This window comes from Streptomyces sp. SAJ15 (assembly GCF_007595705.1).
In the GTDB taxonomy this organism is placed as follows: Bacteria; Actinomycetota; Actinomycetes; order Streptomycetales; family Streptomycetaceae; genus Streptomyces.
Genome location: NZ_NISY01000001.1, coordinates 1 through 56631, shown reverse-complemented (window position 1 = coordinate 56631; position 56631 = coordinate 1). Strand labels below are relative to the sequence as shown.

General features: G+C 70.6%; 50 protein-coding genes and 3 rRNA genes. 15 read left to right on the top strand and 38 right to left on the bottom strand.

Annotated elements, in window-relative coordinates; translation table 11 throughout:
* Positions 1-253: 253 nt before the first annotated feature.
* The 4 genes from CD790_RS00255 to CD790_RS00240 form a co-directional block, all read right to left on the bottom strand.
* Entirely contained in the window at positions 254-541 is a 288-nt protein-coding gene (locus CD790_RS00255; RefSeq protein WP_260867244.1) for a DUF4229 domain-containing protein, read from the bottom strand.
* 67 nt (positions 542-608) lie between these two features.
* Positions 609-1136, bottom strand: a complete 528-nt coding sequence (locus CD790_RS00250) for a GNAT family N-acetyltransferase (RefSeq protein WP_144380855.1) — start codon at positions 1134-1136, stop codon at positions 609-611.
* A 132-nt stretch (positions 1137-1268) separates the two neighbouring features.
* A complete protein-coding gene (gene mqnE / locus CD790_RS00245) occupies positions 1269-2432 on the bottom strand; it encodes an aminofutalosine synthase MqnE (protein WP_144380854.1) in 1164 nt (387 codons plus the stop codon).
* A 51-nt stretch (positions 2433-2483) separates the two neighbouring features.
* The gene (locus tag CD790_RS00240; protein WP_144380853.1) at positions 2484-2939 is read right to left on the bottom strand and encodes an Lrp/AsnC family transcriptional regulator; all 456 of its coding nucleotides are present in this window, start codon (positions 2937-2939) and stop codon (positions 2484-2486) included.
* A 133-nt stretch (positions 2940-3072) separates the two neighbouring features.
* Between CD790_RS00240 and CD790_RS34345 the strand changes: the two genes are divergently transcribed.
* Positions 3073-3222 (top strand): hypothetical protein, encoded by a 150-nt coding sequence (locus CD790_RS34345; protein WP_186318817.1) that lies wholly within the window; start codon positions 3073-3075, stop codon positions 3220-3222.
* Between the two features lie 19 nt (positions 3223-3241).
* Here CD790_RS34345 and CD790_RS00235 read toward each other — a convergent pair whose 3' ends face one another.
* From CD790_RS00235 to CD790_RS00225, 3 genes are all read right to left on the bottom strand, one after another.
* Positions 3242-4042, bottom strand: a complete 801-nt coding sequence (locus tag CD790_RS00235; RefSeq protein WP_144380852.1) for a UbiX family flavin prenyltransferase — start codon at positions 4040-4042, stop codon at positions 3242-3244.
* 94 nt (positions 4043-4136) lie between these two features.
* Positions 4137-5060 carry a menaquinone biosynthesis prenyltransferase MqnP gene (mqnP, locus tag CD790_RS00230; protein ID WP_144380851.1) on the bottom strand — a complete coding sequence of 308 codons (924 nt, stop codon included), beginning with the start codon at positions 5058-5060 and terminating at the stop codon, positions 4137-4139.
* 82 nt (positions 5061-5142) lie between these two features.
* Positions 5143-6594, bottom strand: coding sequence for a menaquinone biosynthesis decarboxylase (locus CD790_RS00225; RefSeq protein ID WP_144380850.1), 1452 nt, complete (start codon positions 6592-6594; stop codon positions 5143-5145).
* A 97-nt stretch (positions 6595-6691) separates the two neighbouring features.
* Here CD790_RS00225 and CD790_RS00220 point away from each other — a divergent pair, with 97 nt between their 5' ends.
* Complete coding sequence (locus CD790_RS00220) at positions 6692-7138, top strand: PLD nuclease N-terminal domain-containing protein (protein ID WP_144380849.1); 447 nt, start codon at positions 6692-6694, stop codon at positions 7136-7138.
* Between the two features lie 43 nt (positions 7139-7181).
* Here the strand turns inward: CD790_RS00220 and CD790_RS00215 are convergent, their stop codons facing one another.
* From CD790_RS00215 to hemL, 9 genes are all read right to left on the bottom strand, one after another.
* Positions 7182-7733 carry a Uma2 family endonuclease gene (locus CD790_RS00215; RefSeq protein ID WP_260867243.1) on the bottom strand — a complete coding sequence of 184 codons (552 nt, stop codon included), beginning with the start codon at positions 7731-7733 and terminating at the stop codon, positions 7182-7184.
* A 204-nt stretch (positions 7734-7937) separates the two neighbouring features.
* On the bottom strand, positions 7938-9026 hold the full coding sequence (ccsB, locus tag CD790_RS00210) for a c-type cytochrome biogenesis protein CcsB (protein WP_144380847.1): 1089 nt from the start codon (positions 9024-9026) through the stop codon (positions 7938-7940).
* The gene (locus tag CD790_RS00205; protein ID WP_144380846.1) at positions 9023-10867 is read right to left on the bottom strand and encodes a cytochrome c biogenesis protein ResB; all 1845 of its coding nucleotides are present in this window, start codon (positions 10865-10867) and stop codon (positions 9023-9025) included. Before CD790_RS00205 ends, ccsB begins: the two co-directional genes overlap by 4 nt.
* Positions 10868-10870: 3 nt before the next feature.
* On the bottom strand, positions 10871-11635 hold the full coding sequence (locus CD790_RS00200) for a cytochrome c biogenesis CcdA family protein (RefSeq protein ID WP_144380845.1): 765 nt from the start codon (positions 11633-11635) through the stop codon (positions 10871-10873).
* A gap of 4 nt (positions 11636-11639) precedes the next feature.
* Entirely contained in the window at positions 11640-12257 is a 618-nt protein-coding gene (locus tag CD790_RS00195) for a TlpA disulfide reductase family protein (protein WP_144380844.1), read from the bottom strand.
* Positions 12258-12498: 241 nt separating this feature from the next.
* Complete coding sequence (locus CD790_RS00190) at positions 12499-13695, bottom strand: hypothetical protein (RefSeq protein WP_144380843.1); 1197 nt, start codon at positions 13693-13695, stop codon at positions 12499-12501.
* Between the two features lie 219 nt (positions 13696-13914).
* Positions 13915-14262: a hypothetical protein gene (locus CD790_RS00185; RefSeq protein ID WP_144380842.1), complete on the bottom strand. Its 348-nt coding sequence runs from the start codon at positions 14260-14262 to the stop codon at positions 13915-13917.
* Positions 14263-14574: 312 nt separating this feature from the next.
* A complete protein-coding gene (locus tag CD790_RS00180) occupies positions 14575-15288 on the bottom strand; it encodes a histidine phosphatase family protein (RefSeq protein WP_399216789.1) in 714 nt (237 codons plus the stop codon).
* Positions 15289-15296: 8 nt separating this feature from the next.
* The gene (gene hemL, locus CD790_RS00175; RefSeq protein ID WP_144380840.1) at positions 15297-16619 is read right to left on the bottom strand and encodes a glutamate-1-semialdehyde 2,1-aminomutase; all 1323 of its coding nucleotides are present in this window, start codon (positions 16617-16619) and stop codon (positions 15297-15299) included.
* A 134-nt stretch (positions 16620-16753) separates the two neighbouring features.
* Between hemL and CD790_RS00170 the strand changes: the two genes are divergently transcribed.
* The gene (locus tag CD790_RS00170) at positions 16754-17443 is read left to right on the top strand and encodes a hypothetical protein (RefSeq protein ID WP_144380839.1); all 690 of its coding nucleotides are present in this window, start codon (positions 16754-16756) and stop codon (positions 17441-17443) included.
* Positions 17444-17639: 196 nt separating this feature from the next.
* Here the strand turns inward: CD790_RS00170 and CD790_RS35455 are convergent, their stop codons facing one another.
* Together CD790_RS35455 and CD790_RS35450 are read right to left on the bottom strand one after the other, a co-directional pair.
* A complete protein-coding gene (locus CD790_RS35455) occupies positions 17640-18443 on the bottom strand; it encodes an SDR family NAD(P)-dependent oxidoreductase (protein WP_260867327.1) in 804 nt (267 codons plus the stop codon).
* A complete protein-coding gene (locus CD790_RS35450) occupies positions 18440-18919 on the bottom strand; it encodes a cupin domain-containing protein (protein WP_260867326.1) in 480 nt (159 codons plus the stop codon). The genes CD790_RS35455 and CD790_RS35450 overlap by 4 nt, the downstream gene beginning before the upstream one ends.
* 170 nt (positions 18920-19089) lie before the next feature.
* On the opposite strand from CD790_RS35450, the gene CD790_RS00160 reads away from it, so the two are divergent.
* Together CD790_RS00160 and CD790_RS00155 are read left to right on the top strand one after the other, a co-directional pair.
* Positions 19090-19422 carry a YnfA family protein gene (locus CD790_RS00160; protein WP_144380838.1) on the top strand — a complete coding sequence of 111 codons (333 nt, stop codon included), beginning with the start codon at positions 19090-19092 and terminating at the stop codon, positions 19420-19422.
* A gap of 245 nt (positions 19423-19667) precedes the next feature.
* Complete coding sequence (locus tag CD790_RS00155; RefSeq protein WP_144380837.1) at positions 19668-20432, top strand: SDR family NAD(P)-dependent oxidoreductase; 765 nt, start codon at positions 19668-19670, stop codon at positions 20430-20432.
* An 80-nt stretch (positions 20433-20512) separates the two neighbouring features.
* Here the strand turns inward: CD790_RS00155 and CD790_RS00150 are convergent, their stop codons facing one another.
* Positions 20513-21706, bottom strand: coding sequence for an RtcB family protein (locus tag CD790_RS00150; RefSeq protein WP_144380836.1), 1194 nt, complete (start codon positions 21704-21706; stop codon positions 20513-20515).
* Positions 21707-21878: 172 nt separating this feature from the next.
* Between CD790_RS00150 and CD790_RS00145 the strand changes: the two genes are divergently transcribed.
* The 3 genes from CD790_RS00145 (at position 21879) to CD790_RS00135 (ending at position 25392) form a co-directional block, all read left to right on the top strand.
* Positions 21879-22841, top strand: coding sequence for a DUF3558 domain-containing protein (locus CD790_RS00145; RefSeq protein ID WP_144380835.1), 963 nt, complete (start codon positions 21879-21881; stop codon positions 22839-22841).
* A 120-nt stretch (positions 22842-22961) separates the two neighbouring features.
* On the top strand, positions 22962-23663 hold the full coding sequence (locus CD790_RS00140; RefSeq protein WP_144380834.1) for a hypothetical protein: 702 nt from the start codon (positions 22962-22964) through the stop codon (positions 23661-23663).
* A 175-nt stretch (positions 23664-23838) separates the two neighbouring features.
* Positions 23839-25392 (top strand): DUF2637 domain-containing protein, encoded by a 1554-nt coding sequence (locus CD790_RS00135; protein WP_144380833.1) that lies wholly within the window; start codon positions 23839-23841, stop codon positions 25390-25392.
* 12 nt (positions 25393-25404) lie between these two features.
* Here CD790_RS00135 and CD790_RS00130 read toward each other — a convergent pair whose 3' ends face one another.
* Together CD790_RS00130 and lysS are read right to left on the bottom strand one after the other, a co-directional pair.
* Positions 25405-25608 (bottom strand): hypothetical protein, encoded by a 204-nt coding sequence (locus CD790_RS00130; protein ID WP_144380832.1) that lies wholly within the window; start codon positions 25606-25608, stop codon positions 25405-25407.
* Positions 25609-25760: 152 nt separating this feature from the next.
* Entirely contained in the window at positions 25761-27521 is a 1761-nt protein-coding gene (lysS, locus tag CD790_RS00125; RefSeq protein ID WP_144380831.1) for a lysine--tRNA ligase, read from the bottom strand.
* A 159-nt stretch (positions 27522-27680) separates the two neighbouring features.
* On the opposite strand from lysS, the gene argS reads away from it, so the two are divergent.
* The gene (gene argS / locus CD790_RS00120; protein WP_144380830.1) at positions 27681-29435 is read left to right on the top strand and encodes an arginine--tRNA ligase; all 1755 of its coding nucleotides are present in this window, start codon (positions 27681-27683) and stop codon (positions 29433-29435) included.
* Between the two features lie 164 nt (positions 29436-29599).
* Here argS and CD790_RS00115 read toward each other — a convergent pair whose 3' ends face one another.
* Positions 29600-31114: an alpha/beta hydrolase gene (locus tag CD790_RS00115; RefSeq protein WP_144380829.1), complete on the bottom strand. Its 1515-nt coding sequence runs from the start codon at positions 31112-31114 to the stop codon at positions 29600-29602.
* Between the two features lie 193 nt (positions 31115-31307).
* Between CD790_RS00115 and CD790_RS00110 the strand changes: the two genes are divergently transcribed.
* Both CD790_RS00110 and CD790_RS00105 read left to right on the top strand, forming a co-directional pair.
* The gene (locus tag CD790_RS00110) at positions 31308-32456 is read left to right on the top strand and encodes an aminotransferase class V-fold PLP-dependent enzyme (protein ID WP_144380828.1); all 1149 of its coding nucleotides are present in this window, start codon (positions 31308-31310) and stop codon (positions 32454-32456) included.
* A 170-nt stretch (positions 32457-32626) separates the two neighbouring features.
* The gene (locus CD790_RS00105) at positions 32627-33232 is read left to right on the top strand and encodes a hypothetical protein (RefSeq protein ID WP_144380827.1); all 606 of its coding nucleotides are present in this window, start codon (positions 32627-32629) and stop codon (positions 33230-33232) included.
* A gap of 84 nt (positions 33233-33316) precedes the next feature.
* Here the strand turns inward: CD790_RS00105 and hemB are convergent, their stop codons facing one another.
* Genes hemB through CD790_RS00080 form a run of 5 tightly spaced genes read right to left on the bottom strand, consistent with a single transcriptional unit; the run spans position 33317 to position 39345 of the window.
* Positions 33317-34330 (bottom strand): porphobilinogen synthase, encoded by a 1014-nt coding sequence (hemB, locus tag CD790_RS00100; RefSeq protein WP_144380826.1) that lies wholly within the window; start codon positions 34328-34330, stop codon positions 33317-33319.
* Positions 34327-35991 carry a bifunctional uroporphyrinogen-III C-methyltransferase/uroporphyrinogen-III synthase gene (locus CD790_RS00095; RefSeq protein WP_144380825.1) on the bottom strand — a complete coding sequence of 555 codons (1665 nt, stop codon included), beginning with the start codon at positions 35989-35991 and terminating at the stop codon, positions 34327-34329. The genes hemB and CD790_RS00095 overlap by 4 nt, the downstream gene beginning before the upstream one ends.
* Positions 35988-36977 (bottom strand): hydroxymethylbilane synthase, encoded by a 990-nt coding sequence (gene hemC / locus CD790_RS00090; RefSeq protein WP_144380824.1) that lies wholly within the window; start codon positions 36975-36977, stop codon positions 35988-35990. Before hemC ends, CD790_RS00095 begins: the two co-directional genes overlap by 4 nt.
* A complete protein-coding gene (gene hemA / locus CD790_RS00085; protein WP_144380823.1) occupies positions 36974-38512 on the bottom strand; it encodes a glutamyl-tRNA reductase in 1539 nt (512 codons plus the stop codon). Before hemA ends, hemC begins: the two co-directional genes overlap by 4 nt.
* Positions 38509-39345: a redox-sensing transcriptional repressor Rex gene (locus CD790_RS00080; RefSeq protein WP_144380822.1), complete on the bottom strand. Its 837-nt coding sequence runs from the start codon at positions 39343-39345 to the stop codon at positions 38509-38511. The genes hemA and CD790_RS00080 overlap by 4 nt, the downstream gene beginning before the upstream one ends.
* Positions 39346-39723: 378 nt before the next feature.
* Here CD790_RS00080 and CD790_RS00075 point away from each other — a divergent pair, with 378 nt between their 5' ends.
* The 4 genes from CD790_RS00075 (at position 39724) to CD790_RS00060 (ending at position 43932) form a co-directional block, all read left to right on the top strand.
* The gene (locus tag CD790_RS00075; RefSeq protein ID WP_144380821.1) at positions 39724-40002 is read left to right on the top strand and encodes a glutaredoxin family protein; all 279 of its coding nucleotides are present in this window, start codon (positions 39724-39726) and stop codon (positions 40000-40002) included.
* A gap of 251 nt (positions 40003-40253) precedes the next feature.
* On the top strand, positions 40254-41213 hold the full coding sequence (locus CD790_RS00070) for an HAD family phosphatase (protein ID WP_144380820.1): 960 nt from the start codon (positions 40254-40256) through the stop codon (positions 41211-41213).
* A gap of 487 nt (positions 41214-41700) precedes the next feature.
* Positions 41701-42477: an ECF subfamily RNA polymerase sigma factor, BldN family gene (locus CD790_RS00065; protein ID WP_144380819.1), complete on the top strand. Its 777-nt coding sequence runs from the start codon at positions 41701-41703 to the stop codon at positions 42475-42477.
* A gap of 195 nt (positions 42478-42672) precedes the next feature.
* Positions 42673-43932 carry a DUF5667 domain-containing protein gene (locus CD790_RS00060; protein ID WP_144380818.1) on the top strand — a complete coding sequence of 420 codons (1260 nt, stop codon included), beginning with the start codon at positions 42673-42675 and terminating at the stop codon, positions 43930-43932.
* A 135-nt stretch (positions 43933-44067) separates the two neighbouring features.
* On the opposite strand, the gene CD790_RS00055 is transcribed toward CD790_RS00060, so the two are convergent.
* From CD790_RS00055 to CD790_RS00005, 11 genes are all read right to left on the bottom strand, one after another.
* Positions 44068-45138: a lysophospholipid acyltransferase family protein gene (locus CD790_RS00055; protein WP_144380817.1), complete on the bottom strand. Its 1071-nt coding sequence runs from the start codon at positions 45136-45138 to the stop codon at positions 44068-44070.
* Between the two features lie 14 nt (positions 45139-45152).
* The gene (locus CD790_RS00050; protein WP_144380816.1) at positions 45153-46205 is read right to left on the bottom strand and encodes an NAD-dependent epimerase/dehydratase family protein; all 1053 of its coding nucleotides are present in this window, start codon (positions 46203-46205) and stop codon (positions 45153-45155) included.
* A gap of 264 nt (positions 46206-46469) precedes the next feature.
* The gene (locus tag CD790_RS00045) at positions 46470-46568 is read right to left on the bottom strand and encodes a 30S ribosomal protein bS22 (protein ID WP_003948845.1); all 99 of its coding nucleotides are present in this window, start codon (positions 46566-46568) and stop codon (positions 46470-46472) included.
* Between the two features lie 112 nt (positions 46569-46680).
* On the bottom strand, positions 46681-46893 hold the full coding sequence (locus CD790_RS00040; RefSeq protein ID WP_186318815.1) for a helix-turn-helix domain-containing protein: 213 nt from the start codon (positions 46891-46893) through the stop codon (positions 46681-46683).
* 128 nt (positions 46894-47021) lie between these two features.
* Positions 47022-47849, bottom strand: coding sequence for a phosphatase (locus CD790_RS00035; RefSeq protein WP_260867242.1), 828 nt, complete (start codon positions 47847-47849; stop codon positions 47022-47024).
* Between the two features lie 137 nt (positions 47850-47986).
* Entirely contained in the window at positions 47987-49162 is a 1176-nt protein-coding gene (locus tag CD790_RS00030) for an acetoin utilization protein AcuC (protein ID WP_144380814.1), read from the bottom strand.
* Positions 49131-50360 (bottom strand): MFS transporter, encoded by a 1230-nt coding sequence (locus CD790_RS00025; RefSeq protein WP_144380813.1) that lies wholly within the window; start codon positions 50358-50360, stop codon positions 49131-49133. The genes CD790_RS00030 and CD790_RS00025 overlap by 32 nt, the downstream gene beginning before the upstream one ends.
* Before the next feature lie 80 nt (positions 50361-50440).
* Positions 50441-51085, bottom strand: coding sequence for an HAD family phosphatase (locus CD790_RS00020; protein WP_144380812.1), 645 nt, complete (start codon positions 51083-51085; stop codon positions 50441-50443).
* 70 nt (positions 51086-51155) lie between these two features.
* Positions 51156-51272: ribosomal RNA gene (gene rrf, locus CD790_RS00015) — 5S ribosomal RNA — on the bottom strand.
* 71 nt (positions 51273-51343) lie between these two features.
* Positions 51344-54466: ribosomal RNA gene (locus CD790_RS00010) — 23S ribosomal RNA — on the bottom strand.
* A 283-nt stretch (positions 54467-54749) separates the two neighbouring features.
* Positions 54750-56277 (bottom strand): 16S ribosomal RNA (locus CD790_RS00005).
* The 16S, 23S and 5S rRNA genes sit together here, the layout of an rRNA operon.
* Positions 56278-56631: the final 354 nt, after the last annotated feature.

Sequence of the window (56631 nt, the reverse complement as noted above, 5' to 3'; positions counted from 1 at the left end):
GCGGAACCCTCGCGGGGGGTCGGGGCGCGGCTGCTGTCTTCATATCGAACACGCTAACACCCTCCCTTTGGGTGACTCAAAGGCAATCTTTGGGCGCACCCCTCCGAGGGATCCCGGAGACGGCCGAAGCGGCTCCCAGGGCGGCGCGGTCGGACCCCGTACAGACGCCGAAAGCCCCGGCCCACGGCGGAGAACGCCGTCGGCCGGGGCTTCCCGGCGAGGGGGTGCGCGCCTGGGCGCGATGTGGTGAGGCTTACAGATCGTCTTCCTGGCCGCGGTTGGCCGCGAGCTTCTGCTTGGCCCGGTCGACCTTGACCACGATCTGCTCGGACATCTCGTCACGCTGCTTGCGCAGCAGTACCAGGCTGAGCGGGGCGGAGACGACGAGGGCGAGCAGCAGCACCCAGATGAAGCTGGAGCCGTTGGCCGCGGCCGGGAACACACGGAAGGAGACCAGCGCCCACATGACCAGGAAGCATCCGGCGAAGATACCCAGACGCATCACGGAGTAGCGGAACGTCGCGCTCGTCTTGAGAGACACGGCTGGACTTCTTTCTGCCGGAGATCCTGCGTTACCAGACATCCAGTGAATCACGCCCCCATATCGATCACTTCAGGGGCAGCCACATCAGGATGTCGTCGCGGAGGTCGCCGCCCCCGACGTCGATCCCCTCCGGCACCCGGCCGACCTCCTTGAAGCCGACGGTGGCGTAGAAGTCCTCCGTCCCCATGCCGCCCCGCACCCCCAGGCGCAGGGCGCTGAACCCCAGGTCGCGAGCCATCTCGACGGTCTCGCGCAGCATGGCCTTGCCGCGCCCGCCGCCCTGCCGCTCGGGGTCGATCATCACCGTGACCACGGTGCACCAGTGCCGCATCAGGGGGTGGGTGTTGAGCTTGAGGTACGAGGTCCCGACCAGGCGGCCCTCCTCGTACGCCGCGAGCATCCGCAACGCGCCGGAGGCGACGGCCGCCGCCTGCGCGTCGGCGGTGGGGCGTATCTCCTCGGCGGTGACCGGGGGGACGAAGCCGACGGCACCGCCCGCCTGGGACACCCGCGTCCAGAGCTGGAGGACCTCCTCCCGCAGCGCGGGGGTGAGCTCCGGGTCTCGGACGAGATGAAGATCGGTAAGGGGCATGAGGCGAAGTTATCCGTTACACCCCCGGGTGGCAACAGTCGACCGCGCGACCCGCCCACGCCGCCGCACGACGAAGGGGTGGCACCCGCCGAGGCAGGTGCCACCCCTTCGTCGACCTCATCGACGTGCGCGTCAGACCCGCATCGGCTGCGGGGACTCCCGGAGCTCCGGGTCCGGGCCCGGGTAGTCCTTGATGACCTCGTAGCGCGTGTTGCGCTCCACCGGCCTGAAGCCCGCGTCCCGGATCAGGTCGAGCAGGTCCTCACGGGTCAGCTTGTCCGGCGTGCCGTAGTTGTCGGCGTCGTGGGTGATCTTGTACTCGACGACCGAGCCGTCCATGTCGTCCGCGCCGTGCTGCAGCGCCAGCTGGGCGGTCTGCACGCCGTGCATCACCCAGAAGACCTTCACATGCGGGACGTTGTCGAACAGCAGCCGGGAGACCGCGAAGGTCTTCAGCGCTTCGGCGCCGGTCGCCATCGTGGTCCGCGCCTGCAGGCGGTTGCGGATCTTGCCGTCCTTCATGTCCACGAAGTCGTGCTGGTAGCGCAGCGGGATGAAGACCTGGAAGCCGCCGGTCTCGTCCTGGAGCTCGCGCAGCCGCAGCACGTGGTCCACCCGGTGGCGCGGCTCCTCGATGTGGCCGTAGAGCATGGTGGACGGCGTCTTGAGGCCCTTGGAGTGCGCGAGCCGGTGGATGCGCGACCAGTCCTCCCAGTGGGTCTCGTGGTCGACGATGTGCTGCCGCACCTCCCAGTCGAAGATCTCGGCGCCGCCGCCGGTCAGCGACTCCAGGCCGGCGTCGATCAGCTCGTCGAGGATCTCCGACGCGGAGAGGCCGGAGATCTTCTCGAAGTGGTGGATCTCGGTGGCGGTGAACGCCTTCAGCGAGACCTGCGGCAGCGCCTCCTTCAACGCCCGCAGCGAGCGCGGGTAGTAGCGCCAGGGCAGCGTCGGATGGAGGCCGTTGACGATGTGCAGCTCGGTGAGGTTCTCGTTCTCCATCGCCTTGGCGAGGCGGACGGCCTCCTCGATGCGCATCGTGTACGCGTCCTTCTCCCCCGGCTTGCGCTGGAAGGAGCAGTACGCGCAGGACGCGGTGCACACGTTCGTCATGTTCAGATGACGGTTGACGTTGAAGTGCACCACGTCGCCGTTCTTCCGCGTGCGCACCTCGTGGGCCAGGCCGCCGAGCCAGGCCAGGTCGTCCGACTCGTAGAGGGCGATACCGTCCTCGCGGGTCAGCCGCTCCCCGGCCCGGACCTTCTCCTCCAGCTCGCGCTTGAGCCCCGCGTCCATAGTCGGCCGCCTCCCATACGTCTGCTTATGTGGGCCTTGACGAGCCTACGCCTAGGCGTTCTCGGGCAGTTCGCCGACCCGGTTCTCCCACTTCGTGGAGAGCACGATGGTGGTCCGGGTGCGGGACACGCCCTTGGTGCCGGACAGCCGACGGATCGTCCGCTCCAGCCCGTCCACGTCGCTGGCCCGCACCTTGAGCATGTACGAGTCGTCGCCGGCGATGAACCAGCAGTCCTCGATCTCGGCGAGCTCGCGCAGCCGCTGGGCCACCTCCTCGTGGTCGGTGGCGTCCGAGAGGGAGATGCCGATGAGCGCGGTGACACCGAGGCCGAGCGAGGCCGCGTCCACGGTCGCGCGATAGCCGGTGATCACACCGGCCGCCTCCAGGCGGTTGATCCGGTCAGTGACGCTCGGGCCGGAGAGGCCGACCAGCCGGCCGAGCTCCGCGTATGAGGCCCTGCCGTTCTCGCGCAGGGCCTGGATGAGCTGCCTATCCACCGCGTCCATATGCCTGGAGCCTTCCATTGTTCTGCGATCCCGCTGGTTTACATGTAGAATCTAAGGCATCAGGGCCGAAGGCCCTGCGAATCAGTGCACGCTTTGTCTAACTTGCCTAACGATCAATGACGATCCCCAGGAGATGAGTCTCACCGTGTACACGATCGAGATGGCCTATGCCCGCATGCGTGAGCTGCAGGAGCTGGCCGACCGCTCGCGTGCTCACCAGCCCACCGGCACCCGTCGGGCCAAGGCGGCCAAGGGCCGCTCCGCCCGCGCCACCAAGCGCTGACCACCCAAGCGCTGAACGCTCAGCGCCGATCCTCCCCCCGAGGGCCCATGGAGCCGGTCGGTCCGGCCGGACCGACCGAGGCGGCCGACGCCACCGGCCCGGCGGAGCCACCGGCGAAGCCGCCCCCGAGCTCTCCTTCCCACCGGCGGTACAGCTTGTGCGGCACACCCGCCGCGTCCAGCACCCGCCCGGCGACGAAGTCCACCAGATGCTGGATGTGCGTCGCCCCCGCGTAGAACGCCGGCGAGGCGGGCACCACCACGGCACCCGCCTCGTCCAGCGTCACCAGCGCCTTCAGCGTCTGCCCGCTCAGCGGGGCCTCCCGCACCGTGACCACCAGCGGCCGGCGCTCCTTGAGCGTCACGCTCGCCACCCGCTGCAGCAGGTCCTTGGACAGCCCCAGCGCCACCCCGGCCACACACGCCGTGCTCGCCGGGACGATCAGCATCCCCTTCGCCGGGTACGACCCCGAGGACGGCCCCGCCGCCAGGTCGCCGGCCGACCAGTAACGCACCGCGGAGACGTCCACGTCGAAGGCGTCCGGCGTGCCGTCGGCGCCGCGCGCCAGCCACGTCCGCAGGTCCTCCCGCCAGTGGGCGTCCCGGAACGCGATGCCGGTCTCGTCCAGCAGCGTCAGCCGCGAGGCCCGACTGACCACCAGGTCGACCGCCTCGCCGGCCTGCACCAGCGCGCGCAGCACCGCCGCGGCGTACGGCGTCCCGGACGCTCCGGACACCCCGACGACCCAGGGACGGCGGGTCTCCCGGTCGGCGGCCGCTCCGGGCGGCTGCCCCTCACTGAGCTCTTCGCAGGGATTCACATACCGAGACTATCCGGAGCGCTTCACGCGCCATCACACGCGCGGGTGACGGTCACCCTCAGGGGCCGTCACCCACCCGTGAGAGGCGGCGCGGTCACACGCTCAGGCCGCGCACCAGCAGGTCCAGCAGCGCGCAGAGGAACAGCGCGATGCCGATGAAGCCGTTGACCGTGAAGAAGCTGCGGTTCAGCCGGGACAGGTCGTGCGGCCGCACGATCGAGTGCTCGTAGAGGAAGGCCGAGGCGACGATCAACAGGCCCACCCAGAAGAAGGCGCCCGCGTCCGTGGCCACCCCGTACCACCCGAGGAGCAGGGTGGTGACGACATGGCAGACCCGCGCACCGTACAGCGCGCCGGGGACCCCGAAGCGGGCCGGCACCGACCGCACCCCGTGCGCGAGGTCGGACTCGACGTCCTGACAGGCGTAGATCAGGTCGAAGCCGCCGATCCACACCCCGACCGCCAGGCCCAGCACGACCGCGTCCCAGGACCACTCGCCGGTGATCCCGATCCACGCGCCGACCGGACCCATCGCCTGGGCCAGGCCGAGGATCGCGTGCGGGAAGTCCGTGAACCGCTTGCCGTACGGATAGACCACCATCGGGACCACCGCCACCGGCGCCAGCACCAGGCACAGCGGACCCAACAGCGCCGCCGCGCCCAGGAACACCACCAGCGCCACCAGTGCGCCCACCCAGGCGGTGCGGACCGAGACCGCGCCGGTGACCAGCTCACGGGAGGCGGTGCGCGGGTTCCGCGCGTCGATCTCCCGGTCGATGATCCGGTTGGCGGCCATCGCGAAGGTGCGCAGCCCCACCATGGCCACCGTCACCAGCAGCAGCCGCAGCCAGTGGATGTCCCCGTCCCACAGCAGCATCGCGGTGAGCGCGGCGATGTACGCGAAGGGCAGCGCGAAGACCGAGTGCTCGATCATCACCAGCCGCAGGAACGCCTTGACCCGGCCGCTGGACTCGGCGGGGCGGCCGCCGGACCCGAGGACCCCCTCGGCGGCGCTCACCGCCCGTCCTCCGGACCAGCCCCGCACCGGCGGTGGGAGGACCCGGCCGCCACGCTGCCGACGCCCGTCGTGGACCGGCCCCTCACAGCCCGTACTCCTTCCACCGCCGGGTCACCCGGTCGGCGGTCCGCGGGTCCGACTCGACCATCTCCGGCCAGCCGCCGTCGCGCGTGTAGCCCTCCTCGGGCCACTTCGCCGTGGCGTCGATGCCCGCCTTGCCGCCCCAGAACTTCTGGTACGAGGAGTGGTCGAGGTGGTCCACCGGGCCCTCGACGACGGTGAGGTCGCGGGCGTAGTCCGTGTTGCCCAGCGCCCGCCAGGAGACCTCGTGCAGGTTGTGTACGTCGCAGTCGGCGTCGACCACGATGATCAGCTTGGTCAGCGACATCATGTGCGCGCCCCAGATGGCGTGCATCACCTTCTGCGCGTGCTTGGGGTACTTCTTGTCGATCGAGACGATCGCGCAGTTGTGGAAGCCGCCGGACTCCGGCAGGTGGTAGTCCACGATGTCCGGAATGATGATCTTCAGCAGCGGAAGGAAGAACCGCTCGGTGGCCCGCCCCAGCGGGCCGTCCTCGGTCGGCGGCCGCCCCACCACGATGGACTGGAGCAGCGGACGGCGGCGCATGGTGACGCAGTCGATGGTCAGCGCCGGGAAGTCGTCCTGCGGGGTGTAGAAGCCGGTGTGGTCGCCGAACGGGCCCTCCGGGAGCATCTTCCCCGGCTCCAGCCAGCCCTCCAGGACCACCTCGGCGTTGGCCGGCACCTGGAGCGGCACCGTCTTGCAGTCGACCATCTCCACCCGCCGGCCCTGCAGGAAGCCGGCGAAGAGGTACTCGTCGATGTCGCCGGGGAGCGGGGCGGTGGAGGCGTACGTCACGGCCGGCGGACAGCCGAAGGCGATCGCCACCGGCAGCCGCTCGCCGCGCCGCGCGGCCACCTGGTAGTGGTTGTGGCTGTCCTTGTGGATCTGCCAGTGCATGCCGATGGTGCGCCGGTCGTGGCGCTGGAGCCGGTACAGACCCAGGTTGCGCACCCCGGTCTCCGGGTCCTTGGTGTGGGTCAGGCCCAGGTTGTAGAAGGACCCGCCGTCCTTGGGCCAGGTGAACAGCGCCGGGATCGCGTCCAGGTCGACCTGGTCGCCGGTGAGCACCACCTCGTGCACCGGAGCGTCCTTGACCTTCTTCGGCGGCACGTGCGCCATGCTGCCGAGCTTCCCGAAGGCCTCCCGCAGCCCGCCGACGCCGTGCGGCAGCTCCGGCTTGAGCAGCCCGCCGATCTTCTCGCTGATCTCCTCGTACGAGCCCAGCCCGAGCGCCTTCAGCAGCCGACGGTCGGTGCCGAAGACGTTCATCGCCAGCGGGATCGGGGAGCCCTTCACGTTCTCGAAGAGGAGGGCGGGTCCACCGGCCTTGTTCACCCGGTCGACGATCTCCCCGATCTCCAGATACGGATCGACTTCGACCTTGATGCGCTTGAGGTCGCCTTCGCGGTCAAGCGCCCGCAGAAACGAACGAAGATCGTCATAAGCCATGCGGTCCAGTATCCGGCACGCACTACCCTGGACCGGTAACTGGGTGCCGCGCTTAGGGCTCCCGGCTCCGACACCGCACACGCAGGGGGACGGCCTCATGCTCCGGGTGCTGCTCATTCTGGTGCCGCTGGCGCTCAGCATCTACGCCTTCATCGACTGCATCACCACCGACGAGCAGGACGTCCGCTATATCCCCAAGCCCATCTGGGCGATCCTCGTGCTGCTCTTCCCGGTGGTCGGCTCGATCTCCTGGCTGATCGCCGGCAAGCAGCGCGGGCCCGTCGGCGCCGGCGGGTCGGGCGGCTTCGGCTTCGGCGGCCGACGCGGCGGCGGCTGGGTCGCCCCGGACGACAACCCCGAGTTCCTCAAGTCGCTCGGCGACAAGGCCGGGGGCGCCGACGAGACGTCCGAGCCGGCCGAACAGGCCGAGCCGGACGAGGCACTGCTGAAGGACTGGGAGGCGGATCTGCGCCGCCGCGAGGAGGAGCTGCGGCGCAAGGGCGACAGGGGCGACGGCCCGGAGGACACGCCGCCCGCGAAGTGACGCCGGGGCCCTACCCGAGAGGCGGGGCCGACCGGTACGACGGTCAGCCGCGGGGCCAGTTCGTCGTGTCGATGGTGGCCTCGGGGAACGGGAGCGGGAACTTCGTCCCAAAGGCATAGGTCGACACGTCGGTGTACTCGCCGTTCTGCGGGGCGTGGTGGACGTGCACGTATCCGGTCTTGGGGTCGGCGATGACGTACGTCGGCACGCCGGCCGCGGCGTAGACCTTCAGCTTGGCGTCGTAGTCGTCCCGGCGGCTGCCGCGGGAGACGACCTCCGCCACCAGGCGGACGTCCCGGTAGTCCCACCCGCCGTTCTCGTCCTCCTTCGCGTCATCGGCGAGGAGCGCCACATCGGGGCAGTAGCCGTTGAGTGCACCAGGGAAATCGATCCGCACATCCCACAAGATGTTCGCCTCGAGTCCGCACACGTCCTCCAACGACCGGTTGATCCTGCGAATGATCGTCGAGTGGACGAAACGCTGTGGATTCATGACGATCTCCCCCTCGATGACCTCCGCCCGGTAGCCCGCAGGCACATTCATCGCCTCGATGAGATCGAACATCTCATCCAGGCGGGCAGAGTCCATCACCATGGCCATCTCGGCACCTCCCTGGCAGTCCTCTTCGAGCCTAGCGACCTCTAAGGATGGTCGCCCGCCTTATCCACAACCCCCGGCGGACCAGCGTCCCCACGGCCGCGGCCGGCTCCCGTGACGCATGTCACGAAAACCGGCCGCGATGCGGACGAGTGGGCCCGGCGGGCCGCGCGACCCCGCCGCGGGGTCGCATACGGTCCGTCAGACCCCGGCGTAGGAGTGCTTGCCGGAGACGAAGATGTTGATCCCGTAGTAGTTGAAGAGGTAGCAGCCGAAGGCGGCCAGCGCCAGGTAGGCGGCCTTGCGGCCCTTCCAGCCGGCGGTGGCGCGGGCGTGCAGGTAGCCGGCGTAGGCGACCCAGGTGATGAAGGACCAGACCTCCTTGGGGTCCCAGCCCCAGTAGCGGCCCCAGGCGGCCTCGGCCCAGATCGCGCCGGCGATGATCGTGAACGTCCACAGCGGGAAGACCGTGGCGTTGATGCGGTACGCGAACTTGTCGAGCGAGGCGGCGGAGGGCACCCGCTCCAGCACGGACCGGGCGAACGCGCCGGACTGCTTGCCGTCCGGGTTCTCCAGCCGCTCCTCGTACCGGTCGCGGAAGAGGTAGAGCAGCGTGGAGACCGCGCCCAGGTAGAGGGCGGCGCCGGAGATGATGGCGCAGCTGACGTGGATCCACAGCCAGTACGAGTGCAGCGCCGGGACCAGCTGGTCGCTCTCGGTGTAGAGCACCGAGACCGCCAGGCCCAGGTCGAGCAGGACCGTGGTGACCAGCGGCAGGCCGATCCAGCGGACGTTCTTCTTCAGCGCCAGCAGGGCCAGGTACGTGCCGACCGCGACCATGGCGAAGGTCGTGGAGAACTCGTACATGTTGCCCCAGGGGGCGCGCTGCACGGACAGGGCGCGCGACACGACCCCGCCGACGTGCATGAGAAAGCCCAGCACGGTCAGCGAGATCGCGATCCGCCCGTACAGGTCGCCCTTCTCGGTGCCGCCCGCGGCGCCCGGGCCGTCCGGGACGTCCCGGCTGCCGACGGCGGAGCGGGTCACGACCTTCGGCCGCTCCAGCACGGCGGTGGCGCCGCCCTTGCCGCCGACCTGGACGGCGACCTTGGCGGTGGCCGGGGCGTTCGCGGTGATCGCCGAGGCGGTACGGCCGACGGCGCTGCGGCTGCCGAACACCCACTCACTGATGTGGGCCAGGAAGGCGAGGGTGTAGACCGCCATCGCCGAATAGATCAGCACATTGCTGGTCTGGGCCAGGTTCTCGTTGACTTCGGCAGCGAGGTTCACGCGCGCGCTCCTTCGGCAGCGTCAGCGGGTTCTGCGGGGTCGTCGGCGTCCGGAGCGGAGCCGTCGGGGTCGGGGTCCGGGTCCGGAGCGGGCGGGGCGTCCGTCTGGAGCGCCACGGCGAGGTCGGCGAGCTCCTCGGGGAGCTTCGGCGACTCGCTGCGGCCCAGACCGGCCATCTCCACCACGGTCACGCCGTCGGCGCCGGTCGTGGCGCGCACCCATACCCGTCGGCGCTGGATGAAGAGCGAGGCGGCCAGGCCCAGCAGGGCGGCGACCGCGCCGACCAGGGCGCCGGAGTTGCCCGGCTGGTGGGAGACCTGGAAGGTCGCCCAGGGCTTGATGCCGTCGAAGGTGAGCGTTCCGGCGCCGTTCGGCAGCTTCATCGTCTCGCCGGGCAGCAGCTTCTTGGCGAACGCCTTGCCGTCCGGCTCCTTGAACTGCTTCATGCGCTGGGTGTCCAGCTGGTACACGTTCTGCGGGGTGCCGGCGTCGATGCCCAGGCTGCCGTGGTACGCGGTGAGGAAGAGCACCGGGTACTCCAGCGCGGGGAACTGGGAGAACATCGTGCCCGTGTTCGCGCCGCCGAAGGTCGGCACGAAGAAGCCCTGGAAGCCCAGCTGGTCCTTCTTGCCGTTCTTGTCCCGGTAGTCGGGGACCTTGATCACGCCGGAGGAGGTGAGGTTGGAGTCCTGCGGCAGGAACGGCACCGCGCCCTTGAAGGCGATGTCGCCCTGGCCGTCCTTGACGGTGACGACCGGCGCGTAGCCGTTGCCCAGCAGGAAGACCTTGGAGCCGGCGATGTCCAGCGGCTCGTTCACCTCGACGGTGGTCTTCCGCTCCTCGCCGTCGGCACCGACCGAGTAGGTGATGTCCGCCTGGTACTCGCGGGCGGTGCCGCGCTGCGGGCCGGACTTCTCGTAGCTGGCGGTGAAGCGGTCCAGCTTGAAGCTGAAGGGGTCGAGGTCGTCGACGTCGAAGAAGGTGCCGGACTTGAAGTCGTCGTACTGGCTGATGGTGTTGGAGAACCCCGGTTCACCGGCGACGATCAGCTTGCCGCCCTCGGACTTCCACAGCTGTCCCACCGCGAAGGCGACCAGCATCACGATCAGCGCGATATGGAAGACCAGGTTGCCGAGCTCGCGCAGATAGCCCTTCTCGGCGGCGACCGCGCCGTCGGTGACGTGGGCGCGGAAGCGGCGCCGCTTCACGATCCTCTGGGCGGCGGCCAGCACCTCGTCGGGGGTGGCCTCGGTGCGCCAGGTGGTGTACGCGGGCAGCCGGGTCAGCCGGCGCGGGGCGGCCGGCGGGCGGCCGCGGAGCTGTCCGACGAACTGCCAGCTGCGCGGCACGATGCAGCCGATCAGCGAGATGAACAGCAGGATGTAGATCGCCGAGAACCACACCGAGCCGTAGACGTGGAAGAGGCCGAGCTGCTCGTAGATCGGCGCGAGCGTCTCGTGCTTCGCCTTGAACTCGGCGACCTTGAACTCGTCCACGCTGTTCTGCGGGATCAGCGAGCCGGGGATGGCGCCGAGGGAGAGCAGCAGGAGCAGCAGCAGCGCGACCCGCATCGAGGTCAGCTGCCGCCAGAACCAGCGGAACCAGCCCAGGACCTCCCGACCGAGCCACTGGACCGCGCCCAGCGCGCCGGGGCGGCGCACCCCGCCGAAGGACCCGGGGACGGCCTGGCCGGCCTCCTCCGCCGGGGCCGTGGACAGCTGGGAACCGGCCGCGCCGAGGTCGCTGTCCTCGGCGGAGGCCGCCGCCCGCGCGGCGCCGTCGTCGGTGGCGTCACCGTCCGGCGCCGGGGCGGCGGCGGAGTCGGTGTCGGTGGTGGCCATGGATCAGATCCCCACGTTGAAGCTGTTGGACCAGTACTGCATGTCGGCGATCATCCGGTCCCAGGTACCGGTCAGCAGCAGCACGCCGAGCACCACCAGCATGCCGCCTCCCAGCCGCATCACCCACACGTAGTGGCGCTTGACCCAGCTGAACGCGCCGAGCGCGCGCCGATAGGCGAGGGCGACCACTATGAACGGCACGCCGAGGCCCAGGCAGTAGGCGAAGGTGAGCAGCGCGCCGCGACCGGCGCTGGCCTGGTTGATCGCCAGGGTCTGGACGGCGCCGAGGGTGGGGCCCATGCAGGGAGTCCAGCCGACGCCGAAGAGCGCGCCGAGCAACGGCGCGCCGGTCAGACCCATGGTGGGCTTCATATGGAAGCGGAACTCGCGCTGTCCGAAGAGCGAGAACAGCCCCATGAAGGCCAGGCCCATGACGATCGTCAGGACCCCGAGGATCTTGTTGACGGTCTCCCTGTGCACCATCAGGTCCTGGCCGATGCTCCCGAAGAACGCCCCCTGGGAGATGAAGACGGCCGAGAAGCCGAGGACGAACAGGGAGGCGCCGGCGAGCATCCGACCGCGTCTGGCCTCGCCCAGGTCCGTTCCGGTGACGCCGGTGACGTACGACATATAGCCGGGCACCAGCGGCAGCACACACGGGGAGAAGAAGGAGACCAGACCCGCGCAGAGGGCGAGCGGCAGGGCGAGCAGCAACGCGCCCGAGTTGACGGTCGCTTCGGCGTCGACGCCCGCGGCGAGAGCGATCATGTGATCACTTCTCCGCGATGACCGGGTCGATCAGCTCGTGCAGGCGCTTCTCGCTGAGGGGCTGCATGGTGCGTGCCGCGACCTTGCCGTCCCGGTCGATCACGACCGTGCTCGGGATGCCCTGCGGGAGAAGGGTGCCCTTGGGGAAGCGCAGCAGCAGCTTGCCCGCGGGGTCGTAGAGGCTCGGGTAGTCGACCTCGAATTCCTTCTCGAACTTGATCGCCGACGCCCGGTTGGGGTCACGGGTGTTGACCCCGACGAACTGCACGCCCTTGGACTTGGTCTCCTCGGCGACCTTGACCAGGTTCGGGGCCTCCGCCCGGCACGGCGCGCACCACGAGCCCCAGATGTTCAGGACGACGACCTTGCCCTTGTAGTCCGCGATGTCGAGTTCGTCGCCCTGCAGGTCCTCGCCGCTGAGGTCGGGAGCCGCCTGGCGGTCGCCCTTGGCGACCCGGTCGATCCCGTTCTTGCCCTGGATGTAGTTGGTGTTGGACCCTCCGCCGGACACCCCGCCCGAACCGCAGGCGGAAAGCGTCAGCGCGGCAACGGCGGCCCCAGCGGCCAGCACGGTTGCGCGACGGCGGGTCACGAGACGCCGAGGGGCGCGGCAGGCACTCATGTGAAAAGTTTCGCATGGGCGGTTTAGGGATCTTCCGCACCCCCCACCCGGCCCGCGCGCATCCCCTCTCACCACCGGTTTCGTCCTCACACGGAACCGCCCCGCGCGCCGTCTCGGCGCCGGGGCGATGCCGGGAGTGCCGGGCGGCGCCGGGCGATGCCGGTGGAGCGCCGGTGGGGCGCCGAGGGCGCCCGGGGCGCCCACACCGACGGGCGCGGACGCGGGCCGGGCGCCGACCGGCTCAGCGGGCGCCGGCGAAGGGCTGGCCGACGCCCAGCCGGCGCAGGTCGGCGAGGACCGCGGGGTCCTGGGCGTCCAGCCAGTCGCAGAGCTGCCGGAAGGACACCAGTCGGACGTCCTTGTGCTTCTCGTCGGTGATGTGCTTGATCGCCTCCTCGACGGCGTCCATGTAGATGCCGCCGTTCCACTGCTCGAAGTGGTTGCCGATGAAGAAGGGCGCGCGGTTGGTGGTGTAGGCGCGCTTGAAGCCGGCGATGTAGGCGTTGGCCGCCTGCTGGCGCCAGCGCGGGTAGTTGGCCGGCGGCGCCTTGGTGGAGTTCTGGGACTGGTTGGCCAGGATGTTGTAGTCCATCGAGAGCACCTCGAAGGAGTGGCCGGGGAAGGGCATCTGCTGGAGCGGAAGGTCCCAGAGGCCCTGCTTCTTGGTGGGCCAGACCTGGAGGCCGCCGGGCGAGCTGGCGTCGTAGCGCCAGCCGAGCTTCTTGGCGGTGGGCAGCAGGTTCTCCTGGCCCAGCAGACAGGGGGCGCGGCCGCCGACGAGTTCCTTGCGGTAGTCGAAGGGCAGCGGCTCCAGGTCGGTGAAGCCGGTGTTGGTGCGCCACTTGGTGACGAAGGACACGGCCTGCTCGATCTCCGACTCCCACTGGGCCGGGGTCCAGTTCTTCACCGAGCCGCCGCCGGCGCAGAAGTGGCCGTTGAAGTGGGTGCCTATCTCGTGGCCCTCCAGCCACGCCTCCCGCACGTTCTCCAGTGTCGCCCGGACGTGGTCGTCGGTGAGGTAGCCGATGTCGGAGGCGCCGACCGGGTTGTTCGGCGGCCGGTAGAGGTTCTTCTTCGACTCCGGCAGGCAGTAGATCCCGGAGAGGAAGAAGGTCATCGACGCGTTGTGCTCGCGGGCGAGCTTGCGGAAGCGCGGGAAGAGCCCGTTGCCGACCTCGCCGGCGCCGTCCCAGGAGAACACCACGAACTGCGGCGGCTTCTGCCCCGGCTCCAGCCGCTCGGGCTTGCCGGGCTGGTTCGGCTGGGCGCCGGACTCGGCGGTGGAGCCGTCGCCGATCGGCTTGGCCTGCTGGGTCTGCCGCGGCTTCTTCTTGTCCGTGCCCGACCCGGAGGAGTCCTTCGAGCACCCGGCGACGGTCAGCGCCGTCGCGGCCCCCACACCGAGTCCGAGCAGCCCCCGTCGGCTGATATTGCCCATACCATCACCATCCGTACTCGTCACACCCAAGCCCGCGTAAACGGACACCGAATGAGATGAGCGGATGGCGGCCGGGGTTCCGCCCGACGGCCGAAAAGTCCCGCTGTCGACTGACCGTTTCGGGTCGGTTACGCGATGCGGACACGGGAGGCGAACCGGGCGCGGGGGCGGCACATCGCACCCGCCCTGACGGAACCGGGCCCGGGCGAGCGCTCGGCGTCAGCTCATCGCCGCGGCGAACACCGCGATGCCGATCACCGGGTACACCGCGAGGAAGAGCCCGATGCCGACGGCACACTCACGCACGCTCTGCAGGGGGTGCAGGGGCTTGTCGCGGCACGGCAGCACCCAGGCGATCGCGAACAGGAGCATGGCGACCACGGGGCTGAGGACGCCGCTGTCGCCCGCGACACCGTAAACGCCGAATTGCGCGACAAGGCACGGCCCGCCGACGAGCGTGGCCACGAGGGGCGTCTTCCACCACGGGCGCTCGGCGGAGGACGCGGGTCGAACGTCAGTGCTCTGGCTCATGTCCGCCATCCCACCAGCGCCGAAGATCCAGGCCATCGCGCGGCGAGCTCATTCCCTCTGAGTACCCGTACTCAGCGCAACGCGGCGAGCCGGGCGCCCGGCCGGGGGCGCCGGCCCTCGAGCGCCGGACGGGCTGGGCGTCCCAGCCCGTCCGGCGGTCGAAGGGGTACGTGCGGCCGAGGGCCGCCCGGTGCGCAGGCGAGGCGCTGAGCGGGCTCGGCGAAGTCCGGTGCGGTTCGGTAGCGCCCCGAAGGGGCGCGGGGCGCGGTTACCTGTGCGGCTCCGCCGCGCGGGCGCGACCAGCCACGACGCTCCCGCGGCTGGCACACCGGACATCCAGTGAAACGCTTAGGCGCCGAAGCCCTTGGAGGCGCCCTTGATGGCGCCCTTGCCCCAGCGGGGCTGGGCACCCGCGCGCAGGTGCGCGGGGACCAGGTCGAGGGCCGGCTCACTGTAGCCCACGGACACGATCTTGTCGCCGCGGTAGGTGAAGGTGGTCAGGCTGGCCAGGGTGCACTGCCGCTTGCGCGGGTCGTGCCACAGCCGCCGCCGCTCGGCGAACTGCCGCACCACCCAGATCGGCAGCTGGTGGCTGACGCAGACCGCCTCATGGCCGCGCGCGGCGTCCCGCGCGGCGCCCAGCGCCTCCATCATCCGCACGACCAGCTCGATGTACGGCTCGCCCCAGGAGGGCCGGAAGGGGTTGGTGAGGTACTTCCAGTTCTCCGGCTTCTTCAGCGCGCCGTCGCCGACTCCGAAGGTCTTGCCCTGGAAGATGTTGTCCGCCTCGATCAGCCGCTCGTCCGAGGCGATGTCCAGGCCGTGCGCCTTGGCGATCGGGGTGGCGGTCTCCTGGGCGCGCTCCAGCGGGGAGGCCACGACATGGGTGATGTCGCGGCCGGCCAGGTGCTCGGCGACCCGGTCGGCCATCTGCCGGCCCAGCTCGGAGAGGTGGTAGCCGGGCAGCCGCCCGTAGAGGACGCCGTCGGGGTTCGCCACCTCGCCGTGGCGCATCAGGTGGACGACGGTGACGTCGCTGTCGGTCTTGGGGGTGGTGGTCATCTCATCCATCACTCGGCGGCCTCGGTGGCCTGGGCCGCGGCCCGTGCGGCCTTCGGCAGGGCGGTGGCGACGCGCTCGATCGCGCGCGCGTCGTGGGCCGTGGAGACGAACCACGACTCGAACGCGGACGGCGGGAGGTACACGCCCTCGGCGAGCATCGCATGGAAGAACGCGGTGAACCGGAAGCTCTCCTGGCGCTTGGCGTCCTCGTAGTCCCGCACCTCGCGGTTGGTGAAGAAGACGGAGAACATGTTGCCCGCCGTCTGGAGCCGGTGCGCCACACCCGCCTCGGTCAGCGCCTGGGTGACCAGGCCCCGGATCTCGGCGGACACCGCGTCGACCTTCGCGTAGGCCGCGTCGTCCAGCAGCCGCAGCTGGGCGAGGCCGGCGGCGGTGGCGATCGGGTTACCGGAGAGCGTGCCCGCCTGGTAGACCGGGCCGGCCGGGGCCAGGTGCGCCATCACGTCGGCGCGGCCGCCGAAGGCCGCGGCCGGGAAGCCGCCGCCCATGACCTTGCCGAAGGTCATCAGGTCCGGACGCACCCCGTCGATGCCGTACCAGCCGGCCTTCGAGACCCGGAAGCCGGTCATGACCTCGTCGGAGATGTAGAGGGCGCCGTTCTTCTCGCAGGCGGCCTTGAGCCCCGCGTTGAAGCCCGGCAGCGGCGGCACCACGCCCATGTTGCCCGGCGACGCCTCGGTGATCACACACGCGATCTCGCCCGGGTGGGCGTGGAAGGCGGCCTGCACCGCCTCCAGGTCGTTGTAGGGGAGCACGATGGTGTCGCCGGCCTGCGCGCCGGTCACGCCCGGGGTGTCCGGCAGCCCGAAGGTCGCCAGCCCGGAGCCCGCCGCGGCGAGCAGGGCGTCCACATGCCCGTGGTAGCAGCCGGCGAACTTGATCACCTTGGTGCGGCCGGTGAAACCCCGGGCCAGCCGGATCGCGGACATCGTCGCCTCGGTGCCGGAGGAGACCAGGCGCACCTGCTCCAACGGCTCGATCCGGGCGACCATCTCCTCGGCGAGCGCGACCTCGCCCTCCCCCGGCGTACCGAAGGACGTGCCACGGGCGACGGCGGCCTGCACCGCCGCGATCACCTCCGGGTGGGCATGGCCAAGGATCATCGGCCCCCAGGAACACACGAGGTCGACGTACTCCCTGCCGTCGGCATCGGTGAGGTACGGACCATCACCGGACACCATGAAACGGGGCGTACCGCCCACGGCGCGGAACGCGCGCACGGGAGAGTTCACGCCGCCAGGCGTCACGATGGCCGCACGGTCGAATAGCGTCTGCGAAACTGGTGCTGCGTACGGATAGGGATTGCTCACGCAGCCATGGTGTCAGAGGCTGACGGGGACGTGCGTCCGGGCGTTTCACCGCCCGCACGCGGGGGAGGTCTCTGACACGATGATCGGGTTGCGCGGCGGGGGCGGTGCCTCCTGGAAAGCAGTCGGGTGAGGATATGCATCGCGGTGGCGAACTGGGCGAGGGGACCGATGACCGGGGCCCCGAGCGCCCCCACGCTGACCGCGCCCGCCCTGAACGCACCGGCCGCGCCGGACGTACCGGACGCCATGGACGTCATCGACGCGAGGACGCGGGCGCGCCCGGGGCCACCAGCGGTACCGACGACACGAACGGTACGGCCGACCCGGGGGACGCGCGCGCCGCGACCGGCGGCAGCGGTCCGTCGCGCGGAGGCAGGGGCCGCGGCATGGGGGTGACCTACAAGTACTTCGGTGCGCCCAACGGCGCCACCGCCGCCCGGGTCCCCATCTCCATGCGCCCCGAGGAGCTCGGCGGCGACGAGCTCGGTATGGGCGGCATGTTCACGAAGATCAAGCCGGAGACCGTGGCGGCCATGGTGCTCACCGGCATCGAGGGCATACCCCTGCACAAGGTCCCCCCGCTGGAGCTCGTCGTCCTGCACCCCGACTACGCGGTCGTCAAGCTGCCCATGACGGTCGTCGACCCGCTGCGGGGCGTCGGCGAGGAGGCGGTCGGCGCGGCGGCCTTCATCTGGTCCACGGTCCCCGACCGCGGCGGCCCGCGCGACGCCTTCACGGTCTACCAACTGCTCCACGAGTGGCAGGACTTCAGCCATCGGCTGCACGAGGCGGGGCACCAGGCGTACTGCCTGGTGTGGCCGTGACGCCGGGCGGCCACCGGCCCGGCGGGGCCTGAGGGTCGCGAACCGGAGCCCTGACCGGCCGGAGCCCTGGCGGACCGGGGGCATGACCGGCCGGGGCCGGCGGAGCGCCAGGGCCGCGGCGCCGGAGTTCCGCCCTCGGCGGCCCCCGGCCCGCCCGTGGCCCGCGCGGCGCGCGGGCCGGGAGCCGTGGGGCGGTTCACCAGGTGGGGCGGGCCGAGACGCCGCCGTCGACGACCAGGTCGTGTCCGGTGACCCAGGAGGCCATCGCCGAGGCCAGGAAGACGCATGCGTCGCCGATGTCCTCGGGCCGGCCCAGCCGCCCGGCCGGCGCGGCCCGGCGCCAGCGGTCCACCCCCTCGGGCCACGCCTCCTCGATGCCGTCGCGGGCCATCAGCCCCGGCGAGACGGTGTTGACCCGGATGCCGTCGGCGCCGTACTCCAGCGCCGCCGAGCGGGCGTGCATGATGACCGCCGACTTCGCGGCGCAGTAGTGGGCGTGTCCCGGCGCGGGCCGTGTGCCCTCGATCGAGGCGATGTGCGTGATCGAACCGCCGCCACCCGCGCGCATCACGGCCGCGGCGGCCTGGGTGCAGGCGAAGACGCTCAGCACGTTCAGGTCGGAGACCGTGCGCCACTCGGCCGTGGACATGCCCGCCAGCCCCCGGACCGGCTGCACCCCCGCGTTGTTCACCAGCGCGGTCAGTCGGCCGCGCCAGGCCGCGGCCCGCTCCACCAGGCGGTGGCAGCCGTCCTCGGTGGCCAGGTCGGCGTGGAGCGCCAGCGCGCTGCCGCCGACCCGCTCGATCCGGTCCACGACCTCCCGCGCGGCGGCCTCGCTCGTACGGTAGTGAACGGCCACCGCCGCACCGGCCGCGGCGAACCGCCGCGCGATGCCCCGTCCGACCCCGCCCCCGGCGCCGGTGACCAGCGCCACCTGACCGGTGAGGTCGGGCAGGCCGGCGGCGCGGGGACGAGCCGTGCCGTCGTCGTGGCCGGTCACGGCCGGGTCAGGGTCGCGATCCACTGGGCCTCCCCGGGGTGACGAGCGGTCAACTCGGCCGCGTCCCCGTGCTCGTAGTCGTCCTCGGTGAAGCCGGGCGCCATGGTGCAGCCGAACAGCGACCAGGCGCCGCCGTCGGCCACCCGCGCTCCCATCCAGGTGCCGGCCGGCACGGTGTACTGCACCAGCTCGCCACCGAAGACGTCCTGGCCGAGGGTGACGGTGCGGGAGGTGCCGTCCGGGGCGAGCAGCCACAGCGCCAGCGGATCGCCGAGGTAGAAGTGCCAGACCTCGTCGGCGGGGAGCCGGTGCAGGGCGGAGAAGTCGTCCGGCGCGGCGGTCAGCAGCATCACGATCGCCGACCCCTCGGGCCGGCCGTCCGGCCGCGCGGGCCCCGCCCAGGTGCGCCGGAACCGTCCGCCCTCGCGGGGCAGCGGCGCCAGCCGGAAGAGGGCGGCCAGCGCCTCGGGGTCGATGTCGCCGCGCACGCCCGTCCCTCCGCTCGACAGGACCTCGTCTCCCCGGCGTCGTCGCGCTCAGCGATCTCCGCACGGGACCGGCCTCAACATGGCAGCTTCCCCGGGCCGGGTCAACGGCGCCACGGCCGCGCGGCGCGCCGGGCCACGGCCCCCGTAGCCTTCCGCCCATGCTCATCGCCCGTTCCATCGCCCTGTTCGCCCTCGCCGCGCTGTTGGAGATCGGCGGCGCGTGGCTGGTCTGGCAGGGCGCCCGCGAGCACCGCGGCTGGCTGTGGATCGGCGCCGGGGTGATCGCCCTGGGGGCCTACGGCTTCGTCGCCACCCTCCAGTCGGACGCGAACTTCGGCCGTGTCCTGGCCGCGTACGGCGGCGTGTTCGTCGCCGGCTCGATCGCCTGGGGCATGGTCGCCGACGGCTACCGCCCCGACCGCTTCGACGTGATCGGGGCGCTGGTGTGCCTCGCCGGCATGGCCGTGATCATGTACGCGCCCCGGGGCTAGCCGCGCGGCTCCTCGTGGCCGTGCGAACCCGCCGGTCGGACCGCCACGGCGCCGCCTCGGCCCCCGGACCCCGGTGCCGGCCGGGAGATGGAGGAGCGGCTCGCCCCGGCCAACCGGCATATGCTGCGCAGTGGATCACGCGCGAGCCCGCGGCGCCACGTCGGGGCAGCCCCCCGAGGCACCACCCGGCGCCAAGAGCCGGCAGCACGCTCCGCGGCACCGCCCGTCGAACAGCAGGAGGGTCCATGACCACCCGTACCGCAGTCGTCACCGGCGCGAGCAGCGGCATCGGCGCGGCCACCGCGCGCCGGCTCGCCGCGGCCGGGTTCCGCGTCGTCCTCACCGCCCGCCGCAAGGACCGGATCGAGGCGCTGGCGGCGGAGCTGGACGCGGCGGGACACGAGGCCGTCGGCTACGCCCTGGACGTCACCGACCGCGCCGCCGTCGACGCCTTCGCGACCGACCTCGACCGCCACGGCCCGGTCCACGTCCTGGTCAACAACGCCGGCGGCGCCCTCGGCACCGAGACGGTCGCCACCGCCGACCCGGCCGACTGGCGCGCGATGTACGAGGTGAACGTCGTCGGCGTGCTCAATGTGACGCAGGCGCTGCTCCCCGCCCTCACCGCCTCCGGCGACGGCACCGTGCTGGTCCTCTCCTCGACCGCGGGTCTGGCCACCTACGAGGGCGGCGGCGGGTACGTCGCGGCCAAGCACGGCGCCCACGTCATCGCCGAGACCCTGCGCCTGGAGCTGTGCGGCACCCCCGTCCGCGTCATCGAGGTCGCCCCCGGCATGGTCAGGACCGAGGAGTTCGCCAAGGTCCGCTTCCGCGGCGACGAGTCCAGGGCCGCCGCCGTCTACCAGGGCGTGGCCGAACCCCTGGTCGCCGACGACATCGCCGACGCCGTCACCTGGGCCGTCACCCGCCCGTCGCACGTCAACGTCGACCTCATGGTCATCCGTCCGCGCGCCCAGGCCTCCAACTACAAGGTGCACCGCGAGGGCTGAACCGCGGACGGGTCGCCGACACCGGCACGCGCGGAAAGGGGCGCCCCCCGGGGGCCGCCCCTTGTCCGTCAGCCGTCTCGTCAGCCCTTCACGCAGACGATCTGCTTGAGCTTGGCGACGATCTCGACGAGGTCCCGCTGCTGCTCCATGACCTTCTCGATCGGCTTGTACGCGCCCGGGATCTCATCGACCACGCCCGCGTCCTTGCGGCACTCCACGCCGCGCGTCTGCTCCTCCAGGTCGCGCACGGAGAACCGCTTCTTGGCCTGGTTGCGGCTCATCTTCCGGCCGGCGCCGTGCGAGGCGGAGTTGAAGGACGCCTCGTTGCCCATGCCGCGCACGATGTACGAACCGGTGCCCATGGAGCCCGGGATGATGCCGTACTCGCCGCCGCCCGCGCGGATCGCGCCCTTGCGGGTCACGAGCAGGTCGAGGCCCTCGTAACGCTCCTCCGCGACGTAGTTGTGGTGGCAGGAGATGACCTCGCCGAAGGTCACGTTGGCCTTCCTGAACTCCCGTCGGACCACGTCCTGGGAGAGCGCCATCATGATGGCGCGGTTCCGCTTGGCGTACTCCTGCGCCCAGAACAGATCCCGGCGGTACGCCGCCATCTGCGGGGTGTCGGCGAGGAAGACGGCGAGGTCGCGGTCGATCAGGTTCTGGTTGTGCGTCAGCTTCTGGGCCTGACCGATGTGGTACTCCGCCAGCTCCTTGCCGATGTTGCGAGAGCCGGAGTGGAGCATGATCCACACCGAATCGGACTCGTCCAGGCAGAACTCCCAGAAGTGGTTGCCCCCGCCCAGCGTCCCCATCTGCTTCGTGGCCCGCTCATGGCGGAAGCGCACGGCCTGCGCCAACCCGTCGAAGCCCGCCCAGAAACCGTCCCAACCGGCCGTCGGCAGCCCGTGCACCCGCGCCGGATCCACCGGGTCGTCGTGCATCCCGCGCCCCACCGGGATCGCCTGCTCGATCTTGGAGCGCAGTCGGGAGAGGTCGGCGGGGAGGTCGTTCGCGGTGAGGGAGGTCCGCACCGCGGACATCCCGCAGCCGATGTCGACGCCGACCGCGGCCGGACAGACCGCGCCGTGCATGGCGATCACCGAGCCGACCGTCGCGCCCTTGCCGAAATGGACGTCCGGCATGACGGCCAGGCCCTTGATCCATGGGAGGGTGGCCACATTGCGCAACTGCTGCATCGCGACACCCTCGACCGTGGCCGGGTCGGCCCACATGCGGATCGGAACCCGCGCACCGGGAACCTCGGTGTACGACATAACTAACCCATACCCCCGTAGTGAACAAATAGCAAAAACCGGGCTTCGCGCATCAAGGGCGACAGCGGACCGGCAGACGCGGCAGTGCGTGCGATAGACATTGTCTCCACCCCCCGCCGCGCGGCGGCAAGCAGTTTTCGCTCGAAGGTCGACCCGAAGGGAGCCGCGGACCGTGCACCCATGGCAGCGAGAGGCGAGGGCGTGTGGGAAGCGGGCGCCGGGGGCCGCGCCGGCCGTCGCCGTGCTGGCCGCGCTCGCCGCCGGGCTGACCGGGATCACCGGCTGCAGCGGCGACTCCCCCACGCCCCACGGCTCGGAGAACGGCAAGCCCGACGAGGCCGGACACAGCGTCACCGCCGAGCCGGGGAAGTACCGCACCCTCCCGGAGGCGTGCGGCACGGTCAGCCTGAAGACCCTCCGCACCCTGCTCCCCCTCGCCGAGGGCACCGAGGCCGAGGACGCCGACGGCGACGACATCGAGGATGTCTACGCGGGCCAGGCCGCCGTCACCTATGACACCGACCGCAGCGTCGGCTGCAGTTGGAAGGTGGAGACCCCCGAGGGCAGCCGCCATCTGACGCTGGACCTGGAGCGGGTGGTCTCCTACGACTCCGCGGTCAGCGACGAGGAGCGGGCGCGGCTGACGTACGCCAAGAAGGCGGCGGCCGCACAGGTTCCGGACGCCACCGTGCCGACGACCCCCACGGCCCCGACGACCCCGTCGGCCACCCCGAAGCCCTCCCGATCCTCCTCGGCCACCCCACCCCCCAGCCCGACCGCCTCCCCCGCCTCCCCTGACTCGCCGGGCTCGCCCTCCGCCGCGGGCCAGGGCTCCCCCTCCGCCGCGGACCAGGGCGGCGCCACCCCGTCGGCCGACGGGGACGACACGCCGGAGACCGAGGCGCCGCGCCGGTTGGAGGACCTGGCCGACGAGGGGTTCCTGGACGACCGGCTCAGCACCACCGGCTCCGCGATCCACCGTGACATCACCGTCGTCTTCCGCTCCTCCAATGTGATCGTCACCATCGCCTACGACCAGTGGTCGAGTGACAAGGCGCACATTCCCCGCAGCGAGGAGCTCCAGCGGAACGCCGAAGATCTGGCGCGTGAGCTGACCGGACGCATCGACGAGTGACCGTACGGGCAGCGCGCGGATCCGACGGGATCCGGACGGGTGGGCGCGGCGGCCGCGTACCGTGCTCTGTAGCCACGAGGGCGGGCCAGCCGCCCATTGACCGAGATTGAGTTAAGGATCATGCACCGAACAGCCCCGCGACTCGCCCGTGTCCTCGCCTGCGCCGCCGTACCGGTGCTGCTCGTAGCCGGCTGCTCCTCCGACTCGGACTCCGACTCGAAGTCCTCGGCCAAGTCCTCCGCCACCGCCTCGGCCAAGCCGACCGCCAAGCCGACGCCGACGGTCGCGCCGGTGAAGTTCAAGAAGCTCCCCAAGGCGTGCGACGCCCTGGTCGGCAAGACGGTCGAGAAGCTGGTGCCCAACGCGGAGAGCAAGAAGGGCAAGCACCTGGCCTCCGCTGACAGCAGCGAGTCGGACAGCTGCCTGTGGAGCGGCCTCGAGGACTACCAGTACCGCTCCCTCACCCTCTCCTTCCGCCGCTTCGACTCCGGTCTGACCTCCGGCTCCGGCGACCAGCGCGCCGAGGAGTACGCCGCCGCCCAGGCCGACCAGGCCGCCAAGGTCAAGGACGCCAAGAACGTCAAGACCGGCACCGCGGCCATCGGCGACAAGACGGTCACCGTGAAGTCCGAGACCAAGCAGGAGAAGGAGGACTTCCGGAACCAGACCGTGGTCGCCAGAACCGGGAACGTCGTCGTGATCGTCGAATACGACGGTGCCGGCTTCGAGGACGGGGACACCCCGAACGCGGACAAGCTCCTCAAGGACGCCCAGGACGCGGCCAAGGAGGCCGTGGAGTCGGTCGCCACGGCCGACAAGTAGGCCGCCGACGGGCGAGCGGAAGCCGAGGCGATGCCGGCCCGGCGGGGCCGACGGCCCCGCCGGGCCGTCGGAAAGCGGCCGCGGCGGTGGGTCACACCACCGCACGCGGCCGCTTGACGTGTATGCGACGCTGAGGCGCGCATCCAGAGGAACGGGGAGGTCGCGGGTGGCCGCGATGCAGCTGACACGTACGCACCGAATACTCATCGGCGTGGTCGTCGCCGGCGCCCTGGTGATCGCCGGGATCGGCTTCGCCGGCTCCTACGCGGCCGTCCGCGACCTCGCCCACAAGAAGGGCTTCGGCGACTTCGCCAACGTCTTCCCGATCGGCATCGACGCGGGCATCTGTGTGTTGCTGGCCCTGGACCTGCTGCTCACCTGGATGCGCATCCCCTTCCCGCTGCTGCGCCAGACCGCCTGGCTGCTCACCGCGGCCACCATCGCCTTCAACGGCGCCGCCGCCTGGCCGGATCCGCTCGGCGTCGGCATGCACGCCGTCATCCCCGTGCTGTTCGTGGTCTCCGTCGAGGCCGCGCGGCACGCCGTCGGCCGGATCGCCGACATCACCGCCGACCGGCACATGGAGTCGGTGCGCGTGGCCCGCTGGCTGCTCGCCCCGGTGCCCACCTTCCGGCTGTGGCGCCGGATGAAGCTGTGGGAGCTGCGCAGCTACGACGAGGTCATCAAGTTCGAGCAGGATCGGCTGGTCTACCGGGCCCGACTGCGCGCCCGCTACGGGCGCGCCTGGCGCCGCAAGGCCCCGGTGGAGTCGGTGATGCCACTGCGGCTGGCGCGGTACGGGGTGCCGCTGACCGACACCGCCGAGGCGGGCCTCGCGGCGGCGGGCATCGAGCCGGCGGTGATCCGGCCGGCGCTCACGGCCGGCGCCGGGACGACCGCCGGTGCCGGGGCCGGTGGTGCGCGGCCCGGCGGGCCCGATGGTGGCGCGGCCGCCGCGGGGGCGACCACCACGGGGCATGGCGTGGCGGGTGCGTACGCCGCCGTGCCGGACAGCGCGGTCCGCTCCGCCCCAGCGCCGGCGACCGCCGGCCAGGTGACTGCGGGTGGCTTCCCGGGCGTTGCGGGACAGGTGCCGGCGTCGGGTGGTTTCTCCGGCGTCGCCGACCCGTCCGCCGGGCCGAAGGGTTTCCCGGGCGGTGCCGAGCAGGCCCCGGTGAACGGCTTCCCGACCGTCGTCGGGCAGGGCGGCGGCGCGGCTCCCACGCCGGTGCCCGCGCCGGCACCGGCACCGGCGCCGAAGTCCCTCCCGGTCTCCGTGCCGCTGCCGGTGTACCAGCAGGCCGGCCCGGACGAGGCGTACGCCGTCGCGCAGCCGCACCCGGAGCCGCGCGCCGAGTTCGCGCAGGGCGACGCCGTGCGGCCGCACGCCCCGCAGGCCGGTGTCGAGCGGGCCGCCGACAACCCGCGGGTCGAGGAGGCGCGCGGCGAGGCGCCGGAGCCCGAGCCCGAGGGCATCGCCGAGGCCGACGCGCCCCGCGCCGCCGCCCGGGGCCGACTGCCGGAGGACATGCCGCGCGACGAGGCGCTGTACGGCGCCTTCCGTCAGTACTGCCGGCAGAACGGCAAGTTCCCCTCGGCCTTCCAGTTCGGCCAGCTGCTGCGGGACGGCTACGGGCTGACCGGCCTGGACAACGAGGAGTTGAAGGCGCACGTGGAGGAGTTCAAGGGCCGCTACCGCATCGAGCAGGAGCCCGAGACCATCCCGTAGGACCCGCTCGGGTCAGGCCCTCCGGGCCCGGCGTGTCCCCTCGCCCCACACCGCGAGCACCAGTCCCGTCAGGGCGATGCCGGCGTACGCCCCCGCGGGCAGGTCGAACCAGTTGTGCAGGACACCCCACGCCTCGTCGTCGAAGGTGAGTCCACAGAAGCCGAGCATGCCCTGGACGGCGACGACGATGCCGACGATTCCCATGAGTTCGCGCATAGGCCCAGCTTGACGCGAACGGCCCCGGGAAACCTCGTTCCCGGGGCCGAATCGCGCGTCAGTCGAAGGGTGTGGTCACCCGGACGCGCCCCTCGCGGCGCGGGCGCGGGGTGCCTCGGGCACCGGATCCGCGCACCGCGTCCGCGCGCGGGTCACGCGCCGAGCAGCCGCCGCACCCGGTCCGCGCCCACCGCCAGCAGCAGGGTGGGCAGCCGCGGGCCGGTGTCGCGACCGACCAGCAGCTTGTAGAGCAGGGCGAAGAAGGCGCGCTGGGCGACCTTGAGCTCCGGGGTCGGCTTGGCCTCGGGGTCCAGGCCGGCCATCACCTTGGGCACGCCGTAGACGAGCGTGGTCAGCCCGTCCAGCGACCAGTGCGTGTCCAGCCCCTCCAGCAGCAGCCGCAGCGACTCGCGGCCCTGCTCGTCCAGCGACTCCAGCAGCTCGGTGTCCGGCTCCTCGCGGACCCGGGTGCGCTGGTCCGCCGGGACCTGGGTGCTGATCCAGCGCTCGGCCCTGTCCAGCCGGGGCCGGGCGTCGTCCAGGGACTTCACCGGGTTGGCCGGGTCCAGCTCGCTGAGGATGCGCAGCGTCTGCTCGTCGTGGCCGGTGGTGATGTCCACGACCGAGGCGAGGGTGCGGTACGGCAGCGGGTGCGCGGTGCGCGGCAGCTCGCCGGCGGCGGTGCGGGTGGCACGGCTGTACGCGGCGGCGTCCGCCGGCTGGGCGGTGCCGTCGGCGACCTTGCGCTCCAGGGCGTCCCACTCGTCGTAGAGCCGCTGGATCTCCTGGTCGAAGGCGATCTTGAAGGACTGGTTGGGCTTGCGGCGGGCGTAGAGCCAGCGCAGCAGCGGGGCCTCCATGATCTCCAGCGCGTCGGCCGGAGTCGGCACCCCGCCCTTGGAGCTGGACATCTTGGCCATGCCGCTGATGCCGACGAAGGCGTACATCGGGCCGATCGGCTGCTCGCCGCCGAAGACCTCGCGGACGATCTGGCCGCCGACGACGAAGGAGGAGCCGGGCGAGGAGTGGTCCACGCCGGAGGGCTCGAAGACGACGCCCTCGTACGCCCAGCGCATCGGCCAGTCGACCTTCCAGACCAGCTTGCCGCGGTTGAACTCGCTGAGCGCCACGGTCTCCTGGTGCCCGCAGACGCAGGTGTAGGAGAGCTCGGTGGTCTCGTCGTCGTAGGCGGTGACCGTGGTCAGGTCGCGCTCGCAGACGGTGCAGTACGGCTTGTACGGGTAGTAGCCGGCGCCGCCCGCGCTGCCGTCGTCCTCGGTGGCCGCGCCGGAGCCCTCGGCCGCGGCCTCGGCGGCCGCCGCGTCGGCCTCGTCCAGCTTGCCCTTGGCCTGCTGCTTGGGCGCGGCCTTGGGCTTGTCCTTGGTGCGGTAGCGGTCGAGGACGGCGTCGATCGCGCCGCGGTGCCGCATGGCGTGCAGGATCTGCTCGCGGTAGGCGCCGGAGGTGTACTGCTCGGTCTGGCTGATGCCGTGGAACTCGATGCCCAGCTCGCGCAGCGCCTCGATCATGGGCGCCTTGAAGTGCTCGGCCCAGTTCGGGTGCGGGCTGCCGGGCGGGGCCGGGACCGAGGTCAGCGGCTTGCCGATGTGCTCGGACCAGGAGGGGTCGACGCCGGCCGGGACCTTGCGGTACCGGTCGTAGTCGTCCCAGGACAGCACGTGGACGCACTCGTACCCGCGGCGCCGGATCTCGTCGGCGACCAGGTGCGGGGTCATGACCTCGCGGAGGTTGCCGAGGTGGATCGGGCCGGACGGGCTGAGGCCCGAGGCGCAGACGATCGGTTTGCCCGGCGCGCGACGCTCCGCCTCGGCAATGACCTCGTCCGCGAAACGGGAGACCCAGTCGGTCTCGGTGCTCTGAGCCACGTTCGGCACTTCCTTCCTTGTGGTCATGGCATCGACCATTCTCCCAGACGGAACGGGCGCCCTGGGGGTTGCCAGGGGCCCGACGCGTCACCCGGGTGGGGATGCCTTTTTATCCGGGAGAGGGCGGTGTTCGCCGTGGGATACTTGACCGACCTTTCGCACCCCTAGAGGAACGGCACCCATCCCATGGCCTCGGTCCCTTCCCTTGCCGCTTCGGTCCACCAGCGCGTCGCGGACGCCCTCTCGGCTGCCCTGCCGGAGGCCGGTTCCGCGGACCCGCTGCTGCGACGAAGCGACCGGGCGGACTTCCAGGCCAACGGGGTGCTGGGGCTCGCCAAGAAGCTGAAGGGGAACCCGCGCGAGCTGGCCACGAAGGTCGTCGAGGCGCTTCCCGCCGACGACCTGGTCTCCTCGATCGAGGTCTCCGGCCCCGGCTTCCTGAACATCACGATCACCGACGAGGCGATCGTGCGGACGCTCGCCGCGCGGGCCGAGGACGACCGGCTGGGCGTTCCGCGCGCCGAGAACCCCGGCACCACCGTCATCGACTACGCGCAGCCGAACGTGGCCAAGGAGATGCACGTCGGGCATCTGCGGTCCGCGGTGATCGGCGACTCGGTGGTCCGGATCCTGGAGTTCGCGGGCGAGAAGGTGGTCCGGCGCCACCACATCGGCGACTGGGGCACCCAGTTCGGCATGCTCATCCAGTACCTGATCGAGCACCCGCACGAGCTGGACCACAAGGACCAGTCCTCCGGTGAGGAGGCCATGTCCAACCTCAACCGGCTCTACAAGGCGGCGCGGGCGCTCTTCGACGCCGACGCGGAGTTCAAGGACCGGGCCCGCCGCCGGGTGGTGGACCTCCAGGCCGGCGACGAGCAGACACTGGCCCTGTGGCAGCGGTTCGTCGACGAGTCGAAGATCTACTTCTACTCGGTCTTCGACAAGCTCGACATGGAGATCCGCGACCCCGACGTGGTCGGCGAGTCGGGCTACAACGACATGCTGGTCGAGACCTGCCGGCTGCTGGAGGAGTCGGGCGTCGCGGTCCGCTCCGAGGGCGCGCTGTGCGTGTTCTTCGACGACGTGAAGGGCCCGGACGGCAAGCCGGTGCCGCTGATCGTGCAGAAGTCCGACGGCGGCTTCGGCTACGCGGCCACCGACCTGTCGGCCATCCGCGACCGGGTGCGGAACCTGGGCGCCGACACCCTGCTGTACGTGGTGGACGCCCGCCAGTCGCTGCACTTCAAGATGGTCTTCGAGACGGCCCGCCGGATCGGCTGGCTGAACGAGAGGACGCACGCCGTCCAGCTCGCCTTCGGCACCGTCCTCGGCAAGGACGGCAAGCCGTTCAAGACCCGTGAGGGCGAGACGGTGCGGCTGGTGGACCTGCTGGACGAGGCGATCGAGCGGGCCTCCGCGGTGGTGCGGGAGAAGGCCCAGGACCTGACCGACGAGGAGATCGCGGAGCGCGGCGCCCAGGTCGGCATCGGCGCGGTGAAGTACGCGGACCTGTCCACCTCCGCCTCCCGGGACTACAAGTTCGACCTGGACCAGATGGTCTCGCTCAACGGCGACACCTCCGTCTACCTCCAGTACGCGTACGCCCGGATCCAGTCCATCCTGCGCAAGGCCGGCGAGGTCCGCCCCGCCGCCCACCCGAAGCTTCCGCTGGCCCCGGCCGAGCGGGCGCTGGGTCTGCACCTGGACCAGTTCGGCGAGACGCTGACCGAGGTCGCCGCCGCCTACGAGCCGCACAAGCTGGCCGCCTACCTGTACCAGCTGGCCTCGCACTACACGACCTTCTACGACCAGTGCCCGGTGCTGAAGGCCGAGACCCCGGAGCAGGTCGAGAACCGCCTGTTCCTGTGCGACGTGACCGCCCGCACCCTCCACCAGGGCATGGCGCTGCTGGGCATCCGCACCCCCGAGCGGCTCTGATCGCACCACGGCACGGCCGCGGGGACGGGAGCGACTCCCGTCCCCGCGGCCGTTCGCTTTTCCGGGGGCCCCGCGCCTTCCGTGGGGCCCGGGCATGCCGCGGGCCTCGGCCGTGCCCCGGCCGTTCCGCACCGAGCGTCCGGTCCGGGCGGCGGGCCGGGCCATCAGCAGACGGTGTCGTGGGCCGGCCGCTCGCCGTTCACCAGGTAGTCGGTGACCGTGCGGTCCCCGCAGGCGTTTCCGGTGTTCACGTATGAGCCGTGGCCGACGGCGTCCACCGTCACCAGGCGCGCCCGGTCGCCGAGGGCCCGCCGCATCCTGAGTCCGCCGGCGTGGGGCGTGGAGGGGTCGCGGAGGTTCTGGATCATGAGCACGTTGGACGGCCCCTCGTCGGTGACGCGCACCGGCCGCTGCTGGGGCGCGTCCCAGAAGGCGCACGTCATGACGTTGACCGGCATGCCCGCGGTGAGCGGGTACCGCTCGCGGTCGGCGGCGACGTCGCGCTGGTAGCGGGAGAGGGAGCGGGGCCAGGACACGTCGTTGCAGAGGGTCGCGGCGGAGACGGCGGTGGTGCTCTGCAGGACGTCCACGGGCAGCGGCGCGGCCGCGGGCAGCTCGGCCTTGCCCTGCGCCGCCAGCATCAGCTGGGCTATCCGCGGGAAGCGGTCCCTGGTGTAGAGGCCGTCGAGCAGCGTGGTGCGCAGCACGTCGCCGTTGAGCTCGGCGGGGGTGGCGTTCTTCCAGGGGATCGGCTCGCGGTCCAGCTGGGCGGCGAGCTTCAGGAACAGCGGCCGGACCTCTTCGGGGGTCTCGGCGAGGCGGAACTCGCCGGGCTGCGCCGCCCAGTGGGCGAAGTCGGGGAAGGCGTCCTCCACGCCGCGCGAGTAGTTGGCCAGCCAGCCGCGGCCCACCCGCTTAGGGTCCGGGTCGCCGCTGCTGTCGAGGACCCAGCGGTCGGTGCGGTGCGGGAAGAGCTGGGCGTAGACGGCGCCCGCGTACGTCCCGTACGAGACGCCCCACGCGGACAGCTTGCGCTCGCCCAGCGCCTGCCGGATGCGGTCGATGTCGCGGGCCTCGGTGCGGGTGCTGATGCTGCGCAGCACCTTGTCGCCGTTGCGCGCGCAGCTGTCGGCCAGGCTCCGGCCGAAGGCCACGTTCCGCTCGATGGAGCCGTCGGCGGCGGGCCAGGGGCGCAGGGCGACCGGGGTGAGGGACGCCGTGGGCAGCTCGCAGCTGACCGGCGTGGAGTGGGTGAGGCCGCGCGGGGCGAAGCCGACGACGTCATAGGCGTCCCGCACCGACTGCGGCAGCTTGGCGCCCCGCTTCACCGGCCCGTCGAGGCTGGAGCCACCCGGCCCGCCCGGGATCATCAGCAGCACCCCGCGCCGTGACTCCGGTCGTTCGCTGCGCAGGCGGGAGACGGTCAGCGTGATCTGCTCGCCGCGCGGCCGGTCGTAGTCGAGCGGCACGGCGACCTCGGCGCACCGCAGTCGCGGGTCCTGGGTGACGTCCGGGGCGCACGCCGTCCAGTCGAGGGAGGAGGCGGGCGCGGGCGCCGCGGCTCCCGCACCCGGCGCGGCGGCTCCCGCGCCCGGGGCCGCGACGAGGGTGGAGGCGAGCGCGGCGGCGGCGACCAGGGGGGCGGCCAGGAGCGTGGATCTTCTGCGGTTGATCGGCATGGATCCAGCCTCGCCCGGCGAGGCCGCCGTGCCCAGGGGGGCAGCCCCCGTCTTCATGGGGGCTAACCCCCCTGAACACCGGTGGAGTTGACGCCACCCCAGGGGTCGGACGGGCCGGCAGGGGCTCCCTGTACCCTCGTCCCAGGCGTTCCGATACGCCCCGCCCACCACCGTTCGTCCGAAGTGAGCAGCCGTGACCCACCCTCTTCTCGATCTGCCGCCGCTGACCGCCGAGCGTTTCGCCGCCATCGAGCGGCGGGTGGCGCGGGTGATGGGCACCGCCGCCGATGTGATCGTGACGCAGGGCGAGGCGCTGCTTCCGCTGGAGGGGTCCATACGGAGCGCGGCCCGGCCGGGGGCGACCGCGCTGAACGTGGTCACGGGGCCGTACGGACAGACCTTCGGCGGCTGGCTGCGGGACTGCGGCACCACGGTGGTGGACATCGAGGTCCCGTATGACACCGCCGCCTCGGCCGAGTTGGTCGCGGCGGCGCTGGCGGAGCACTCGGGGGTGGAGCTGGTCTCGCTGGTGCACGCGGAGGCGGCGACCGGCAACACCAACCCGGTGGCGGAGATCGCCGCGGCGGTCCGGGACCACGGGGCGCTGCTGATGCTGGACGCGGTGGCCTCGGTGGCGGCCGAGCCGCTGCTGACCGACGCGTGGGGCGTGGACCTGTGCGTGATCGGCGCGCAGAAGGCGATGGGCGGGCCCGCCGGGGTGTCGGCGGTGTCGGTCAGCGCCCGCGCCTGGGAGCGCATCCTGGACAACCCGTTCGCGCCGCGCCGCTCCTACCTGTCGCTGCTGGACTGGAAGGAGCGCTGGGTCGACACCGGCCGCGCCGTCCTTCCGCACGCCCCGGCCCAGTTGGAGATGCTCGCCCTGGAGGCGTGCGTCGACCGCATCGAGGAGACCGGCGGTCTGGACGCGGCCATCGCGCGGCACCGCGCGGCGGCGGCCGCCACGCGCGCCGGCGCGCTCGTGCTGTCCGGTCCCGAGGCGCCCGCGGACCGCCGGCTGCGCCCGTACGTCACCGCGGCCCGCGACGCGGCGCCGGTGGCCACCACACTGCGCGCCCCGGCGGCGCTGGACGCCCGCGAGCTGGTGGCGGCCGCCGCGGACGGTTCGCTGCCGCTGGTGGCGGGCGGTGGGGCGCTCGCCAAGGAGATGGTCCGGGTCAACCACTACGGCCCGGACGCCACGCTCGACACGGTGCTGCGCTGCCTGGACGCCCTGGCCGGGGCGCTGCGCGGCGCCGGGCTGCCGGCCGACGGGGACGCCGCGCGGGAGGCCGCCGAGTCGGCCTGGGCGACCGCCGCCGACCCGACCGAAAACACCAACTAGGCTGTTTACGTGGGCACTTGGGGGCTGCTGTCCGATCGCTCCCGTCAACTGCGCTGCTTTCACGACAACTTGATCATCCGAGTGACCGAAAGTCGCACCGGGGCAACCCCTGAGCCCTACGGACCGTCACACACTACGGACCCGTACTCGATCTCTTTGGGGGTAGGAACATGCGACGGTGGGGGACCGCGGTAACGGCGCTCGCACTGGCGGGCGCAGGGCTCGCGGCGACGGCGGGGACGGCCGACGCCGCGCCGACGAAGATTGTGATCAAGACCGCCAAGGCGTCCAAGGCGGCGAACTGCGCCGTCACCTGGGGCAGCGGCGACAAGTCCGGCAAGACCTCGGCCTACAAGCCGCTGACCGGCACCACCGCCAGCAAGCACGAGTGCTTCGACCGCCTGGTCTTCAACGTCCCCGGCAGCTCGACCGCCAAGCCGGTCGGCTTCCACGTCGGCTATGTCGACAAGTTCTACCAGGACGGCTCCGGCGACCACATTCCGGTCAACGGCGGCGCCATCCTTCAGGTCTTCGTCTCCGCGCCGAGCTACAACCCGGAGACCGGCAAGCCCACGTACCCGGGCAAGGCCGGCAAGACGCTGCCCGGTGTGAACATCTCCGGATTCAAGACCTTCAAGGACACCCGCTTCGGCGCCAGCTTCGAGGGCCAGACCCAGGTCGCCGTCGGCACCCGTGCCAAGCTGCCGTTCCGGGTGCAGCAGTCCGGTGACAAGGTCATCGTCGATGTCGCGCACTCCTGGACCGCCGTCCGCTGATCCGGCGGACTCGACCCGGTACGCGCGACGGCCGCCGGTCGCATCCGAGGGGGTGCGGCCGGCGGCCTTCGTCGTGCTCGGGGGCTACTCGCCGCGCCGCAGCCGCTGCGCGACCTCCGTCGCCCAGTAGGTGAGGATCATCCCGGCGCCGGCCCGACGGATCGAGGTGAGCGTCTCCATGATCGCCCGGTCCCGGTCGATCCAGCCGTTCGCCGCGGCCGCCTCGACCATCGCGTACTCGCCGGAGATCTGGTACGCGGCCACCGGCACGTCCACCGCGTCGGCGATCCGGCTCAGGATGTCCAGGTACGGCAGCGCGGGCTTCACCATGACCATGTCGGCGCCCTCGGCCAGGTCCAGCGCCAGCTCGCGCAGCGACTCGCGGGCGTTGGCCGGGTCCTGCTGGTACGTCTTGCGGTCGCCCTGGAGCGAGGAGCCGACCGCCTCACGGAACGGGCCGTAGAAGGCGGAGGCGTACTTCGCGGTGTAGGCCAGGATGGAGACGTCCTGGTGGCCGGCGCCGTCCAGGGCCTCGCGGACGACCCGCACCTGGCCGTCCATCATCCCGCTGGGACCCACCGCGTGGACGCCCGCGTCGGCCTGCGCCCGGGCCATCTCCGCGTACCGCTCCAGCGTCGCGTCGTTGTCCACCCGGCCGGCGGAGTCCAGCACCCCGCAGTGGCCGTGGTCGGTGTGCTCGTCCAGACACAGGTCGGACATGACGACCAGATCGTCGCCGACCTCGGCCTTCACATCCCGGATGGCGACCTGGAGGATGCCGTCCGGATCGGTGCCGGGGGTGCCGACCGCGTCCTTCTTGCTCTCCTCCGGCACCCCGAACAGCATGATCCCGCCCACGCCCGCGGCGACCGCCTCGGCGGCCGCCTTCCGCAGCGTGTCACGGGTGTGCTGGACGACTCCCGGCATCGAGGCCAGCGGCGCCGGCTCGGCGATGCCCTCCCGTACGAACGCCGGCAGGATCAGCTCCGCCGGGTGCAGCCGGGTCTCGGCGACCATCCGACGCATGGCCGCGGTGGTTCGCAGCCGGCGCGGACGGGCGCCGGGGAAGCCGCCGTAGCGGGAGTCGTGCGTGGTCATGAACGTGCCCTCCTACGCGATCCGGGCCGCCGCTCGCTCGGGCGGGTGACCGGGTCCCCGGCCTCGATCGCGGCCTGGCGCCGCGCCGCGCCGAACTCGGCGAGCGCCTCGGCCAGCTTGTGCACCGAGGGCTCGGGCGACAGCACATCCACCCGCAGGCCGTGCTCCTCCGCGGTCTTCGCGGTGGCCGGGCCGATGCAGGCGATGACGGTGACATTGTGTGGCTTGCCCGCGATGCCGACCAGGTTCCGCACGGTCGACGACGAGGTGAACAGCACCGCGTCGAAGCCGCCGCCCTTGATGGCCTCGCGGGTCTCGGCCGGGGGCGGCGAGGCGCGCACGGTGCGGTACGCCGTGACGTCGTCGACCTCCCAGCCCAGCTCGATGAGCCCGGCCACCAGCGTCTCGGTGGCGATATCGGCCCGCGGCAGGAAGACGCGGTCGATCGGGTCGAAGACCGGGTCGTACGGCGGCCAGTCCTCCAGCAGACCGGCGGCCGACTGCTCCCCGCTGGGCACCAGGTCCGGCTTCACGCCGAACTCCACCAGCGCCTTCGCGGTCTGCTCGCCCACCGCGGCGACCTTGATGCCGGCGAACGCGCGGGCGTCCAGGCCGTACTCCTCGAACTTCTCCCGGACCGCCTTGACGGCGTTGACCGAGGTGAAGGCGATCCACTCGTAGCGGCCCGTGACCAGGCCCTTGACCGCCCGCTCCATCTGCTGCGGGGTGCGCGGCGGCTCGACCGCGATGGTCGGCACCTCCTTGGGCACCGCGCCGTAGGAGCGCAACTGGTCGGAGAGCGAGGCGGCCTGCTCCTTGGTGCGCGGCACCAGGACGTTCCAGCCGAACAGCGGCTTGGACTCGAACCAGGACAGCTGGTCCCGCTGCTCCGCCGCGCTGCGCTCGCCGACCACGGCTATGACCGGCTGTGCGCCCTGCGGCGAGGGCAGCACCTTCGCGGCCTTGAGCACCTGGGCGATGCTGCCCAGGGTCGCGGTCCAGGTGCGCTGGCGGGTGGTGGTGCCGGCGATGGTCACGGTCAGCGGCGTGTCGGGCTTGCGCCCCGCCGCCACCAGCTCGCCCGCCGCGGCCGCGATCGTCTCCAGGGTGGCGGAGACGACGGTGGTCGCGTCCGAGCCGCCGGCCTCGCTCCAGCAGCGCTCGTCGGCGGCGCGGGCGTCCACGAAACGGACCCCGCCGCCACTGCTGTCCCGCAGCGGCACGCCGGCGTAGGCGGGCACGCCGACCGCGGCCGCCACGCCCGGCACCACCTCGAAGGCGATGCCCTCGGTGGCGCAGGCGAGCATCTCCTCGGCGGCGTCGCCGTCCAGGCCGGGGTCGCCCGGGACCGCACGGACGACCCGCTTGCCGGCGCGCGCGGCCGCCATGACAAGATTGGCGACGTCCTCTAGCACGGGGGCAGCGGCGGCGCTTGACGTCTCGTCAGCGTCCGCCTGCCGCGGCGCGCCCTGAGCGTCCGCGGCGACGGCCGGCCGCACATGGGTGCGCACCACGTCGAGCACGTGCGGATCCGCGATCAGCACGTCCGCGGCGGCGAGTGCCTCCACGGCGCGCAGTGTCAGCAGTCCGGGGTCTCCGGGGCCGGCACCCAAAAAGGTGACGTGCCCGCAGCCGGGGTGGTTCGGGGCGGTGGGGTTCAATGTGCTCGCTCCCCCATCAGACCGGCCGCACCCTTCGCGAGCATCTCGGCCGCGAGTTCGCGACCGAGGGCCGTGGCGTCGGCGGGCGACGCGGGCACGGGACCGGTGGTGGACAGCTGCACCAGCGTGGAGCCGTCGGTCGAGCCGACGACGCCGCGCAGGCGCATTTCGGTGACAACCTGACCGTCGGCCAACAGGTCGGCCAGCGCACCCACGGGTGCGCTGCAGCCGGCCTCCAGGGCGGCGAGCAGGGAACGCTCGGCGGTCACGGCGACCCGAGTGTACGGGTCGTCGAGCTCGGCGAGTCGGGCGGCGAGGTCCGCGCTGCGCACATCGTGCGGAGCGCGACACTCGACTGCCAGGGCCCCCTGGCCGGGGGCGGGCAGAACATGGGCCGGGTCCAGGACCTCGGTGGCCTCGGCGATCCGGCCGATGCGGGTGAGCCCGGCGGCGGCCAGCACCACCGCGTCGAGCTCACCGGAGCGCACATAGCCGAGCCGGGTGTCGATGTTGCCGCGGATCGGCACGGTCTCGATCTCCCGGCCCACCGCGCGGGCCCAGGCGTTGAGCTGCGCCATGCGGCGCGGCGACCCGGTGCCGACGCGCGCCCCGTCGGGCAGCTGCTCGAAACGGAGCCCGTCGCGGGCGATCAGCGCATCGCGCGGGTCCTCGCGGCGCGGGATCGCGGCCAGCGTGAGCCCCTCGGGCTCGGCGGTCGGCAGGTCCTTCAGCGAGTGCACGGCGAAGTCGATCTCGCCGGCGAGCAGCGCGTCGCGCAGCGCCGAGACGAACACGCCGGTGCCGCCGATCTGCGCCAGGTGCTCCCGTGAGGTGTCGCCGTACGTGGTGATCTCGACCAGCTCGACGGGTCGGCCGGTCAGCGCGCGCACGGCCTCGGCGATCTGCCCGGACTGGGCCATCGCGAGCGTGCTGCGGCGGGTGCCCAGGCGCAGTGTGGCGCCGGGGCTGGGGGCTGCGGTGTTCATGCCCGCCCTCGATTCGCATTGTTCGGGTCGGCCATATCGGCCCGGCTCATGGCGGCGACCGCCTGCGGGTCGAGGTCGAAGAGTTCCCGCAGTGCGTCCGCGTACCCGGCGCCGCCGGGGGTGGACGCGAGCTGCTTGACCCGCACGGTGGGAGCGTGCAGGAGCTTGTCGACGACCCGGCGCACCGTCTGGGTGATCTCGGCGCGCTGCTTGTCGTCCAGATCGGGGAGCCGCCCGTCCAGTCGGGCGATCTCGCTGGCCACGACGTCGGCGGCCATGGTGCGCAGGGCGACCACGGTCGGGGTGATGTGCGCCGCCCGCTGGGCGGCGCCGAACGCCGCGACCTCGGCGGAGACGATGGAGCGCACCTGGTCGACGTCGGCGGCCATCGGGGCGTCCGCGGACGCCTCCGCGAGGGTCTCGATGTCGACGAGGCGCACCCCGTCGAGCTCGTGCGCGGCGGCGTCGATGTCGCGGGGCATCGCCAGGTCCAGCAGCGCCACCGCCGGCCCGCCGGCGCGCCGCGAGAGCGCGGCGGTCAGCGCCTCGGCGGTCAGCACCAGACCGGCCGCGCCGGTGCAGGAGACGACCACGTCCGCGTGCGGAAGCTCGTCGGCGACCGCGGCCATGGGGACCGCGCGGGCGGTGAGCGCGTCCGCGCGGGACGCCGCCGGCGCGCCGGGCAGGAGGTGGACGGCCGCCGCGGGGGCGCCCTCGGACAGGACCTTCGCGGCGTCGCCACCCGGCGCGCCCGTGGCGCCGACCGGGCACTGATCCCCGGTGCAGGAGGTCGCGTCGGCGGCGGCCGCGGCGAAGTCGCCGCGCGTAGCGTCCGCGCCACCCTCGGTCAGGCTCGTCGCCAGCCGCTGGGCCCGCTCCAACGTCCTGTTGGCGATCACCAGTTCTGCCACACCGGCGCGCGCCAGGGTGGTCGCGGCCAGGGAGGACATGGAACCGGCGCCGATGACCAGGGCGCGCTTGCCGGCGGCCCACTGGGGCACCGGGGTGGCGCCGGCGAGCTGCTCCAGGCCGAAGGTGACCAGGGACTGGCCGGCCTTGTCGATGCCGGTCTCGCTGTGGGCGCGCTTGCCGACCCGCAGCGCCTGCTGGAACAGGTCGTTCAGCAGCCGGCCGGCGGTGTGCAGCTCCTGGGCCAGGGCGAGGCCGTCCTTGATCTGGCCGAGGATCTGGCCCTCGCCGACGACCATGGAGTCCAGCCCGCAGGCCACCGAGAAGAGGTGGTGGACGGCCCGGTCCTCGTAGTGCACATAGAGATAAGGGGTGAGCTCGTCCAGGCCGACGCCGGTGTGCTGGGCGAGCAGCGTGGAGAGCTCGGCGACGCCGGCGTGGAACTTGTCGACGTCGGCGTAGAGCTCGATGCGGTTGCAGGTGGCCAGCACCGCACCCTCGGTCGCGGGCTCCGCGGCCAGGGTGTCGTGGAGCAGCTTGGCCTGCTGCTCGGCGGTGAGGGAGGCGCGCTCCAGCACGCTCACGGGTGCGGAGCGGTGGCTCAGGCCGACGACGAGGAGACTCATGCCGGCATCACGGCGGGCACGTCCCCGTCAGGCCCCTGCTGTCGGCCGCCCTCGGCGGAGCCCCCGCCGCCCGCGCGGGTCACCGGAGCGGTGGCGGCGGTGGTGGCCGGGACGGCGGGAGCGGTCGCGGCGGCGGCCGCCTCGGCCGACTCCGCCTCCTGTCCCGGCTCCTCGCCCGCCTTGCGCTGCTCGTGGAAGGCGAGGATCTGCAGCTCTATGGAGAGGTCGACCTTGCGCACGTCCACGCCGTCCGGAACGGTCAGCACGGTCGGCGCGAAGTTCAGGATCGAGGTCACCCCGGCGGCCACCAGTCGGTCGCAGACCTGCTGGGCCGCGCCGGCCGGGGTGGCGATGACGCCGATGGAGACCCCGTTTTCGGTGATGATCTTTTCGAGCTCGTCGGTGTGCTGCACGGGGATGCCCGCGACCGGCTTGCCCGCCATGGCCGGGTCGGCGTCGATCAGCGCGGCGACGCGGAAGCCGCGGGAGGCGAAGCCGCCGTAGTTGGCGAGGGCCGCGCCGAGGTTACCGATGCCGACGATCACGACCGGCCAGTCCTGGGTGAGGCCGAGCTCACGCGAGATCTGGTAGACGAGGTACTCGACGTCGTAGCCGACGCCCCGGGTGCCGTACGAACCGAGGTACGAGAAGTCCTTGCGCAGCTTCGCGGAGTTGACTCCGGCGGCGGCCGCGAGTTCCTCGGAGGAGACCGTGGGGACCGAACGCTCGGAGAGCGCGGTCAGCGCACGCAGATACAGCGGTAGCCGGGCGACCGTGGCCTCGGGAATCCCTCGGCTTCGGGTCGCCGGTCGGTGAGTTCGGCCAGTTGCCACGGTGCTCCTGCGGGTAGAGCGGGGCTGTGGGCGGCTGGATGCACGATGACCGCCCCGTCGACAGCAGGCTATGTCTTTGTGAACGCGTGCACAAAGATGGTGTCCGCTTTGTCCGACCAAAGTGACCGGGGTCACGCGCCCCATCGGGCCGTTCGTGGAACCACATCCCAGGTCCCACCGTTCACGTCCGACACTCCGGTACCGCGAAGGAGTCGACGACAGCATCCGCGCCCACTCCTCACCGCTTAACCCCCGGACACCAACAAATCGCCCATGATGGTAATCGACCAGACGCACGAATCCCTACTCGTCGGTTCGAACGACGGGCGGTGCGAACCGTGCGGGAGGCGAGCGGGGCGGCAGGAGACAATGACACACATGAGCCCGCTGCTGCGCCGCACCGACCGCAAGAAGCCCACCGAGCGCACCGTCACCCTGATCGGCAAGCCCGGCTGCCATCTGTGCGACGACGCACAGGCGGTGATCGAGGAGATCTGCGGCGAGCTGGGCGCCCCCTGGGAGAAGAAGGACATCACCCAGGACGAGGAGCTCTACCGCAAGTACTGGGAGCAGATCCCGGTGATCCTGATCGACGGCGAGCAGCACGACTTCTGGCGGGTCAACCCGCAGCGACTGCGCAAGGCGCTCGGCGGCTGACCGCCTCCCAGCGCGGGGTCGTCGACCCGGGCTGGGCGCATCCGGAACGCCCCTGGCGAGGGGCCGTCGCCTGGGAACCACCCCCTGCCGCGTGGCGGGGCCGACGCCGGTTCGGCGGCCGCGCCGCGCGTCGGGCCGCTGGAACGGACCGCTCCGCCCACCCCCGTCGCCATGGGGCGGTCCCGCAAAGTTCACACCGCTGAACCCGGCCGCCTGAAGGATGCACCGAACAAACTGGCTATGCTCGCGCCATGGCCGCACTGGGATGGTTGACCCGCCGTAATCGCTTTGCCACCGCGCGCAGCGTGCTGGCCGGCGAGGCCGCCGCCGAGGCCGCGCGGAAGACCGCGCAGGAGCGGGACGCGCAGCTCGCGGTCGAAGCGGAAGCGGAAGCCGCACCTCGGGAAGCGGTGCGGGAGCCCGAGTTCCCCGTCGTCGGCGACGTGCGGGCGGCCGCCTTCTTCGACCTCGACAACACCGTGATGCAGGGCGCCGCCATCTTCCACCTGGGCCGCGGCCTGTACAAGCGCCATTTCTTCCGCAAGCGCGAGCTGGCCCGCTTCGCCTGGCAGCAGACCTGGTTCCGGGTGGCCGGGGTCGAGGACCCGGCCCATATGGAGGACGCGCGCAACAGCGCCCTGTCCATCGTCAAGGGCCACCGCGTCGCCGAACTGATGGCGATCGGCGAGGACATCTACGACGAGTACATGGCGGAGCGGATCTGGCCCGGCACCCGCGCCCTGGCCCAGGCCCACCTGGACGCCGGGCAGAAGGTGTGGCTGGTGACCGCCGCGCCGGTGGAGACCGCGACGATCATCGCCAGGCGGCTGGGGCTCACCGGCGCGCTGGGCACCGTCGCCGAGTCGGTCGGCGGCGTCTACACCGGCAAGCTGGTCGGCGAGCCGCTGCACGGCCCCGCGAAGGCCGAGGCGGTGCGCGCGCTGGCGACGGCGGAGGGCCTGGACCTGACGCGCTGCGCGGCCTACAGCGACTCCGCCAACGACATCCCGATGCTCTCGATCGTGGGGCACCCCTACGCCGTCAACCCCGACAGCCGACTGCGCAAGCACGCGCGGTCCCACGGCTGGCGGCTGCGCGACTACCGCACCGGACGGAAGGCGGCCAAGGTGGGCATCCCGGCCGCGGCCGGGCTCGGGGCGCTGGCGGGCGGCGCGGCCGCCGCGGTGGCCGCCCACCGACGCCGCCGCTGACCGCCGAGCCGGCCCTCCCCGGCCCTATCCGGTCGAACCCGGCCGGACCCGGTCGAACCCGGCTGACCGGTATGACGATGAGATAACCGGCTGAACCGTCAACTACGCCGGTCCACTGAACTTGCGGATCACTTTCGGTCACCGGCCGTCGGCGGATCACGTTCGGTCACAGCCGGCCCGGAATCCGTCAATCTTTCCTTCCTACCCCACATGGCCCCCCTCAGTCCCGCCATCGCCGGTTTGCCACAACACGCCATGCAACCAGGCAGGTCACGAACCGATCCGGTCAATTCGCGGTCGATATCTGGTACTTGATCGAACGCGAATCCATAACGGAGCAGACGGAATCGATGATTTGAGCAACTGGGTGTAGCGTCGCCTGTACGAAGCGTTATTCTCCTCAGACGCAAACCGGTACCCACACGTCCCTACGACGGGTGAACGGTCCCGCACTGCACGTGATGGAAGCTCTGCCTCTGGGAGTCCCGTGTACCCACACGTCGGGGTTGACGCCTCGGGCCTGGCTACGCTTCGCGCGACAGTCCTCGACTGTCTGCGCGGACTTGTCCCCACCGCGTATGCCGTCCCCGCCTTCGCCACACCCGCGCCCGCCGGTTCCGCCAGCCCGTGCTACGCCCTGGCCGACGGCGGTGCGGCGGTCGGCAGACGAGCCCGTAGCGCCACCTCCACCGCCCGCCGTCCCAGCGCCGACAGCGACAGCCGCCGCATGATGGACCTGGTCGAACGCGCCCAGGCCGGTGAGGCCGAAGCCTTCGGGCGGCTGTACGACCAGTACGCCGACACCGTCTACCGCTACATCTACTACCGGGTCGGAGGCCGGGCCACCGCCGAGGACCTCACCAGCGAGACCTTCCTGCGCGCCCTGCGTCGCATCGGCACCTTCACCTGGCAGGGCCGCGACTTCGGCGCCTGGCTGGTGACGATCGCGCGCAACCTCGTCGCCGACCACTTCAAGTCCTCCCGCTTCCGGCTGGAGGTCACCACCGGGGAGATGCTCGACGCCAACGAGGTCGAGCGCAGCCCCGAGGACTCCGTCCTCGAATCCCTTTCCAACGCCGCGCTGTTGCAAGCCGTCCGCAAGCTCAACCCGCAACAGCAGGAGTGCGTCACCCTCCGCTTCCTCCAGGGCCTGTCGGTCGCCGAGACCGCGCGGGTGATGGGGAAGAACGAAGGCGCGATCAAGACCCTCCAGTACCGAGCCGTCCGCACTCTGGCCCGGCTCCTCCCGGAGGACGCGAGGTAGCGAGCGGGCCGCGCGTTCCGATCATCCGGACCGCGTAACCCCAGTCCCGCACCGCTCGTTGTCCGGGATGCAGGCTCCCAGCGGTCACGCCACATGCCCGTTCCCCACTCGTTCGATGGAGTGGCGCGGGCCAGGCGTGCAACCTTCCAGGTGTCCTGGGGAGTCGACGTCTTGAGACGAGAGGAGGTGCCGCCTGTGATCGCGAACGTATCGGCGCACCGGCGGGCGAACGCCTTCGCCCAGGCCCTGGATGCCTTGGAGGACCGCGACGCGGATCTCCAGGGCGCCACCCAGGCTGAGCGGCCCGACAACACTTCGGCGGAGAGTACCGAGTGTGTCCGGCTGCTGGCTCTGGCGAGTGGGCTCGGCGGGCTGCCGGCACCGGAGTTGGACCCCGAAGTCAGGACCACGCAGCGGGCACAGCTGATCGCGGCCATGGAAACGGCCTTCGCGGAGGGCGGCTCACGCCTGCCCGAGCAGCGGGCCGGCCGCGGCGCCCATCGCGCGAAGTCGCTGACCAGACTCCGGCCCAGGTCGCGCTGGACCAAGGGGTTGGCGGCGGGCGGGCTCACCGTCGGCGTGGCGGCGGGCGCGCTCGGTGGCGTCGCCGCGGCCAGCTCCGACGCCCTGCCCGGCGACACGCTCTACGGGGTCAAGCGGGGCATGGAGGACTTCAAGCTGGACATGGCCGACGGTGACGAGGACCGCGGCCGCATCTATCTGGACCACGCCTCCACCCGGATGAGCGAGGCCCGCCGACTCATGGAGCGCGGCCGCTCCGGCGACCTCGACCACGAGTCGCTGGGCGAGATCCGCCGGGCGCTGTCCGGCATGCGGCACGACGCCGCGGAAGGCCACCGGCTGCTGCGCCGGGTCTACGAGCGCGACGGCGACCTGGACCCGATCCGGGCGCTCTCCTCCTTCGCCAAGTCCCACCGCGAGGGCTGGAGCCAGCTGCGCGAGGAGCTGCCGGTGCAGCTGTGGGACGTCGGCGATGAGGTGAACTCGGTGCTGGTCGCCATAGACGAGCAGGTCCGTCCGCTGCGCTCGCTGCTCCCGCCCGGCCCGGGCGTGGACAGCCCCGCCGTCGAGGCCGAGCCGGGTGCCGGCCCGCCGCACAGCGCCCCCGAGTCCGGCCGCGCGCACCAGCCCCCGCGTCCGTCCGCGGCCGCCTCGGACGATCAGCGGGCCGGCGGTGGCAGCGAGGGCGGTCGCACACCGGCCAGCAGCCCGGCCGCCAGCGAGCAGGAGAAGCCACGCGGCGGCCTGCTCGACGGGGCGGACGACCTGCTGGACCCGTCGCGCGAGGACGGCGGCGGCCTGCTGCCCACCCCCAGCACCAGTGGCGGTGCCGTCTCCGGCGAGGGCACGCCCAAGCCGGACATCACCCTCCCGCCGCTCCTGCCCGAGCTGCTCCCGGACCTGGGTCTGAGCACGGAGGATTCGCCGAGCTAGGGGATGTACGAAGGCCCCCGACGCGTCACCCGCGTCGGGGGCCTTCGTGTTCGGGTTCTTCGCGTTCGGGTCTACGTGCTCGGGGCCTTCTTCGGGGTCTTCGTGAGGAGGCGGGTTCTCAGCGGACCGCCGGCCTCAGAAGAACACCGACCGCCGCTGCACCAGCAGCTTGTACAGCGTGTGCTGAATCGTTTCGCGCACCTGGTCCGTCAGGTTGAACATCAGCATCGGGTCGTCCGCGGCCTCCGGCGGATGGCCGTCGGTGGGAATGGGCTCGCCGAACTGGATGGTCCATTTGGTCGGCAGCGGCACCGCGCCCAGGGGGCCCAGCAGCGGGAAGGTCGGGGTGATCGGGAAGTACGGGAAGCCCAACAGCCGGGCGAGGGTGCGGGCGTTGCCGACCATCGGGTAGATCTCCTCGGCGCCGACGATCGAGCACGGCACGATCGGCACGCCGGCCCGCAACGCCGTCGACACGAAGCCGCCACGGCCGAAGCGCTGCAGCTTGTAGCGCTCCCCGAACGGCTTGCCCAGGCCCTTGAAGCCCTCCGGCATCACCCCGACCACCTCGCCCCGCTCCAGCAGCAGCTGGGCGTCCTCGGCGCAGGCGAGGGTGTGTCCGGCCTTCCGGGCCAGCTCGTTGACGACCGGCAGCATGAAGACCAGGTCGGCCGCGAGCAGCCGCAGGTTCCGGTCGGCGGGGTGGTGGTCGTGCACCGCCACCTGGAGCATCAGGCCGTCCAGCGGCAGCACCCCGGAGTGGTTGGCGACCACCAGGGCGCCACCGCTGCTCGGGATGTTCTCGATGCCCTTCACCTCGACCCGGAAGTACTTCTCGTACACCGGGCGCAGCAGCGACATCAGGACCTGCTCGGTCAGCTCGGGGTCGTAGCCGAAGTCGTCGACCTCGTAGTCGCCGGTGAGCCGTCTGCGCAGGAAGTTCAGCCCGTGAGCGACCCGGCGCTCCCAGCGGCCCGCGCCCGTCGGGCCCGTCGTCCCGGCGGACGACCGCCCGGCCTCCTCCCGCGCGCTGAACCGCTCGTCCTCCTCGCGCTGCGGCGGTACGGGCTTGAGCGGGCTCTGCGACCGGTCGCGCCCCGCCCCGGACCCGGTGCCGGCCCCGGAGCCGGACCCGGTGAACGTGGCGCCGTGCTTGCGACGGGACCGGGGTTCCTCGCCGAACGGAATGACCTTGGCGTCCGCCATGCTGGATGCGCTCCTCAGTTCTGGCCGCGGCCGGGGGCCGCGGGCAGCACCGCGGCGAGCCGGTCGACGGTACGGGCGAGGGACTGGGGCGGCAGCAGCCCGGGGCCGCGGCTGCGCACGTAGTCCGCGAAGGCGTCCGCGGTCGTGTACTTCGGTTCGAACCCTAGCGTCTCGCGCATCTGCTGCGTGGCGACCACGCGGCCGTGGGTCAGCAGCCGGACCTGCTCGGGTGAGAAGTCGGTGATGCCGGCGAAGCGCAGCGCGGTACGGGCCCAGGTGAGGGCGGGCAACGGCAGCGGGACCGTGGGGCGGCCGAGCCGCCGGGCGGCCTGGGAGAGCAGCAGCACGCCGTCCCCGGCGATGTTGAACGTGCCGCTGTTGAGGGTGGCGCGGCGCGGCTCGGAGGCGGCGATCCGCAGCACCTCGATGGCGTCCTCCTCGTGCACGAACTGCAGCCGCGGGTCGTAGCCCACGACGGTGGGCAGCAGCGGCAGCGCGAAGTACTCGGCGAGCGGGGAGTCGGCGCAGGGGCCGAGGATGTTGGCGAAGCGCAGCACGCAGACGGCGACGTCCGGGCGGCGCCGGGCGAAGCCGCGGACATAGCCCTCGACCTCGACGGTGTCCTTGGCGAAGCCCCCGCTGGGCAGCGACTTGGGCGGGGTGCTCTCGCCGAAGACGGCCGGGTCGCGGGGGGCGGAGCCGTAGACGCTGGTGCTGGACTTGACCACCAGCCGCCGCACCGAGGGCGCCTTCTGGCAGGCGCCGAGGAGCTGCATGGTGCCGATGACGTTGGTCTCCTTGACCGTCGTCCGGCTGCCGCGCGGGCCGAGCGGGGTGCCGTTGACGTCCATATGGACGACCGTGTCGACCCCGGTCTCGGCGAGGAGCTTGCCGATGGTGGGCTGGCGGATGTCGGCCCGTACGAAATCGGCACCGCCCAGATGGTGCTCGGGGGCCACGGCGTCCACCCCGATCACCCGATCGACGTCGGGCTCACGCTGGATGCGGCGCACGAAACGCCCGCCGAGCTGCCGTGCGACTCCGGTGACGAGCACGATCTTCCCCAAGACCAGCGCCTTTCTTCTCACCCTCGCCCAAGCCGGGCTGTGTCGCCACGGTATCGACTCGATGTTGCGCTGTGATGACCACCCGAGGCGAAGCGCCGTGTTTTCAGCCGGAGGCGCCGGCGGAGCCGCCGGCCGGGGTGGTCGGGTCCTCGGGGGCCGCACGGCCGGGCGGACCGGGGCGGGGCCGGTGACAGGCCGCCGGGGCGGAACGCACCGCAGCCCCCCACCGGCCGGTGAGGGGCTGCGAGACGTGCACAGTGCCGCTTACTTCTTGTTGCGACGCTGGACGCGGGTGCGCTTGAGCAGCTTGCGGTGCTTCTTCTTGGCCATCCGCTTACGCCGCTTCTTGATAACAGAGCCCACGACTACCCTCGCTCACTTCGAATTCACTCGGTGCGGGGCGTCCGAGCCCACACGACCTACATCGGGCCAGCCTACCCGGCACCGGGCGAACGACGTAATCCGAGGGGGGTCGTCAGGCGGACTCGACCCCCACATAACTCTCGCGGAGGTATTCATGAACCGCCTGCTCTGGGACTCGGAAGGACCTCCCCACCCGAATCGCCGGCAGATGACCACTGTGCACCAGGCGGTACACGGTCATCTTGGACACTCGCATCACCGAGGCGACTTCCGCCACGGTCAGGAACTGAACCTCATTCAGAGGTTGCCTATCGCCAGCAGCCATGACACACCTGAACCTTCCGCACATGTCGGGCACCGGCTTCCCCTCCGGTGACTCCTGCTCGCATGCGCGCTCCTCCCCAGGTTAGGGGCGCGTGATGCGAGTGGGGAAGAGGAGTTGCGATCGGACGCCTACTGTGACAGACACGCTCGATTGAGTACATAGCGAGTAAGCGGTCGGTAGTAATCAGACCGCGCAGCGTCATCAAGCGGAACCACCACGGACACCCACCCCTCGGCCTCTGCGACGAACGGCGCCGGGTCGTCGACGTCCGCCAGCCCCATGCTCTCAATGCCCAGCTGACCTGCTCCGCAGACCCATCCGTGGTCCCCGATGACAAGTTCGGGCAGCGGGCCGCCGGCCTCCGCCGCGGCCCCGAGCGCGACCCGAACCGGCAGCGGCGAATGGCTGTGCGCGCCAGGCCCCGGGCCCGGTCCGGGGACTCCGCTTTCCCGCACCAGCGCCACCCCCCGTACGTAGGCGAGGTGGTGCGTGCGTACTCCGAACCGGGTCGTTATGTCGATACATCGCCCCTGCGCGGGGGTGAGGACTCGGCAGCCCGCCGCCGAGAGAGCGGCGGCCAACGAGGCGTAGAAACCGAGGAGTCGGTGCGGATGACCGGTGCCGAGCAGCACCGGGGCACCCCTCGCGGCGACGGTCCGGAGCCGGTCGGCGAAGGCGCGCAGCGCCTCGATCGTACGTTCCGGGTCGATCACCTCGGGCCCCGAGGTGTGGGTGGGGTCGACCGAGACCCCGCACCGCTCCCCCATCAGGCGCAGCACCTCGCCCGGCGACCAGTCGGCCGTGGGCTCGATGCCGATCAGCGTGCGCGGGTCCCGCGCCGCGAAGAGCCGGTATCGGCGCAGGCTCTGCTCCCGCTCCGTCGCCACCGGCCCGGCGAGCCGCGCCGCCAGCAGGTGCGCGCGCAGTGCGGCCGTCGTGACCTTGCCACTCAACACGGCACCGATGCTGGCGGATCACGGCGCGGACCCGGCACAGATCACCCGTGAGTGCCCACGGTCGGCCTAACGACGCGTGGGCTTCGGCCCCTCCCGAGGCCGCCGACCGCCGCCGGCGGGGACGGTCGGCGGGCGCGTCAGGGGATGAGGCCGTGGTGCGGGAAGACGGCGCGCCGCGTGGCCAGGATGGCTTGGTCCAGCCGGTCCGCCGGGTCGTACCCGCCGTCGCCGAAGTCCCGCCAGCTCGGGGTCCGGCCGTCCGTCATCCGCCGCGGGCCGGGCTGGCGGGTCCGCCGGTACACCTCGTGCGACCACTCCTCGGGCACCTCGGCCTCCGGCGCCAGCGGCCGCCCGGCCGCGATGCCGACCAGGTGCGTCCAGCTCCGCGGCACCACGTCCACCACCGCGTAGCCGCCCCCGCCCAGCGCCACCCACCGCCCGTCGGCCAGCTCGTGGGCGAGCTCGTGGCACGCCTCGGCCACCGCGCGCTGCGCGTCCAGGCTCACCGCCAGGTGCGCCAGCGGGTCCTCGAAGTGGGTGTCGGCGCCGTGCTGGGTCACCAGCACCTGCGGCCGGAAGGCCGCCAGCAGCTCCGGTACGACGGCGTGGAAGGCGCGCAGCCATCCGGCGTCCCCGGTGCCGGCCGGCAGCGCCACGTTGGCCGCGCCGCCGGGCGCCGCCGCGCCGCCGCTCTCCTCGGGCCAGCCGGTCTGCGGGAAGAGGGTGCGGGGGTGTTCGTGCAGCGAGACGGTGAGCACCCGCGGGTCGTCCCAGAACGCCGCCTGCACCCCGTCCCCGTGGTGCACGTCCACGTCCACGTACGCGACCCGCTCCGCGCCCAGCTCCAGCAGCCGGGCCACCGCCAGCGAGGCGTCGTTGTAGACGCAGAACCCGGAGGCGCCGCCCGGCATCGCGTGGTGCAGCCCGCCCGCGAAGTTCACCGCGTGCGCCACGTCGCCCCGCCACACCGCCTCGGCCGCCGCCACCGACTGACCGGCGATCAGCGCGGACACCTCGTGCATCCCCGAGAAGGCCGGGTCGTCCTCGGTCCCGAGCCCGTACGCGGGGTCGGCGGCGGTCTCGGGGGCGGCGGAGGCCCGGCGGACGGCCGCGATGTAGTCCTCGCGGTGCACCAGCCGCAGCGTGGACTCCCCGGCCGGCTTGGCGGCGACCACCTCGACCGCGCGATCCAGCCCGAACGCCTCGACCAGCCGCATGGTCAGTGCCAGGCGTACCGGGTCCATCGGGTGCCCGGGACCGAAGTCGTAGCCCGTGACTGCCTCATCCCACATCAACTGCGCGCGGCCGCTCATGGGCCTCACCGTATCGGGAACGTTGATCGGCGAACTGTCGGACGTACCCGAGAGTAGCCAGCACCAGCGCCATCGGCACCAGCATCGCGCCCCGGAGGCTCCACACCGCGCCGAGCGCGCCCACCAGGGGCGAGCCGACCAGGAAGCCCACGTAGTTGAAGACGTTGAGCCGGGCGACGGCGGCCTCCGCGGCCCGGGGCTCCGGGTAGCGCCAGCCCGCGGCGGCGATGGTCTGCGGCACGATCACACACAGCCCGAGCCCCAGCAGCGTGAAGCCGAGCAGCCCCACCGCGGCGCCGGGCGCCGCCGCGACCACCGCGAAGCCGCCGGCCGCGAGCAGCGTGCCGGCCCGCACCACGCGGACCGCGCCGAAGCGGCGCACGGTCAGGTCGCCGACGGCCCGGCCGAGCAGGGTGGTGACCATGTAGACGTTGTACGGCACGGTCGCCAGGGCGTCGGAGCTGTGCAGCACGTCCTGGAGGTACGTGGCGCTCCAGTTGGAGACGGTGGCGTCGCCGATGAAGGCGAAGGCCATGACGAGACAGAGCGGCAGCAGCGGACGCGTGTTCGGCGAGGCGGACGGGACGGACCCGGCCGCCTGGGGGCCGGGGGCCGACTCCGGGGCGGCCGCCGGGGCCGCGTACCAGCGACCGGCGGCCAGCGCGACGGGGATCAGCACCGCCACGACGGGCCCGTAGAGCGCGCCGAGCGGCAGTCCACCGCGCGCACCGGCCCAGGCCAGCGAGGCCCCGACGATCCCACCGAGGCTGTACGCGGCGTGGAAGCCGATGATGATGCTGCGCCCGTACGCCCGTTGCAGCCCCACCCCGACCATGTTCATCGAGGCGTCCAGCGCGCCGACCGAGAGCCCGAAGGCGGCCAGGGCCAGGCCCAGTTGCCACACCGCCCGCCCCGATCCCGCCGCGACGAGCGCCAGGCAGACGGACAGCTGGGCCCAGCGCAGCACGGTGGGCGGTCGGACCCGCCGGACGAGGCGCTCGGTGCCCAGGCTGGCCAGGCCCGCGAGCACGGGGACCGCGGCGAGGAAGCCGGGCAGCCAGGCGTCGGGGACGCCGTAACGATCCTGCAGTGCGGGTATCCGGGTGACCAGGAGGGCGAAGACCGTGCCCTGGACGAAGAAGCTGACGGCCAGTGCGGCCCGGGCGTGTCGCAGGCGCGTCGGGCGCGTCTCAGTCATGGGGAGGGAGGGTAGGCGCCGCTCGCCGGACTGAGAAGCCGCGCGGGAGACCACACCGGGCCCGGGGCGCCGCGGCCCGGTCAGCCGAACAGCGGCGGAAGTTCGTCCATCGCGGTGAAGCGGGCGGTGGCCTCGGCGAGCCGCGCCGCGGGCGTCATCGCGGTGTAGCCGAACACGTCCATGCCGGCGGCCACGGCGGCCTCGACACCGAGCGGGGAGTCCTCCACGACCGCGCACCGTTCCGGGGCGACGCCCATCGAGGCGGCGGCGTGCAGAAAGAGGTCGGGGGCCGGCTTGCCGCGGCCCACGTCCTGCGAGCTGAAGATGTGCTTCTCGGCGAAGAGTTCGTCGAGCCCGGTCTTACGGAGGGCCACGCGGATCCGCTCGTGGCTGCCGGAGGAGGCGAGGCAGTACGGAACGCCGTCCGCTCGCAGCTTCTCCAGAATCCGGACCACACCGGGGACGGGCTCCAGTTCACGGTGGAAGCCCTCGAAGACACGCCGGTGATACGTGGCGTCGAAGTCGGCCGGGAGCCGCTGCCCGGTGCGTTCCAGCACCAGGTCGTGAACGCGGTGCATGGCCGAGCCCATGAACTGCCGGATCGACTCCTCGTAGGTGGTGGGGTGCCCCAACTCCGTGAGGTACGCGGCGAGGACGCGGTTCGCGATCGGCTCGCTGTCCACGAGGACGCCGTCGTTGTCGAAAATGATCAGGTCATAGCGCATGACGCACACCCTAAAAGCAAGAAAGCCCTGTCGGGAACCGAGGTTCCCAACAGGGCTTTCTTCAATGATTGTTCGGCGGCGTCCTACTCTCCCACAGGGTCCCCCCTGCAGTACCATCGGCGCTGAAAGGCTTAGCTTCCGGGTTCGGTATGTAACCGGGCGTTTCCCTAACGCTATAACCACCGAAACACTATGAAACACAACAACCGGACATACCTGGTTGTGGCTTCAGAACCAACACAGTGGACGCGAGCAACTGAGGACAAGCCCTCGGCCTATTAGTACCGGTCAACTCCACCAGTTACCTGGCTTCCATATCCGGCCTATCAACCCAGTCGTCTACTGGGAGCCTTACCCCATCAAGTGGGTGGGAGTCCTCATCTCGAAGCAGGCTTCCCGCTTAGATGCTTTCAGCGGTTATCCCTCCCGAACGTAGCCAACCAGCCATGCCCTTGGCAGAACAACTGGCACACCAGAGGTTCGTCCGTCCCGGTCCTCTCGTACTAGGGACAGCCCTTCTCAAGACTCCTACGCGCACAGCGGATAGGGACCGAACTGTCTCACGACGTTCTAAACCCAGCTCGCGTACCGCTTTAATGGGCGAACAGCCCAACCCTTGGGACCGACTCCAGCCCCAGGATGCGACGAGCCGACATCGAGGTGCCAAACCATCCCGTCGATATGGACTCTTGGGGAAGATCAGCCTGTTATCCCCGGGGTACCTTTTATCCGTTGAGCGACGGCGCTTCCACAAGCCACCGCCGGATCACTAGTCCCGACTTTCGTCCCTGCTCGACCCGTCGGTCTCACAGTCAAGCTCCCTTGTGCACTTACACTCAACACCTGATTGCCAACCAGGCTGAGGGAACCTTTGGGCGCCTCCGTTACCCTTTAGGAGGCAACCGCCCCAGTTAAACTACCCACCAGACACTGTCCCTGATCCGGATCACGGACCGAGGTTAGACATCCAGCACGACCAGAGTGGTATTTCAACGATGACTCCACGAACACTGGCGTGCCCGCTTCACAGTCTCCCACCTATCCTACACAAGCCGAACCGAACACCAATATCAAGCTATAGTAAAGGTCCCGGGGTCTTTCCGTCCTGCTGCGCGAAACGAGCATCTTTACTCGTAATGCAATTTCACCGGGCCTATGGTTGAGACAGTCGAGAAGTCGTTACGCCATTCGTGCAGGTCGGAACTTACCCGACAAGGAATTTCGCTACCTTAGGATGGTTATAGTTACCACCGCCGTTTACTGGCGCTTAAGTTCTCAGCTTCGCAACCCCGAAAGGTCACTAACCGGTCCCCTTAACGTTCCAGCACCGGGCAGGCGTCAGTCCGTATACATCGCCTTACGGCTTCGCACGGACCTGTGTTTTTAGTAAACAGTCGCTTCTCGCTGGTCTCTGCGGCCACCACCAGCTCAGGAAGCAAGTTCCCTCACCAGCAATGGCCCCCCTTCTCCCGAAGTTACGGGGGCATTTTGCCGAGTTCCTTAACCATAGTTCACCCGAACGCCTCGGTATTCTCTACCTGACCACCTGAGTCGGTTTAGGGTACGGGCCGCCATGAAACTCGCTAGAGGCTTTTCTCGACAGCATAGGATCATCCACTTCACCACAATCGGCTCGGCATCAGGTCTCAGCCTTATATGTGCGACGGATTTACCTACCGCACGGCCTACACCCTTACCCCGGGACAACCACCGCCCGGGCTGGACTACCTTCCTGCGTCACCCCATCACTCACCTACTACAAGTCTGGTTCGTCGGCTCCACCACTCCCCTTCACCCGAAGGATCCAGGACGGCTTCACGGACTTAGCATCGCCTGATTCGATGTTTGGCGCTTCAAAGCGGGTACCGGAATATCAACCGGTTGTCCATCGACTACGCCTGTCGGCCTCGCCTTAGGTCCCGACTTACCCTGGGCAGATCAGCTTGACCCAGGAACCCTTAGTCAATCGGCGCACACGTTTCCCACGTGTGAATCGCTACTCATGCCTGCATTCTCACTCGTGAACCGTCCACAACTCGTTTCCACGGCTGCTTCACCCGGCACACGACGCTCCCCTACCCATCAGCACACCCGTTAGGGCTATATATGCCAATGACACGACTTCGGCGGTACGCTTGAGCCCCGCTACATTGTCGGCGCGGAATCACTTGACCAGTGAGCTATTACGCACTCTTTCAAGGGTGGCTGCTTCTAAGCCAACCTCCTGGTTGTCTCTGCGACTCCACATCCTTTCCCACTTAGCGCACGCTTAGGGGCCTTAGTCGATGTTCTGGGCTGTTTCCCTCTCGACCATGGAGCTTATCCCCCACAGTCTCACTGCCGCGCTCTCACTTACCGGCATTCGGAGTTTGGCTAAGGTCAGTAACCCGGTAGGGCCCATCGCCTATCCAGTGCTCTACCTCCGGCAAGAAACACACGACGCTGCACCTAAATGCATTTCGGGGAGAACCAGCTATCACGGAGTTTGATTGGCCTTTCACCCCTAACCACAGGTCATCCCCCAGGTTTTCAACCCTGGTGGGTTCGGTCCTCCACGAAGTCTTACCTCCGCTTCAACCTGCCCATGGCTAGATCACTCCGCTTCGGGTCTTGGGCGCGCTACTCAATCGCCCTATTCGGACTCGCTTTCGCTACGGCTTCCCCACACGGGTTAACCTCGCAACACACCGCAAACTCGCAGGCTCATTCTTCAAAAGGCACGCAGTCACGACCGTGCTCCGAAGAACACGGCGACGCTCCCACGGCTTGTAGGCACACGGTTTCAGGTACTATTTCACTCCGCTCCCGCGGTACTTTTCACCATTCCCTCACGGTACTATCCGCTATCGGTCACCAGGGAATATTTAGGCTTAGCGGGTGGTCCCGCCAGATTCACACGGGATTTCTCGGGCCCCGTGCTACTTGGGAAATGAGCAAGCAAGCCGCAAAGATTTCAGCTACGGGGGTCTTACCCTCTACGCCGGGCCTTTCGCATGCCCTTCGCCTATCCATGCGGTTTCTGACTCGCCCAACAGCCGGCAGACTGCTGAAGCTCACTCCCACAACCCCGCATGCGCAACCCCTGCCGGGTATCACACACATACGGTTTAGCCTCATCCGGTTTCGCTCGCCACTACTCCCGGAATCACGGTTGTTTTCTCTTCCTGCGGGTACTGAGATGTTTCACTTCCCCGCGTTCCCTCCACATACCCTATGTGTTCAGGTATGGGTGACAGCCCATGACGACTGCCGGGTTTCCCCATTCGGACACCCCCGGATCAAAGCTCGGTTGACAGCTCCCCGGGGCCTATCGTGGCCTCCCACGTCCTTCATCGGTTCCTGGTGCCAAGGCATCCACCGTGCGCCCTTAAAAACTTGGCCACAGATGCTCGCGTCCACTGTGCAGTTCTCAAGCAACAACCAGCCACCCGTCACACACCACTCAAAGATGATGCTTCACCGGGGCCGGTACCCGAAGGAACAAGCTCACGCTCGCACCCTCAGACACCCAACAGCGTGCCCGACAAGTCCCATCTCTTCTCTCCACGTTCCACGCCGAAGCAGTACTAGCAGGAAAGATCCGGAAACTTGCCGAATAGTCAACGTTCCACCCATGAGCTAACCGTGCGAGACATTCGCTCGCAGTCGGCCATGTGCTCCTTAGAAAGGAGGTGATCCAGCCGCACCTTCCGGTACGGCTACCTTGTTACGACTTCGTCCCAATCGCCAGTCCCACCTTCGACGATTCCCTCCCACAAGGGGTTGGGCCACCGGCTTCGGGTGTTACCGACTTTCGTGACGTGACGGGCGGTGTGTACAAGGCCCGGGAACGTATTCACCGCAGCAATGCTGATCTGCGATTACTAGCGACTCCGACTTCATGGGGTCGAGTTGCAGACCCCAATCCGAACTGAGACCGGCTTTTTGAGATTCGCTCCACCTCGCGGTATCGCAGCTCATTGTACCGGCCATTGTAGCACGTGTGCAGCCCAAGACATAAGGGGCATGATGACTTGACGTCGTCCCCACCTTCCTCCGAGTTGACCCCGGCAGTCTCCTGTGAGTCCCCATCACCCCGAAGGGCATGCTGGCAACACAGAACAAGGGTTGCGCTCGTTGCGGGACTTAACCCAACATCTCACGACACGAGCTGACGACAGCCATGCACCACCTGTACACCGACCACAAGGGGGGCTACATCTCTGCAGCTTTCCGGTGTATGTCAAGCCTTGGTAAGGTTCTTCGCGTTGCGTCGAATTAAGCCACATGCTCCGCCGCTTGTGCGGGCCCCCGTCAATTCCTTTGAGTTTTAGCCTTGCGGCCGTACTCCCCAGGCGGGGAACTTAATGCGTTAGCTGCGGCACGGACAACGTGGAATGTCGCCCACACCTAGTTCCCAACGTTTACGGCGTGGACTACCAGGGTATCTAATCCTGTTCGCTCCCCACGCTTTCGCTCCTCAGCGTCAGTATCGGCCCAGAGATCCGCCTTCGCCACCGGTGTTCCTCCTGATATCTGCGCATTTCACCGCTACACCAGGAATTCCGATCTCCCCTACCGAACTCTAGCCTGCCCGTATCGAATGCAGACCCGGGGTTAAGCCCCGGGCTTTCACATCCGACGTGACAAGCCGCCTACGAGCTCTTTACGCCCAATAATTCCGGACAACGCTCGCGCCCTACGTATTACCGCGGCTGCTGGCACGTAGTTAGCCGGCGCTTCTTCTGCAGGTACCGTCACTTTCGCTTCTTCCCTGCTGAAAGAGGTTTACAACCCGAAGGCCGTCATCCCTCACGCGGCGTCGCTGCATCAGGCTTTCGCCCATTGTGCAATATTCCCCACTGCTGCCTCCCGTAGGAGTCTGGGCCGTGTCTCAGTCCCAGTGTGGCCGGTCGCCCTCTCAGGCCGGCTACCCGTCGTCGCCTTGGTAGGCCATCACCCCACCAACAAGCTGATAGGCCGCGGGCTCATCCTGCACCGCCGGAGCTTTCCACCACCGACCATGCGGTCAGTAGTCGTATCCGGTATTAGACCCCGTTTCCAGGGCTTGTCCCAGAGTGCAGGGCAGATTGCCCACGTGTTACTCACCCGTTCGCCACTAATCCCCCACCGAAGCGGGTTCATCGTTCGACTTGCATGTGTTAAGCACGCCGCCAGCGTTCGTCCTGAGCCAGGATCAAACTCTCCGTGAATGTTTTCCCGTAATCGGGATGCACACTCGCGTTGAGCGGAACAGGTAGGAGGAATAGTCCCACCCGTTCACAGCGTCCTCGCTGTGTTTTTTCTTCAAAGGAACCTCGTCATCGGGCCCCCGTTTCACCGGGCCCTCCGGGCGCTTCCCTTCGGTGTTTCCAACCTTACCAGATTCTTTTTCGTTCCGTTCCCGGTCCGAATTTGTTTCCGGTCCCCGTTGGAGGGGGTTTGTTTCGCGCCTTCCGGCGTGATCACTACTTTAGCGGATTTCCCTGGAAGCTCATAATCGAGCTTTTCGGTTCGAATTTCGGCATGCCGAAGTCGTTCCCGATCAGGGGCCGTGCAGTGGTGAT

What these genes read in the sequence shown, in the direction of transcription:
- CD790_RS00195 (WP_144380844.1), bottom strand. Translation starts at nt 12,257, where the DNA reads ATGAGTGCCTGCCGCGCCCCTCGGCGTCTCGTGACCCGCCGTCGCGCA.
- argS (WP_144380830.1), top strand. Translation starts at nt 27,681, where the DNA reads ATGGCCTCGGTCCCTTCCCTTGCCGCTTCGGTCCACCAGCGCGTCGCG.
- CD790_RS00075 (WP_144380821.1), top strand. Translation starts at nt 39,724, where the DNA reads ATGAGCCCGCTGCTGCGCCGCACCGACCGCAAGAAGCCCACCGAGCGC.
- CD790_RS00250 (WP_144380855.1), bottom strand. Translation starts at nt 1,136, where the DNA reads ATGCCCCTTACCGATCTTCATCTCGTCCGAGACCCGGAGCTCACCCCC.
- CD790_RS00025 (WP_144380813.1), bottom strand. Translation starts at nt 50,360, where the DNA reads ATGACTGAGACGCGCCCGACGCGCCTGCGACACGCCCGGGCCGCACTG.
- CD790_RS00020 (WP_144380812.1), bottom strand. Translation starts at nt 51,085, where the DNA reads ATGCGCTATGACCTGATCATTTTCGACAACGACGGCGTCCTCGTGGAC.
- CD790_RS00200 (WP_144380845.1), bottom strand. Translation starts at nt 11,635, where the DNA reads ATGATCGCTCTCGCCGCGGGCGTCGACGCCGAAGCGACCGTCAACTCG.
- CD790_RS00160 (WP_144380838.1), top strand. Translation starts at nt 19,090, where the DNA reads ATGCTCATCGCCCGTTCCATCGCCCTGTTCGCCCTCGCCGCGCTGTTG.
- CD790_RS00105 (WP_144380827.1), top strand. Translation starts at nt 32,627, where the DNA reads ATGCGACGGTGGGGGACCGCGGTAACGGCGCTCGCACTGGCGGGCGCA.
- CD790_RS00155 (WP_144380837.1), top strand. Translation starts at nt 19,668, where the DNA reads ATGACCACCCGTACCGCAGTCGTCACCGGCGCGAGCAGCGGCATCGGC.
- CD790_RS00180 (WP_399216789.1), bottom strand. Translation starts at nt 15,288, where the DNA reads ATGACCACCACCCCCAAGACCGACAGCGACGTCACCGTCGTCCACCTG.
- lysS (WP_144380831.1), bottom strand. Translation starts at nt 27,521, where the DNA reads ATGACCACAAGGAAGGAAGTGCCGAACGTGGCTCAGAGCACCGAGACC.
- CD790_RS00055 (WP_144380817.1), bottom strand. Translation starts at nt 45,138, where the DNA reads ATGGCGGACGCCAAGGTCATTCCGTTCGGCGAGGAACCCCGGTCCCGT.
- CD790_RS00185 (WP_144380842.1), bottom strand. Translation starts at nt 14,262, where the DNA reads ATGGCCTGGATCTTCGGCGCTGGTGGGATGGCGGACATGAGCCAGAGC.
- hemA (WP_144380823.1), bottom strand. Translation starts at nt 38,512, where the DNA reads ATGAGTCTCCTCGTCGTCGGCCTGAGCCACCGCTCCGCACCCGTGAGC.
- CD790_RS00140 (WP_144380834.1), top strand. Translation starts at nt 22,962, where the DNA reads ATGCACCGAACAGCCCCGCGACTCGCCCGTGTCCTCGCCTGCGCCGCC.
- CD790_RS00215 (WP_260867243.1), bottom strand. Translation starts at nt 7,733, where the DNA reads ATGGTGATGGACTCTGCCCGCCTGGATGAGATGTTCGATCTCATCGAG.
- CD790_RS00040 (WP_186318815.1), bottom strand. Translation starts at nt 46,893, where the DNA reads ATGGCTGCTGGCGATAGGCAACCTCTGAATGAGGTTCAGTTCCTGACC.
- CD790_RS00130 (WP_144380832.1), bottom strand. Translation starts at nt 25,608, where the DNA reads ATGCGCGAACTCATGGGAATCGTCGGCATCGTCGTCGCCGTCCAGGGC.
- hemB (WP_144380826.1), bottom strand. Translation starts at nt 34,330, where the DNA reads ATGACCACGCACGACTCCCGCTACGGCGGCTTCCCCGGCGCCCGTCCG.
- CD790_RS00030 (WP_144380814.1), bottom strand. Translation starts at nt 49,162, where the DNA reads ATGAGCGGCCGCGCGCAGTTGATGTGGGATGAGGCAGTCACGGGCTAC.
- mqnE (WP_144380854.1), bottom strand. Translation starts at nt 2,432, where the DNA reads ATGGACGCGGGGCTCAAGCGCGAGCTGGAGGAGAAGGTCCGGGCCGGG.
- CD790_RS00240 (WP_144380853.1), bottom strand. Translation starts at nt 2,939, where the DNA reads ATGGACGCGGTGGATAGGCAGCTCATCCAGGCCCTGCGCGAGAACGGC.
- CD790_RS00170 (WP_144380839.1), top strand. Translation starts at nt 16,754, where the DNA reads ATGCATCGCGGTGGCGAACTGGGCGAGGGGACCGATGACCGGGGCCCC.
- CD790_RS00150 (WP_144380836.1), bottom strand. Translation starts at nt 21,706, where the DNA reads ATGTCGTACACCGAGGTTCCCGGTGCGCGGGTTCCGATCCGCATGTGG.
- CD790_RS00220 (WP_144380849.1), top strand. Translation starts at nt 6,692, where the DNA reads ATGCTCCGGGTGCTGCTCATTCTGGTGCCGCTGGCGCTCAGCATCTAC.
- CD790_RS00190 (WP_144380843.1), bottom strand. Translation starts at nt 13,695, where the DNA reads ATGGGCAATATCAGCCGACGGGGGCTGCTCGGACTCGGTGTGGGGGCC.
- CD790_RS00135 (WP_144380833.1), top strand. Translation starts at nt 23,839, where the DNA reads ATGCAGCTGACACGTACGCACCGAATACTCATCGGCGTGGTCGTCGCC.
- CD790_RS00205 (WP_144380846.1), bottom strand. Translation starts at nt 10,867, where the DNA reads ATGGCCACCACCGACACCGACTCCGCCGCCGCCCCGGCGCCGGACGGT.
- CD790_RS00115 (WP_144380829.1), bottom strand. Translation starts at nt 31,114, where the DNA reads ATGCCGATCAACCGCAGAAGATCCACGCTCCTGGCCGCCCCCCTGGTC.
- CD790_RS00070 (WP_144380820.1), top strand. Translation starts at nt 40,254, where the DNA reads ATGGCCGCACTGGGATGGTTGACCCGCCGTAATCGCTTTGCCACCGCG.
- CD790_RS00225 (WP_144380850.1), bottom strand. Translation starts at nt 6,594, where the DNA reads ATGGCTTATGACGATCTTCGTTCGTTTCTGCGGGCGCTTGACCGCGAA.
- hemC (WP_144380824.1), bottom strand. Translation starts at nt 36,977, where the DNA reads ATGAACACCGCAGCCCCCAGCCCCGGCGCCACACTGCGCCTGGGCACC.
- CD790_RS34345 (WP_186318817.1), top strand. Translation starts at nt 3,073, where the DNA reads ATGAGTCTCACCGTGTACACGATCGAGATGGCCTATGCCCGCATGCGT.